Here is a 42,249-nt window from a genome sequence, read left to right on the forward strand (position 1 = left end):
CGCGGCGCTGAAATTCCTCGACGTGTCGGGAGCGCTGGGTGAGCAGGCGACGCTCGTCTTCTACGACCTGGGCAGCTCCGGGCTCACCGTGAGCGTCGTCGACCGTCCGACGGGCGAGGTGGTGGAGACCACCCGCACCGACGCGGTGAGCGGCGACGGCTTCGACCGGCTGATCCGCGACAACCAGGTGGAGAACAAACGCATCGACGCACCGGGCGACGCGGCCGCGAGATTCGCGCTCGACCTCCGCTGTCGTGAGGCGAAGGAACGGCTGTCCACCGGCGGCGCCGTCGCGGTGCCCGGCGACGGCGGGCTGCTGCTGCTCTCGCGTGACGTGTTCGACGCGCTGATCGGTGTCACCGTCGAATCCTCGGCGCGCCTCGCCCGCGACGTGATCACGAGGTCCGGACGAGTCCCGGATGCCGTGGTGCTCATCGGTGGCGGCGCCCGGATCCCGCTCGTGCGATCGGTGCTGCAGTCGTGGCTCGGGTTGCCCGTCATCGTGCCCGACCACCCCGAACTCGTTGCGGCACAAGGTGCTGCGCTTCTCGCGCAGCAGGCGCTGCCACCACGCGTACCGGGCGCCACCGTCCTCCCGCCGCAGTATTCGCCCGAGCCCCCGTTCGACACGGACCACTCCCGCCACGCTCCGACCGCAGCGGTCGCGCGCGGCGGTGGGTCGAGCACTCCGTCCTGGCTGAGCGCCGCCGCGCCGCCGCCGAGTCAGCCGGTCGCCAAACCGCAGATCCGGGGGGCCGCACTGGCGGGAAGTGCGCTCGCTGTCGTCGCGGTGATCGGACTCGGTCTCGGGTACGGCGGCAACCTGCTGGGGCGCACGGAGGGCACGTCCCAGCCGGTGACGACGCAGCTCACCGCGGAGCCGCCCGCCGTCACCGAGATGGCCACATCGTCCCCGACGCCGTCCCCGGCGCCGTCGACGTCCGAGGCCGTCGAGGCGCCCGTCCGGACGGCGTCCCAGATCCGGATTCCCGAGCCGGAACCCGCGCCGCCACCGCCACCGCCCGCGCCGCTGTTTCCCGGTCTGCCGCAGATCCAGTTGCCGCCGCTTCAGCTGCCCGAGCTCCCCAGGTTCCCCGGAACGTAGCCGCCGCCGCATCCCGACCGCCGATTGAGGTGGGCGGGCGCCGCTCCACGGGCCTACGATGAAATGGTTCCGGCGTAGAGAGGATGTGTGCAATGACTGCAAATCCCGCGGAGTTCCACGGCACTCCCAGTGTTTCCCGGCCTTCGGCGGCCGCCGCGCCGGATGACACGCACCGGCTCGTTGCCTACACGAAGCCGATCCTGAAGATGTTCCCGCCCACCAGCGAGCGTGCGGCCAAGGTGACGATGCTGACCGTCTACGCGCTGATGGTCATCGCCATCATCTTCATCGTCCTCCGGGAGTTCGGCGCCTTCAGCTAGCGATTGCCGCTACTTGGAGTGGCGGCCGCCCCGAGATGCCTTCACCGCGGGCGCCCCGCCGGAAGGGCCCGCGCCGATCGGCCGCGCCAGCATCACGGCGATCGCGGTGGTCAGCGGAACCGACAGTGCCAGGGCGATGCCGCCGACCGCGGAACGCACGATCTCGATGGCGACGGCATCGCTGAGCAGCACGTCCTGAATCGACCGTCCCGCCACGGTGAACAGCAACAGCAGCGGCAACGCCCCGCCCGCATACGCCAGGACGAGGGTGTAGACGGTGCTGGCGATGTGGTCGCGACCGACGCGCATTGACGAACCGAAGATCTGACGCCGGGAGGCGTCGGGGTCCAGCGATGCGAGTTCGAAGGCCGACGCCGCCTGCGTGATGGTGACGTCGTTGAGCACACCCAGCGAGCCGATGATGAACCCGGCCAGGAGAAGCCCGGTGATGCTGACGTGTTGTATGTAGGTCTGGACGTTGGTGTTCTGCTCCTCGGACAGCCCGGTCAGACGGGTCATCTCGATGGTCGCGTAGGAGAGGACCGCCGCCAGGAGCATCGATGCGAGCGTGCCCAGCAACGCCGAGCTGGTGCGCAGTGACACACCGTGCGCGAGATACAGCACGGCATACAGGATCACGGCGCCGGAGACGAGAGCCACTGGGATCGCCGGCTTTCCGTCCAGCAGTGCCGGGAGCGTGAACAGGACGAGCACGCCGAACGAGACGACGATGCCGACGAGGGCGCGGAACCCTCGCCACCGTGCGACCGCGATCACGACGGCGGCGAACGCGAGTGCGATCAGGGTGACGGGCAGGCCGCGGGCATAGTCCTCGAACGAGTACTCCGTCGTCCCGTTCACGTCCGTCTGGCGGGACAGCCGGATGTGCTCGCCCACCCGCAGGTCGGGCTGACCGGGGCCGGGAATGATCTCGAGCAGCGTCTGGGTGCCGGTGTTGGGACCGGACTCGATGTCGACGATGCTGCGCTGGCACTCGTACGCGCCGGCCGGCGGTGGCAGCGGGGCACCGGTGAAGGCGCGCCCGGCGGACGGACTACCGCAGTCGCCGATGTTCTGCATCGTCACCGTGCCCGATTCCGTCACCACCGCACCGCCCTGGGCGCTCTGGAAGGGCTGCTCGACGTCGACGCTCGGCTTGCCGGGCCACAACGCGATGGCGCCGACGAGCACCGCGACACCGATGGCGACGAGAAGCCCGACGACCACCTTCGCGGCCGTGGGTCCCATCGGGGCCGGACCGTCGCTGTGTCCGTGGCCGTGGCCGTGTCCGTGGAACTCGCTCATCGGCCGCGTCGCTGCTGGGGGGATAGTCTCCGCACGCACGACAGGGTAGCCGGACTGCTGCCGGTGACGCCGTGACGGAAGTGGCCTGAGATGCCGCTGTTGCCGAACTGTCAGGTTCGTATTGCCTTCGTATCGCTTATATGTCGCCGGTGTGATTAGATATCGAAGAACGGCACACGGCAGCTAATCTGCAGCGAACGCCGAACTCCACGCAAGGGTGGTCCGGAACTCCGAACGAGGGGTGTGTTCCGCGGACGCTGACACGCTGTGCGGAGAGATTTGCCGAGCTGGGTGGCGGGGTACAGGGGGGGTTGACCCCGCCACCGACCTGGCGCCCACAGGGGGGGAGGGGCGACAGGTGCTCGCGGCACTCGAGGTGCCGGTTGCCAATCTACCGACACGGTAGGGGTATTCGTCAACCGGGCCGGTGAAATTGCCCACATGTCGTGACCTCGCAACGCGACGGCCTAGGATTATGGCCGTTCGGAGGTGTTCCAGTGCGAATCTCGCGGCAGTCGCGATCCAGCAACCATCTTCGCCGGATCGTGGCGGAGATGAGTATTCCCGTGCCCTGGAACAGGGATCAACTCGTCGCCGACGTCGCAGCCCGGCGGGGGCGTCCGATCCACCTGGTTCCCGTCTCGCACGCCCTGGTCCAGGGCGGTCATTCCGGACTCTGGCTCGCGCGGGCCGACGACGACGTGATCCTGTACGCGGCAGGCACGTCGGACGTGCACGCCACCCACATCATCTGCCACGAACTGGCACACATGGAACTCGGACACGATCGCGATGCGGTCGGGGACACGTCCGTCGACTCGACCGTGCTGTCGGCGGCCGCGCCGTCGGTCGACACGGCGCGCGTGGTCCGAATGCTGGGCCGGTCCAACTATTCGAACGACCAGGAATACGAGGCGGAACTCCTCGCCACCCTGATCATGGCGGGTCGCCGGTCGAGGACGAGCGACGACACAGTCGGTGACGCACGGGTGTCGCGGATGCTCGGAACGTTCTGACGCCGTGTACGAACCGCCCACCTATGTGAGCTGGCCGCTCCTCGCCGTCGTCTGGGCGACGACGCTGCTGCGCCTGGCGCTCGTCCGGTCGACCGTCGCCGAACGACGGATGAACGCCGCCCTCGTCTTCGCGTCCCTCTCCCTCGTCCTCCAGCGGTCACTGGCGCAGCACTGGCTGGACCTCTGGTTCGGATACGGCTTCGCGAACACTCTCAGCAACGTCTGCATCATGCTCACCGCGGCGTCGCTGATCAGCCTCTTCTCCGCGTGGGCGCTCGGCCCGGCCCGTCTTCCCCGCATCCACGTCGTGTCGCTGTCGGTGTGCCTCGTCGCGGGGGCGATCCTCATCGGCCTGAGCGCACCGGCGCGATCGCGGGGTGTCGCCGTCGCCGACGAGGGTGGCTGGCTCTTCGCGGCGTATTGCATCACGTACGCAACCCCGATCCTCGCTGTCGCCCTGCTCAACCTGTGGATCTCCCTGAAGGCCGTGCGCAGCGCGACGCCGGGACGCGAACGCCGGGTGTTCCTCGCCGTCATCGCCCTGTCGCTGTTCGAGGTCCTCGACATGGGGATCGTCGTGACGACCGGCGTGGTCAACGCGGTCAGCGAAGACAACGTCCTGACCGAATCGCACAGCGACTCGGGGGCGTTCATCCGCCTGCTCGCCGTGTCGGCGGGCGCGCTCATCTCGGTGGGACCGGTGGCGCGGGTGCTCATACACCGTCGGCGGTCGCGGCGGGTCGCGCGCCGGCTACATCCGATGTGGCTGACCCTGACCGGCGCGGTGCCCGAAGTGGTGCTGGAACTGCGTCCGGAGGATCGGCGGACATTGTCCGCCCGCGGCCGCCTGGACCGGATGAGCGTCGAGATCCGCGACGCGATCATGATCCTCGACCGGCACGTGGTGTTCGAACTCGGCGGGCCCACCGGCACCGCACCGCCCGTGGTCACAGCGACGCGGCTGCACCTCGCGTGCCTGGCCCGGAGAGCCGGTCACCCGGCGCACGGCACCGGCGGAACCACGCACCTGACGGACGTCGGCGGCGAACCGTGGGAGCTGGCGCGGCTGGCCGATCACTGGCGGGACGCCGAGCGCGTGGCGACCGGACTCTGGGCGCGTCGCCTACCGCAGTTCGGCGGACCCGAGGACCCGTCGGCACGCGTCCCCGCTCAGGTCTGACGGGGGTCGGGTGCCGCGGCCGGCACAGGTCCGTGAGTGCGCCGCAGATTCTCCAGCAGGGGAATCAGTGATTCCATCTCGGCGGTGGTCGGCTCCGCGCCCGCGTCGAGCGACCGCATGGACAGGTGCCGGACCCCGGCCTCGCGGACCGCGATCTTGAAGCGCACGAGAGTGTCGTAATCGTGATAGCCGTCGGCGGCGAGGTACTGCTCAGGAGCATGGAAGTGCTGGGCGACCGCCCGGAGGACGTCCGGTTCGGGCGTGTGGTGATCGCCGCTGCGCAGCGACTCGATCACGGCAGGCTCGACGGGACGGCCGAGAATCCGGGACACCTCCGCGGCGACGGTGTCTTCTCCCGGTTCGGGGCCGTCGAGGTCGTGGGCGAGCGAGAACAGGCGGTTGACCCGCACCGACAGCGGCACGCCGGTCATGCGTTCACCTCCGTGTCTCCACTGAGGTCGCGGTCGTCGGTGGCCACGAGTTTCACCGCGTCCTCCCATCGACGCCAGAAGCGCTCCCGTGTGGCCGCGTCGAGGTCCTCTTCCCGGCCGTAGAGGAACCGGCGGTACCGCGCCTCCTCGAGCTCACGCGGATCGGTGACGGTGGACGGTTCCTCCAGCAGGTGGCCGAACGCGAACTCCACCAGCGGCTGGCGGGGTCCGGCGGGGCCTCCGTTGACTTCCAGCAACCGCGTCACGTACGCACCGGTGATCTTCGATACCACCCGGCTCAGTTCCCCCGCCGCCTCGGCCAGCCCCGGCACCTCGGGGTGCGCCGCGCTCAGCTTGGTGATCCGGGTGTGCGGCCCCAGGATCTCGATGATCGTGTCCAGATCCAGCGGAATCTCCGAGGGCCCCAGGGCGAGCGGGCGCGACGGCTGCGACCGTTCTTCCCCGTCGAGGGCCTCGAGGGGCGTCGGGTGGCCACCGTCGAGCGTGCGCGCCGCGCTTCCCGGCGCCCAGCGGAGCGCGGCGTCCAGTTTGCGGAGGGTCTCGATACTCGGATCCGGGCCGGTCCCGTTCTCCGCCCGCGTCTGCGCGGCGTCGGACGGACCACCGGCGGCCGTGACCTCGTCCTGTGTGAGGTTCAGCAAACGCCGTCGCTTATGGACGAATTGTCCGAAACGCGCGCGGGTGCCGGTGACCATTCTTTTCCCCCAGGAGACACGCAAGCGACGCGCGTGTCGCTTACTGTGTCTCGATCCTACTGCTTGTAGCTGGTGAGGAAATTACCGAACCGCTCGATGGCGACGGCGAGATCACGCGCCCACGGCAACGTCACGATGCGGAGGTGGTCGTGGTCGGGCCAGTTGAAACCGGTGCCCTGCACCATCAGGATCTTCTCCTGCAGCAGAAGGTCCTGGACCAGCTTCTCGTCGTCGTAGATCTCGTACACGTTCGGGTCGAGCCGGGGGAACGCGTACAGCGCACCCTTCGGCTTCACGCACGAGACACCGGGAATCATGTTGAGGCGTTCCCACGCCACGTCCCGCTGCTCGAGCAGCCGGCCGCCCGGCAGGATCAGGTCCTCGATGCTCTGGTGCCCGCCGAGCGCCACCTGGATGGCGTGCTGACCGGGCACGTTCGGGCACAGACGCGTCGACGCCAGCAGGTCGAGGCCCTCGAGGAACCCCGCGGCGTGCTCCTTCGGACCCGTGATGGCGACCCAGCCGGACCGGTAGCCCGCGACGCGATACGCCTTCGACAGTCCGTTGAACGTCAGGCACAGTAGGTCCGGGGCCAGCGTGGCCAGCGAGATGTGCTTGGCGTCGTCGTAGAGGATCTTGTCGTAGATCTCGTCCGCGAGAAGCAGCAGCTGATGCTTGCGCGCCAGGTCGACGAGCTGCTGCAGCACCTCCATCGAGTACACCGCACCCGTCGGATTGTTCGGGTTGATGACCAGGAGAGCCTTGGTCTTGTCGGTGATCTTCGACTCGATGTCCGCGATGTCGGGGTTCCAGTCGTTGCCCTCGTCGCACAGGTAGTGCACCGGGGTGCCGCCGGCCAGGCTCGTCATCGCCGTCCACAGCGGGTAGTCCGGCGCCGGGATCAGCACCTCGTCGCCGTTGTCGAGAAGAGCCTGCATCGTCATCGTGATGAGCTCGGACACGCCGTTGCCCAGGTAGATGTCGTCGACGTCGAGTTCGGGGAACCCGGGAACCAGCTCGTAGCGGGTGACGATCGCGCGCCGCGCCGACAGGATGCCCTTGGACTCGGAGTACCCCTGCGCGTACGGGAGCGCCGCGATCATGTCGCGCATGATCACGTCGGGCGCGTCGAAACCGAACGGCGCGGGGTTGCCGATGTTGAGCTTGAGGATCCGGTGACCTTCCGCCTCCAGCCGGGCGGCGTGGGCATGTACCGGTCCACGAATCTCGTAGAGCACGTTCTGGAGTTTGGTGGACTGCTCCAGCTTGCGGTGCGGCATGCGGTGATGGCCGTGGTCTGGGTTGCTCACGACGGTCATTCTCCCACTCCCGGGCAACCCGATTTCTACTGGTGGGTATCGGACGGCTCCTGCGTCGTCGAATGTCCCCGCCCGCGCGGGCAGCCGTCGTACCCTCGAGAAGGGGCCCGATCCGTTTCGTGTTCACAGTGCCCGGAGGGAACGACGCACATGTCAGCACCGGTATTTCCCCGACCCGCACCCGTCGACGTCGTGCATCACAGCCACCTCAGCGGGATCTTCGCACCGCAACGCGAGGAGGTGGACGTCCGGAATCTCGAGGTGATCGGCGAATTGCCCGCAGATCTGCACGGCGCCTATCTGCGCAACGGTCCCAACCCGCGCTTCGACCCCATCGGCAGCTACGTCTACCCGCTCGACGGCGACGGCATGGTCCACCGCATCGAGTTGACCGGCGGCGCCGCCGGCTACACCAACCGGTTCGTTCGAACCCCGATGGTGGAGGCGGAGGAGAAGGCCGGGCACGTCATCTGGCCCGGCGTCATCGACCCCTACACGCCGACCGAGGACGAGGTGGGGCCCGAACTCGCGGGCACGTCGCGTGAGCTGCCGGACATCAACATCGTCCGGCACGGTGGGCGACTGCTCGCGATGGCCGAGACCACGCTGCCGTTCCGCCTCGACCCCGCCGACCTGAGCACGCTCGGACGGGAGAACTGCGACGGGGCCATGGGTGTGGGGAGCACCGCGCATCCCAAACTCGACCCGGTCACCGGGGAGATGGTGCTGTTCAACTACATGTTGGAGGCCCCGTACCTGACGTGGTCGGTGGTGAACCCCGACGGTTCCGTGGCGCGGACACCGGCGCCGGTCGAGGGTGCGGACACGCCGCTGATGATTCACGACATGGCGCTCACCGAGCGCTACATCGTGCTGATGCTGTGCCCGCTGATCTTCGACATCGCCGCCGTGCTGACCGGCGGGTCCGTGCTGGACTGGCGGCCGGGCGACGGCACGAGGATCGCGCTGATCCCGCGCGACGGCGGTCCGGTGCGGTGGTCGACGCATGCCGCGTACTGGGTGTGGCACTTCGCGAACGCCTTCGACCTGCCCGACGGGCGAGTGAGCGTCGACTACGTCGAATGGACGTATCCCGGTGGGTTCGCGAAGGCTCCGGCGCCCTCGCTCGGCTCCCTGATCCGCGCCGTCGTCGACCCCGGCAGCGGCCGGATGACGCGGGAGGTGGTGTGCGACCGCGACGTCGAGTTCCCGCGGGTCGACGACCGTGAGCTCACCCGTGGGCACCGCACGGTCGCGACCGTCGGCAAACTCGATCGCAGCCAGGGACGGCAGGATTCGCTCTGGTTCTTCGACACGGCCCGCGGCACCGAGACGCACTGGGACCCGGGGAGCGTGTCCGTGGGCGAGCCGATCTTCATGCCCGGCACCGAACACGAGTACTGGGGAATGATCGGCACCGACCGCGTCGACCTGTCGTCCTGGTTTTTCGTACTCCCCGCCGACGATCCCGGGTCGGGCCCGATCGGGAAGGTGCGGCTGCCGATTCGGGTTCCGGCGGGTCTTCACGGCGCGTGGCTGCCAGCGGAGTAGGAGTCGGCGGAATATCCTCGGCGGATGACCTCTGCGCCCTACGGTTCCTGGCCCTCCCCGATCGCGGCGGCGGACCTCGCCTCCAGCGGCCACCCCGTCGAGGGCGGCCGGTACGTGGGCGAGGACGTGTGGTGGTCCGAACTGCGACCCAGCGAAGGCGGGCGGGTCGCGGTGCGGCGCCTCGGCCTCGACGACGAGCCGGAAGACGTCCTGCCCGCACCGTGGAACGCGCGCACCCGCGTCCACGAGTACGGCGGCGGCGGCTGGACCGTCACCGACGCCGGCCGGCTCGTGTTCGCCGAGTTCGGCGACCAGCGCCTGTATCTGCTGGAGGGCGGGACCCCGGTGCCGTTGACACCGGAGCCGCCGCAACCGTGCTCGCTGCGGTACGGCGACCTGTCGGTGGTCGACGGCGAGGTGTGGGCCGTCCGCGAGACGCACGACACGGAGGGCGGCGTCACCCGCGACATCTGCGTGATCCCGCTGGACGGTTCGGCCGCCGCAGACGCGCACCGGGTGCGGTCCGTCGTCGCCGGCTCGGACTTCCTGGCCAACCCGCGGCTGTCGCCCGACCGCAGGCACCTCGCCTGGATCGCGTGGGACCACCCCCAGATGCCGTGGGACGGTACCGAACTCAGGGTCGTGGAGATCGAGGGCGGCCGCGTGACCGGGAAGGTGCGGACACTTCTCGGCGGCCCCGAGGAATCGGTGCTGCAACCCGAATGGGTCGGGCCCACCGAGCTGTACACCATCAGCGACCGCAGCGGCTGGTGGAACCTCTACCGGGTCGGGATCGACACCGCCGACCCGGTGGCGTTGTGCCCGATGGACGCCGACTTCGGCGGCGCGCTGTGGATGCTCGGAGGCCGGTGGCATTCCCGCAGCGACGACGGCACGCTGCTGACCGTCAGAACCTTCGGCACCGACACCCTCGCCGTCCTCGATCCCGCCACCGGTTCACTCGCCGACATCCCCCTCGACGGCCTCACCAGCGTCGGACTCGGGGACCGTCGCGGCAACCGGATCCTGCTGCTCACCGGCGGCGCGCAGACGCCGTCGGGTCTGCGGGAACTCGACCTCGACACCGGCGACCTCCGGACCATCCGGCTGTCCGTCACCGACCTGCCCGAGTCGGCGTACCTCCCCGAGGCCCGGCAGCTGACGTTCCAGGGCGCCGAACGCGAAGTCCACGTCATCGCCTACCCGCCGCGTCACCCGCGGTACCAGGGGGAGGACGGGGAGCTGCCGCCCTATGTGGCGTTCGTGCACGGCGGACCGACGTCGCGGGTCGCGCCGTCGCTGAATCCCGTGTTCGCGTTCTTCACCAGCCGCGGCATCGGCGTCGTCGACGTGAACTACGGCGGCTCCACGGGATACGGGCGCGAGTACCGCAACCGGCTGCGGGGCCAGTGGGGCGTCGTCGACGTCGAAGACGTGGTGACGGCGGTGACCGGCCTCGCCGAGGCGGGAATGGCGGACCCCCGCAGGCTCGCGATCGAGGGCGGATCCGCAGGCGGGTGGACCGTGCTCGCGGCACTGACCACCTCGGACGTGTTCGCGTGCGGCGCGTCGTACTTCGGCGTGGCCGAACTCGACGGTTTCGTGAAGGAGACCCACGATTTCGAGTCCCGGTACATCGACGGCCTGATCGGCCCACTGCCCGAGTCGGCCGACCTCTACGCCGAGCGTGCACCGCTGAACAACGTCGCCGGGCTGAACTGCCCGGTTCTGCTGCTGCAAGGGCTCGACGATCCGATCGTGCCGCCGTCGCAGGCGGAACGCTTCCGGGATGCGCTCGTGGAGAAGGGCATCCCGCACGCCTACCTCGCGTACGAGGGAGAGTCGCACGGTTTCCGGAAGCTCGCCACCCTGATCAGCTCGCGCAACGCCGAACTCTCCTTCTACGGTCAGGTGCTGGGCTTCGAGCCGCCGGACATTCCGCGACTCGCACTCTGGCGGCCGCCCAACGGCTGACCGTCCACCCGGAATCCGAACGTTGCGATGCACACAACACACCATTTGTTGTGCTCTTCTCTGATCGCCGAGATAGAGACCGCGCGGTATCAACGGAGCTGGGTATCGCGTCGGCGGCTGGGCCGCGGGTAGCGTCGGAAAGAGGAGTCGATAGCCGCAGCCGAGTGAAATGGGCGTTCCGTTCGCACGCTTCAGCGTCGATATATGGATTGCCGAGGGCCGAGGGTGGCATCGCTGGAGGATTTCGATACGAATTCCGTCCATTCGGACACGGTGATGGCGAATGTCGTACCGCCGTCCGAGCTGTTCCCACTCTCCGCCGCGCAACGTGGAATGTGGTTCGCCCAGCACCTGCTGGGCGACGTCCCCATCGTCATCGCTCAGTACGTAGAGGTCGATATCGCTGATCTCGACATCGGCCTGCTCGCACGGATCGGACCCGCCGCACTCCGGGAGCTCGGTACCGGACTGCTCCGAATCGTCGAGTGGGACGGTGAGCCACTCCAGACGGTCGACGAGTCGCTCGGCTTCGAGATGACACACCTCGACTTCCGCTCCGACCCTGATCCGCGGACGGCGGCTCACGCGTGGATGCGCGCCGAGTACACCAACCCGATCGATCTCCTCCACGATCGGCTGATCCGCTCGGCAATGTTGCGCGTCTCCGACGACTGCTACTTCTGGTACTCGCGAATTCACCACATCGCCCTCGACGGCTTCGGTGCCATGACGTTCATGAACCGCGCCGCGGAGCTGTACACCGCGGCGGTCGAGAGTCGCGCGCCGGCAGAGTTCGTCGCGAGCGGATTGCGCGAGGTCGTCGAAGAAGAGGCGCGCTACCGCACCTCGAGCCGGTTCGAGACGGACCGCAAGTACTGGGCCGAACGTAGTCGCGATCTCCCCCAGGCAATCAGCCTCGCCGGGCGAGCGGCCGAGATCGGCGCGCAGTCGCTGGTGAGCAGCGCACCGTTGTCCGCCGCTACGACAGCCGCACTGCAGAGTCTGACCGACCGGGAACCGGGGGCGACGTTCGCGACAGCCGCCGTGGCCGCCATCGCTGCATTCTTGTCCCGACTGACCGGCCAGGACGATGTGGTGTTGAGCCTGCCGGTCTCGGCACGCACCACCGCCAGGCTGCGCCGCTCGGGCGGCATGATCTCGAATGTCCTTCCGATCCGACTCGCGATCGGGGACGAAACGACCTCCGTGGACTTGATGAGGTGTACGCAACTGGCGCTGACCGGAGCGCTACGTCACCAGAGGTACCGGCACGAGGACATACGACGGGACGCGGGCGTCCTGGGTGGTCGCCGGGGATTTTTCGGTCCGTCGATCAACATCATGATGTTCCACGACGAGATTCGGCTCGGTCCGTCGATCGGCCGGCTCCACGTGCTGACCACCGGTCCGGTGGAGGACCTCGTAGTGAACATCTATCCCGGTGTCGCAGGCGACGTGGCGCAGGTCGACTTCGAGGCCAACCCGAATCTGTACACCGAACAGGAGTTGCGCGGTCACCATGCCCGGTTCCTCGAATTCTTCACCGCCTTCGCCACGTCGGCGGCCACCGACCGCATCGCCGCTCTCGACGTGCTGCACGCCGACGAACGCGCGGCTCTCGTGCCATGTCGCGGTCCACGGGCAGAGCCGGAACGGCTCCTCCCCGACCTACTGGCCGACGGCGTTGCCGCCTCACCGGACGCAGTTGCGATTCGAGCGTCGGGAAGTGAGGTCACGTACCGCGAGCTCGACGAGCGATCCAATCAACTGGCTCGACTACTGATCGAATCGGGCGCCGGACCGGAAACCTTCGTCGTACTGAGCCTTCCCCGGTCGGCTGAGTCACTCGTCGCATTCTGGGCGGTCGCCAAGACCGGGGCCGGCTTCGTGCCCGTCGATCCGAGGCTCCCACCCGAGCGAGTCGCGCACATGCTGTCCGATTCGGGGGCATTGGTGGGGCTCACGCTGCACGAGCTGCGTGCAACATTGCCCGACGGCATTCACTGGCTCGTCCTCGACGACGACGGGGTGCGCGCACGCTGTGACCGACAGCGGAGCGCCGCGATCGGCGACGTGGATCGCCGCGCCCCGCTGCACGTCCACCACCCCGCGTACATGATTTACACATCGGGATCGACCGGGCTTCCGAAAGGGGTCGTCGTCACCCACAGCGGTCTGGCGAACTTCGCGGCCGGCGCCCGCCCGGAACTCGGCGTTCACGGCGAATCGCGGATTCTGCGGTTCTCGTCGGCCAGCTTCGACGCCTCGGTATTCGAGATGATCCAGGCCTTCAGTGCCGGCGCCACGATGGTCGTCGCCCCGCCCGAGGTGCACGGTGGAAGCGACCTCGTCGACCTGCTGAGCGAGCAGCAGGTGACGCACATCATCACGGCTCCCACGGTGATGAACACAGTCGACCCGCGTGGGCTCGAGCACCTCGAGGCAGTGGTGGTCGGCGGGGACGTGTGCACCCCCGACCTCGTGGAGCGATTCGGCCGGGTGTGTCGCTTCACCAACAGTTACGGGCCGACCGAGACGACCATCATCATCACCGCAGGTGAGCCGCTGACGCCGGGTGAACGGATTACCATCGGCCGGCCGATCCAAGGTGCGAGCGTCATCGTGCTCGACCGCAAGCTCCGCGCCGTGCCCGTCGGGGTGGTGGGTGAGCTCTACCTCGCCGGCCCAGGAAGCGCACGCGGCTATCACCATCGGCACGGGCTGACGGCGAACCGATTCGTGGCCGACCCCTTCGGTCGGCCGGGGTCGCGGCTCTACCGCACCGGTGACGAGGTGCGCTGGGTGCGGTCGTCGCACGGAGCCGAGGCGGGCGACTACACGCTCGAATTCATCGGCCGGTCCGACACCCAGGTCAAGATCCGTGGCTTCCGCATCGAACTCGGCGAGATCGACTCGGCACTGCTCGCTCAGGACGGCGTCAACTTCGCGGCGACGGTGGTTCATCGGACGGTGGGTGGCACGACGGCGCTGGTCTCGTACGTGCGCCTCGACACCGGTCGTGCATTCGATCCGATCGCGATTGTCGAGGGTGTCGCCGAAATCGTGCCGTCCCACATGGTCCCGTCGGCGGTGATGTGGCTCGAACACGTGCCGGTGACGGCGGCCGGCAAACTCGACCGCAGTGCACTGCCTCAACCACACTTCGGATCGGCCGAACACGAGTTCCGCGCCGCGTCGACACCGGCGGAGGAACAGCTCTCGGGTCTCGTCGCCGAGGCGCTCGGCCTCGACCGGGTGAGTGTGGACGACAGTCTCTTCGCGCTCGGCGGCGACAGCATCGTCGCAATGCAGATCGCCGCCCGGGCCAGGGAGTTCGGTCTCAGCTTCAGTGCGCGGGCCGTGTTCGAGCACAAGACGATCGCCGGAATCGCCGCCGTGGCGGTGCCGGTGGAGGCAACATCGGCGGTCGCCCTCGAGGAGCTCGACGGCGGCGGCGTCGGCCGTATTCCGCTGACGCCGATCATGTGCTCGATGCTCGAGAGGGGCCCGTTCGACGACTTCTTCCAGGCGCTGCTGTTGACCTTGCCGTCTGATGTCGATTCGGATCGGTTGACTGCGACGCTGGCGGCGGTGCTCGATCACCATGATGCCCTGCGTTCGACGTTCGTCCTCGACGGCGACGGTGACTGGGTGTTCGAAACGACGGCCGCCGGTACCGTGCCGGCGGGCGATCGGATTTCGAGGATCGTCACGGCGGCGGCACCCGGCAGCCGTGCGTTCACCGACGTGGTGAGCGCCGAGTGTGCGGCCGCTGCAGCGCGCCTGGACCCGGAAAACGGGGTCATGCTCCAGTTGGTGTGGTGTGTCTCCGAATCCGAGGGTGCGCGAGGCCGACTGCTGGTGCTCGCGCATCACCTGGTGGTGGACGGTGTGTCGTGGCGCGTGCTGTTGCCGGACCTTGCGACGGCGTGGCTGCAGCTGGGCGCGGGGCAGGCGCCGACGCCGGCCCCGGTGGGCACGTCGTTCCGCCGCTGGGCGCACGGACTGCAGGATGCGGCAGATCGAGGAACGCACCGAGGCGAATTGCCCTATTGGCGTGAGGTTCTCAGCGGCCCCGACCCACGGATCGGCACACGCCCGATCGCGTCCGCGATCGACACGATGCGCACGACCGAGCGGGTCCACATCGACGTGAGTCACGCCGTGACGGATGCGGTGCTCACTCGACTTCCTGATGTGTTCGGCTGCGGCGTCAACGACGGACTCCTGTCGGCGCTGGCGATGGCGGTGGTGCAGTGGCGACACTCGCACGGGATCGACGAACGTTCGGTGTTGCTGACCTTGGAAGGTCATGGGCGCGAGGAGGAGGCCGTGGCCTGCGCGGATCTTGCACGTACCGTCGGTTGGTTCACCAGCGCCTTCCCGGTCCGGCTCGAACTGCCCGCCGTCGATCTCGGCGGGGCCTTCGAGGGTGGACATGCTGCCGGTGTCGTGATCAAGACCGTCAAGGAACAGCTCGTCGCGGTGCCTGCCCGTGGCGTCGGATTCGGACTACTCCGGCATCTCGACGAGAGCACGAGGCCGATTCTCGGGGGTCTACCGGAGCCGCAGATCAGTTTCAACTACCTGGGCCGCATGAGCGTGCAACACCTCGGCGACATGCAGGATCTCGGCTGGCTGCCCGACCCCGAGGCTCCGGACCTGATCGCAGCGAGCGGATCCGGCATGACGGTGGCCGCGGTGATCGACATCAACGCGATGGTGGTCGACAGCCCCGAGGGACCCCGGTTGACGGCATCGTTCGCGTACCCGACCGGGGTGATCCGCGACTCGGACGTCGCGGCCCTCGCGGATCTGTGGCGAAGCGCCCTCGACGGCCTTGCCGCGCACACTGTTCAGCCCACCGCGGGTGGTCTGACACCATCCGATTGCCAGCTGGTCACGGTGAGCCAGAGTCGGATCGAGCGTTGGGAACACTCGCACCCCGGGCTGCGGGAGATCTGGTCGCTGTCCCCGTTGCAGTCCGGGCTGCTGTTCCACTCGACGCTGGCCGCCGATTCGCTGGACATCTACACCGCGCAACTGCGCATCGACCTCGAGGGCGCGGTCGACTCCGCGCGGTTGCGCCGTGCCGCTGCAGGCGTACTCGCACGCCACGCCACTCTGCGTGCCGCATTCGAGTACGACGATCACGGTGTCCCGGCGCAGTTGGTTGTCGACGCCGTGGACGTGCCGTGGCGTGAGGTGGATCTGACCGGGCACGGGTCGGCCGGAGAGGAACTCGAGCGTCTCCTCGACGACGACCGTGTCGCCCGATTCGACCTTGCCCGTCCTCCGCTGCTGCGTCTGCTGTTGATCCGCACCGCACCGGGAGAGTACGTGCTGGCACTGACGAACCATCACATCATCCTCGACGGGTGGTCGATGCCACTGCTGGTTCGCGAGTTGCTGGTGCGCTACGCCGCGGACGAGGCTCCCGCCCTTCCGGAGCCGCGGCCGTACAGCACGTACCTGGAATGGGTGGCGACATGCGACCGGGACGCGTCCTTACGCGCCTGGGAACGTGCACTGGACGGGCTCGACGAGCCGACACTTCTGGCGCCGCACGCGTCCTCGGAACAGCACGGCGTGCCGGGTGAGGTCGACATCGCACTGCCCGGTGCCCTGATCGATGCGCTCGACACGGTGGTGGCGCGCCATGGCGTCACCATGAACACCATCGTCCAGGCGGCGTGGGGAATGCTGCTGTCCCGGTTGCTCTCCCGTCGCGACGTGGTGTTCGGTGCCACCGTGTCGGGTCGGCCGCCGCAGCTCTCCGGTGTCGAGAGCATGCTGGGGCTGTTCATCAACACCGTGCCCGTGCGGGTGCAGATGGACCCGGACGAGACGTGCGCGCAGCTGCTCACCCGTCTTCAGGGTGAGCAAGTGTCCCTGCTCGATCACCATTACCTCGGGCTCGGTGACATCCAGGCACACATGGGTCTGGGCAACCTGTTCGACACGTTGTCGGTGTTCGAGTCGTATCCCGTCGACAAGTCCGGGTTCGACGAGCACACCGACATCGCGGGAATGCGCGTGACTGCTCTCGATGCGCGGGACGCCACGCACTATCCGATCACCCTGCTGTCGATCCTCGAACCACAGCTGCGGCTGAGCCTGCGTTACCAGCGGCGAATATTCGACCGCGACACCGTCACGACACTCGCGGCTCGCGTGATCGGGATTCTCGAGACCATCGCGCGCGACGCGGACACGCCGGTCGGCGACGTCGACCTGTTCGTTCCGAAGGAACGGGAGCTGGTGGTCGACACCTGGAATGCAACCGAACACCAGCTGCCGCGGCTCACCCTCGCCGAGCTGTTCGACGCACAGGTGGCTCACACGCCCGACGCCCCAGCCGTCGTGTTCGCCGGGACGGTGTTGACATACGCAGAGTTCGACGCCCGCGCGAATCAGCTGGCGCGGTTCCTGATCAGCGGCGGTGTGGGCCCTGAATCGCTCGTGGGTGTGGCGGTGCGACGCTCGGTGGATCTGCTGGTGGGAATTTATGCCGTGATCAAGGCCGGCGGTGCGTACGTTCCGATAGACCCGGACCAGCCGGCCGAGCGGATCGCGTACGTCGTGGCGACGGCCGGTCCGGTCGTCGTTCTCACCACCACCGCGGACCGCGTGGCGCTGCCCGCCGAGGTTCCGGCCGTCGACCTCGACACCCTCGATGTGTCGGCGCTGCCGGATGACCCCGTCCGGGGCCGGGACCGGTTGGGGCCGTTGGATACCCGAAACCCTGCGTATGTCATCTTCACCTCCGGCTCCACGGGCAGACCCAAGGGTGTGGCAGTGCCGCACGAGGGCATCGTCAACCGGCTGCTGTGGATGCAGCATCGGTACCCACTGAGCGACGACGACGCGGTTCTCCAGAAGACCCCCGTGACGTTCGACGTGTCGGTGTGGGAGTTGTTCTGGCCGTTGCAGACCGGCGCGCGACTGGTGATCGCCGAGCCGGACGGGCACCGTGACCCCGCCTATCTCGAACGGGTCATCCGCGCAGAATCTGTGACCACGGTGCATTTCGTGCCGTCGATGCTCGCCGTATTCCTGGCCGGGGCGCACGTCGACGGGTGCAGTTCCCTGCGCCGGGTGTTCACCAGTGGTGAGGCGCTGCCGCCTGTGACGGCGGCGGATCTGCACCGGGTGAGTGGGGCGGAGCTGCACAACCTGTACGGTCCCACCGAGGCAGCGGTCGACGTGACCTACTACGAGACCGGGCCGGACGAGACCACCGTGCCGATCGGAGCGCCGATCTGGAACACCCATACGTATGTGCTCGACGGACGCCTGCGTCCCGTCCCGGTCGGGGTGGCGGGGGAGTTGTACCTCGGCGGCGTCCAGCTCGCCCGCGGATACCAGGGCCGGTCCGATCTGACGGCGGACAGGTTCGTCGCGAACCCTGTCGCGGCCGCGGGAAATGTGCGAGACGGTAGTCGGCTGTACCGCACCGGTGACCTGGTCCGGTGGCTGCCGACCGGGCAGCTCGACTACCTGGGCCGCACGGACTTCCAGGTCAAGCTTCGCGGCCAGCGCATCGAACTCGGTGAGATCGAGGCGGCGCTGCTCCGGTACGACGATGTTGCACAGGCGGTGGTACTGGCCCGCAACGACGGGTCCACCGGCGACTACCTCGCCGCATACGTGGTGCCTGCGCCCGGGAGGTCCCCGCACGAGCGGGCGCTACTCGACGCTGCCGCAACGGCGCTTCCCCGATGCATGGTCCCGTCGGCGCTGGTCGTGCTCGCGGAACTGCCGTTGACCGCGAACGGCAAACTCGACCGCACGGCACTGCCGGTTCCCGAGTTCGCGAGTTCGGCGAAGTTCGTCCCGCCCGGAACCCCGACCGAGTATTTCCTCGCGGAGATTCTCGCGGACGTACTCGGCGCCCCGCGTATCGGTATGTCGGACAATTTCTTCGACCTCGGGGGCAACTCCCTCATCGCGACCCGTGTGGTTGCCCGGATCAACGCCGAGCTCGGCACCGCGTTGAGCGTGCGGTCGCTGTTCGAGGCGCCCACCGTCGGTGTCCTGGCCACCGTCGTCGACCGGATGCACGCTGGTGCGGGGCCGCGCTCCGCGCTCGTGTCCGGCCCGAGGCCGGACAGGCTTCCCCTGTCCCTGGCTCAGACCCGAGTGTGGTTCTTCAATCGGTTCGACCCCACGTCGAGTGCCTACAACGTGGCGGTGGCACTGCGGCTGTCCGGCGCCCTCGACGTCGATGCACTCCGCCGGGCCGCCGCGGATATCCTCGAACGGCACGAATCGCTGCGGACGATGTATCCCGAAGCCCCTGAGGGCCCGTATCAGCTGGTGCTGCCGGTCGACCATGCCGCGACCGGTGATCTGATCGACGTTGCGCCCGACGCCGTCCCGGCTGATGCTCTGGGTGCACGGATTCGCGCGGCAGTGGAACGCGGATTCGACGTGACCACGCAAATCCCGATCGCTCTGACGTTGGTGCGGTGCGAGGCTGCTGACGAACACGTGTTGGTGATGGTGGTGCACCACATCAGCATCGACGGTTGGTCGATCCAGGTACTCGCCGGCGATCTGGTGCACGCCTACTCCACGCGCGCAGCCGGCGACGCGCCGTCGTGGACGCCGTTGCCGGTGCAGTATGCGGATTATGCGTTGTGGCAGCGGGAGGTGCTGGGTTCGGAGGAGGATCCGGGGTCGTTGATGTCGCAGCAGATCGCGTATTGGGTGGGTGCGTTGTCGGGTGTGCCGGATGTGCTGGGTCTGCCGCTGGACCGGCCGCGTCCGGTGGTGCGGTCGGGGGTGGGGGCGAGTGTCGATTTCGCGGTGCCGGCGGCGACGGTGGTGGGTCTGGTGTCGTTGGCGCGTGAGCAGGGTGCGACGCCGTTCATGGTGGTGCATGCGGCGTTGGTGGTGTTGTTGGCGGGGCTGAGTGGGTCGACCGATATCGCGATCGGGTCGCCTGTGGCGGGTCGTGGTGATGCGGCGTTGGATGATCTGGTGGGGATGTTCGTCAATACGTTGGTGTTGCGGGCGCGGTGTGAGCCGGGTGAATCGTTCGCGGGGTTGGTGGGGCGGGTTCGAGATGTCGATCTGGAGGCGTTCTCTCGGGCGGATGTTCCGTTCGAGCGGTTGGTGGAGTCGCTGAATCCGGTGCGTTCGCAGTCTTTCTCGCCGTTGTTTCAGGTGATGTTGGCGTTTCAGAATTTCGTGCCGTCGAGGGTGGAGCTTCCGGGAGTGACGGTCGTGCCGATGGAGGTCGATCGGGAGGCGGTGCAGTTCGACCTGTCGATGGTTCTCAGTGAGGCGGCGGGGGGCGGGTATGCGGGGAGGTTGTCGTATGCGTCGGACATCTTCGATGCTCCGACGGTGCGCGGGATCGCGGAGCGGTTCGTGCGGGTGCTCGACGCGGTCGTCGATAGTCCGTCCGTCCCGGTGGGCGACATCTCGATCGTCGAAGAGAACGAGCGGCGTCAGGTGGTACGCGAGTGGAACATGACGGGACACGACGTCCCGGAGGGACTGCTGCTCGACGGATTCGATTCGCAGGTGGCCCGAAGACCGGACGCGGTGGCCGTCGTATACGACAACGAGTCGCTGTCCTATGCCGAGTTCGCTGCTCGGGTGAACCGATTGGCTCGTCGATTGATCGACGAGGGGGTGGGACCGGAGTCGTTGGTGGCACTGGGGATGCGCCGGTCGCTGGAGTTGGTGACAGGGGTCTACGCGGTGCTCCGAACAGGTGCCGCATTCGTGCCGTTGGACCCAGATCAACCCCAGGAACGCAACGACTACATCCTGGAAACCGCAGCCCCCGTGTGTGTCCTGTCCACCTCCAGAGATGGATTCGACGCGTCCCGGATTCGAGTACTGAACCTCGACGCGTTGGATTTGTCGGCGTATTCGTCCGAACCGGTTGGGGAGTCCGATGTCGTGACATCCGCACGGCCGGAGAATCTGGCGTATGTAATCTTTACATCGGGATCGACCGGACGACCCAAAGGCGTTTCGGTCAGCCATCGCGCGATCGTCAACCAATTATCCTGGTTGGCCGCCGAGTACGAGTTCGACGACTCGGATGTCGTGGTGCAGAAGACTCCGGTGTCGTTCGACGTATCGATGTGGGAATTACTGGTTCCGCTGGCCGTCGGTGCCCGGATGATCGTCGCGCGTCCCGACGGGCATCGGGATCCGGACTATCTGCTGTCACTGATGGAAACCTCCGGTGTTACCGTGGCCGCGTTCGTCCCGTCGATGTTGGCGGTGCTCCTGGCCGATCCGGAGGTTCGTCTACCGGATTCGTTGCGGTGTGTGTTGGCCGGTGGCGAGGAACTGCCGGTGGAATTGTCTGCGCGATGTGCGTCGCGGTCGAAGGCTCGGCTCGACAACAAGTACGGTCCCACCGAATGTGCGGTCACTGCGACGTCCCACCGATGCGACGGACTCGAGCGGGAGTCGGTACCGATTGGTGAACCCGTATGGAACACGACTGCACAGGTCTTGGACCGACGACTCCACCCAGTGCCCATCGGGGTCGAAGGAGAGCTGTATCTGGCAGGCGTACAGCTGTCTCGCGGCTATCATCGCCGCGCGGGGCTGACGGCGGAGCGGTTTGTGGCCGATCCGTTCGGGGCAGCAGGCACGCGTCTCTATCGCACGGGAGACCGGGTCAAGTGGAACCCACACGGAGAGCTCGTGTTTCTGGGGCGGTCGGACTTCCAAGTAAAGCTGCGAGGGCTGCGAATCGAGCTCGGCGAGATCGAGACCGCGCTGGTAGCACAGGAGTCGATCGTGCAGGCCGTGGTGATCGTGCACGAGGGCGACTTCGGTCAGAAGCTGGTCGGGTACGTGGTCCCCGCGGGGGGTCGGCTGGACGACGTGGACGCGGTCCGTGCCACGGCGGGCAGGTCGCTGCCCCAGTACATGGTGCCGGATGTGCTGATGGTGCTCGACGAGTTGCCGCTGACCGCGAGTGGCAAGCTCGACCGGAAGGCATTGCCGGCACCGGAGTTCGCGACGCGGGAGTTCCGGGGGCCGACGACGCGCCTCGAGCGAATCGTTGCCTCGGCCTTCGCCGACATCCTCGGTGTCGAGCAGGTGGGGCTGGACGACGATTTCTTCGCGTTGGGCGGCAACTCCCTGGTCGCGCCCAGGATCGTCGCCCGACTGAAGCAAGACCTGAGCGCGGCAGTTCCGTTGCAGTGGCTGTTCACGGATCCCACCGTCGAAGCATTGGCCTCTCGGATCGCGAGTGGGGCCACGGGCACTGCAGCGGAAGGGTTCGGGCCGCTGCTTCGGATCCGAGCGGACGGCGAAGCGGGGACGCCGCTGTTCTGTATCCATCCCATCGTCGGACTGTCGTGGTGCTACTCGGGTCTCCGTCAGTACCTCGACCCTGATCTGCCGATCTACGGCATCCAGAGTCCGTCGATTCTCGAGGACGGCTATCTGCCGGAGTCGCTCGACGAACTCGCGGACCGTTACGTCCGCGAGATCCGCCAGATCCGACCATCCGGTCCGTACCGACTACTCGGCTGGTCACTCGGCGGTGTCATCGCACATGCGATGGCGGTCCGGATTCAGGCGGCCGGCGAGGGCGTGGAATTGCTGGCCATGATGGACAGCTTCGCCGGCGCGAGTGCGGTCGAGGAAGGGTCGGCCACGCAGGTGTCGGTGAGTGAGTTGCTGGGTGGGTTCGCCATCGAAGAGACAGCACTCGAGCGCATCCCCGACCGGAGCCTCAGTGGTGTCGCTGTCGCGTTGGCCGACCTGAGCGGGCACTCCGTAGAGCAAGCGGAACAGGTCGTGGGGCGGCTCGTGTCGACGGCGGAACGAAACTCGAGGTTGATGTCGGAGTACTCGCCTCCGCGCTTCGACGGAGACATCGTGTTTTTCACCGCGGCGGCCGACGATGCCACCGGCGAGATCGCGGCCCGTGGATGGGTGAACGCGGTCACGGGGGTGGTGCGCAACCACGCCGTGGCAGTCACGCATTGGCAGATGACGTCACCCGACGCTCTTGCCGTCGCCGGCCCGATCCTGAACGAGGCCCTGAGAGAGCAATCAACAAATGAGTGAACCGGTGGGCCAACATGTCGGACGAGTCGCCCGACGCTGAGCGTCATCGCGCGAGCAGTGCCTCGCAGGACCGCGCCGCGCACGCACACGCCTGAACCGTCGCCGTGTCTATCGTCGGCCGGCCCGCCTGGGACCGCCAGAACCTGAGTGCGGTCAGCGCCACTCGGGAGATCTGCTCCTGGCCGGCGTCGGCGGGCATGCCGAGGCGGATGTGCGGCGACATGCCCTCGCCGCCGAGCATCCGCTCGAGGAGCACGACATCCGCGTCCCGCAACTGCAGACCGCCGGTGCGCAGCCCCGACAACACCCGTAACTCCCGGAACACGTGGGTGTCCGCGAGCAGCCGATCGGCCGCCCGGCTCAGGCTGCGGCTGGCCGACGACGGTGTCCGCGCCAAGACCGCCTTCAGTGAGCGGAGGGCCGAATGTGCTTTCAGTTCGGTGCTCCGCTGGCCGAACTGCAGATGCAGGGTACGGCGGAGGTCCTCGAGACCGCTGTGCGCCGTCAGTTCCCGGGCCAGCGCCGGCGCGTCGGTCGCGCCCGTGCGGATCAGCATGACCGCGAACCGGGTACCGAACAGACCGAAGGCGTCGAGGAGTTCGCGCCGCTGCCCGGTCGACAGCAGGAGTTCGGTGTCTTCCGCGGTGAACCGCGTGACCGAGCGCAGCGCCGCCTCGAGCGTGCCCTCGGGAACGGTGGCGAGTACGGCCAGGTCGTCGAATTCGGTCTGGCGCAGGGTGCGACCGCGGAGCGCGAGAAGTCCCGACACGGGGAGCAGGCTCCGCTCCACCCGGCGGCCCGCGTCGTCCGCGGCTGCCCGGGCCGCGTCGAGGTTGCGTTCGCGGCCGCCCTTCACCTCGTCGGCCCGGGACAGCACCCCGACGATGCCGAGCGGGCCTGCCGCGGTCCCGACCCGCGTCTGGAGTTGGTCGAGCAACCGCACGTCCGCGCCGTCGGTGCCCCGCGTCAGGTAGACGACGGCGTCGACGTCACACGGCCTGTCCTCGGGCAGCAGCAGCGCCCGGGTGCGTGCCGACACGTCCCGCGAGTTCGACGACGTACCCGGGGTGTCGACGAGCGTGAACTCGCCGAGCAGTGGCGACGGCCAGCCCACCTGCAGCTTCTCCACCCGGTCCGCGGTGACCCCGCCGAGGTCCAGTGCGAGGCGGCCTTCGTCCCGGTGCACGGCCAATCGCGTCCGGCGTCCGGAGTCGTGGGTGAGATCGATTCGCGGAGTGGTGGACTGCTCGAACCAGGTGACGACCCGGGTGCACTCGGTGGCGTCCGTCGGCGCGATCTCCTCACCGACGAGGGCGTTGAGGAGCGTCGACTTCCCGGCCTTCACTGTGCCGGTGAGGGCGACGCGGAGCGGCTCCTCGAGTCGGGCGGCGCTGTGCCGGAGTTCCTCGACGGAGGCGGGGTCGCTACGCAGTTCGTGCCGGGCGGCGTCGATCAGCTGGCGGGTCTGTGAACCCAGACGTGTGACGCTCATGCCGTCACCTGCCCCGCGAATCCGGCGGCCTGCAGTCGGATCTGCCGCAACGTGTCGAGTTCTGTGCGGATCTGCGCCGACCGCGTGGCACGGTAATCGTCGTGCATCTTCGACGCGTCCGCCGCGGCGCGCAGCGAATCGTCGACGGACCGAAGCATCTCGTTCGCGAGGTCGGTGAAATGGTCGCGCAGGACGCGCTGCACCTCCCGCAGCCGTTGCTTCGATTCCTTCCCCACCTGGAAGATCACGTCGTCCATCAACCTCGACACCGCCACCTTCGCCTCCGCCTGCCTGCGGGCGGTGCGTGCCTTGCGGTCCTCGCGATACGTGTTGGCGCCGAGCAGGACTCCCGCGCCGATCGAGAAGGGGTTCACCAGTGCCAGGCCGGCAAGGCTGGTGACCAGCCCGACCATCAGCACACCACCGTACGATCCGCGCATGCTGGAGAGGACGCGTTGGGTGAACCCCTGCGAGCTCTCCAAGGATTCGAGGGTGTTGACGGGTTCGAGGACATGATCGACGTTGTCGATGTGCAGCGCCGGGACGGGGACCTTGCCGTCCTCGGCGAAACGGTGCGCGACCGAACGGGCCAGATCGAGCGAGCGGGTGTGGGCCATCACGAAGTTCTCCCGCACACACGTCGCGATCTCACCGTCGAGCCAGGAACCGAACTCCTCCCAGCGCGGCGCCGGATCGGACGTGCCGATGTCCTGCTCTGCCGCACGCATCACGGTGCGGAGACGATGACGCAGATCGTGCTCGATGTCCGTCATCAACTCGATCGCGCCGTCGGCCAGCGTGTGCTGCCAGTTCGCGGAGCGCTGCCGGAGCTGATCAGCCGCAGTCCGGGCCTGCGTCATCTGTGCGAGCAGCGCCGCGCCACGCTGCGGATCACGCAACGCATCGAGTTCGGCGCTCAGTGACAGCGAGAGATGGTCGGTGACGGTGCGCACATCGGCGATCACGGAATTGCGGAGCACCACATCCGCTTTCGCGATCACCTGACCTCGCAGGTAGTCGACCAACTGCGGTATGCCCGACTCGACGTCGAGTTCGTTGTCGCCGGCGTCCCGGGCGTCCTGATGCATCAGCGCGGACACCGGCAGCAGCGGCAGCGGGAGGTCCGCGTTCTGCAGGTGGGTGCGGTTGGCCTTCTGGATGTCTGCCCAGCGAGGATAGAAGTCGATCTTGTTGACGACGCAGATCACCACGGGACACAGTTTCTGCACCTGCGTGAGCAGAGCGATCTCGGGTTCGGTGTATTCCTGACTCGCGTCGGAGACGAACAGCACCGCATCCGCCGTGGGAACCAGCGCCAGGGTGTCGGCGGCACGGGCGGGGGCGTGACCGGAGAATCCGGGAGCATCGACCAGCACCAGCCCCTCGGCGAGTAGGGGATGAGGGAAGGTGACCGTCGAATCCGTATCCGACGCGGCAGGCCCGTACTCGACGACCACCGGTTCGTGCCGGGAATTCGCCGGCGCCGACACGTCCGCGTCGACGAGCGCACCCGTCACGGAACTGACCCCCTTGTCGGTCAGACCGAGCACCACGACCCGCGTCCGGGGATCGGCGAGACGGGACTCGGTGTGCGACAGCCGGGTCACGAGATCACCGCGGCCCGCAGCGCGGGTGAGCGTCGCGAGCCGCGCCAGCAGCGCCGACATCGACGCAGCAGTCTCGGCGGGAAGATTCGGGTGCACGAGGACGGCGGGGGAGGATTCGAGGGTGGCGTTCATGATCTCCGCAAGAGTGGGTGACGGACGTTCGGGGGAGAGGGGAGTGGCGGGCCCGCGTGCAGGGGAGTCGGCGGACCCGCCCCGTCGAGGTCAGAACACGTGCTGGTCGACGATGGTCGTCGCAGTCAGGCTCTGATCATGGGCATCGAGCGTGGTGCCGGAATCGGCCGTCAGCCCGGACGTGAGGCTGGTCGCGCTCGTGGAATCGAGTGACGTGCCGGTGTCGAGCGTGGTTCCCGTGTCGAGTGTGGTGCTCGAGTCGTACGCGGTTGCGGTGTCGAAGGTCGTTGCGGTGTCCGTTGTATGGGTGGTGTCTGTATGGGTGATGTCGGCGGTCTGGGTGGTCTGCGCGGTGTCCGTCGCCGTCGCGGCGGCGGTGTCGGCCGTGATCGTGGTGGTGGCAGCCTGGGACCGGCCGAGGTCGGCGGTCGGTGCCGTTGCCGTGGTCGTCGCCTCCGCCGTCTGAGTCGCGGTGGTCGTCGCATGGTTGTCGGTCGTGTCGGACGATGTTGTCGTCTGGGTTCGGCCGAGATCCGCGGTGGGTGCAGTCGCGTTCTGGGTGGCGGCGGAGTCGGTGGTGACAGAGTTCGAGGGGGTCGACGCCGCTTGCGTACCGCCGTCGCCGGCGGTCGACGTGACATCCGAGGTCCGCGTATTCTGCTGGTCCGAAACCTGATTCTGGCTCTGGCCCTGATTCTGGCCCTGATTCTGATTCTGCACGGACGTTGCCGACACGGACGTCGGTTCGGTGTTCGTCTGCCGGATCGTCATGTCGAGTGGCTGCGACGTCACCGCCGAATCGGAGTGCGTCGACACCGGTGTCGACGTGATCGGCTGTGCCGCGGCTGTAGCCGCCGCGGGCGCCGCGCTCGCGCCGGGACCTGCCGCGACAGGCTGAACGGAAGAAGACATCGGTGACGACACCGAGGTGGTCGGCCCCAGAGTCGTCGGCTGGGTCGCAACCGGGTTGCCCTGGTTGAACGCGGGCTGGCTCGCCGAAGCGCCGGTCGAGTTCATCGACGACTCGCCGCGACCGGAATTTCCGAACGAAGTCGACATCCCTGCCTGAGCGTTCTCGTGACCCGCTCGTGCACCAGACACATCGGGATTGTCGGTGTGTCCCGTGTGGTCGTCGGCGGCGTTGTTCTGGTGCGCTTCGTTGGCAGTGTCGTGGTGGTCGGTGTTCGGGTGGTCCTGGTTGCCGGCTGTGGTGTGGTTGTCGCGGCCGACGTTCTCGAACTCGCGACTACCGCCGTCGCGCGGTGCATCGTGGCCGGCTCCGTCGGCTGAGCGCGAATTCTGCTGCAGAGCAGTGTGTTGGGAGATGCCGTCGCCGATCGAGTTCGCGGGGTGCAGGTCGCGTAGGAGCCCGTCGAGTCCGTTGCGCAGAAGGTCCGCGACGGGCGGTGCACCAGCAAGGTCGGGCTGCGGTGCCCGCACGTCGAGCGTGGCGTGCGGGGCGGGAACGTCGTGATCGATGACGGTCGATGGGTGGATTTCGCTTCTCGTCATGAGTGCTCCTTCAGTTCGGGTTTGCCCCTTCGAGGCGACTGACGACGACGTTATGGACCATTCCTGGGAACACCATAGGAGGACGCTGCACCTTGCCTAGGGGCGGGCGCGGCCACGTACACAGGAACATCGCAGGAAGCACACAGCGGCCGGCACAGGAAGGCGGTTTAGCGTTTCGGGCGGCAGGAAAGGCACCTGCCGTCATCACGGAACGGAGATCACGACATGCGGACATCGATGGGGATCAGTATGGGGTCCGACTCGTTCGTGTCCGCACAGATGCACGATGGATCGACGGCGCGCACCAAGGACTACGACGGCTTCACGGTGGTGCGGCACTCGGCCGAACTCGCGCTGTCGTCGAGCAGCGCACCCACCCTCGGGGCACTCCGCACCGGACCGCTTCCTCAGGGCAGCATCGTGTTCCGTGACTTCATCGACAGGGTCGGTGATCCCGTTCCGGTGATCGGCGACGACGGAACCCGGACACCGGCAGTGCAACTGGTGGCCACCGCCCTCGACTGCCTTGTTCGCGGCCGTACCCCGGCACTCGACCACGTGGTGGTCGCTGCACCTGCGGGCTGGTCGGGATACGCGGTCGAGGAACTCGAGGACGAGATCCGCCGGTGGGGTCTGTTGCAGAATCGTACGGTCACAGTGATTCCCGAAACCACTGCGGCACTGGCATGGATCTCCGAGGTCGAGCGACTCGACGACTACGTGACGCTACTATTGTGCGACGTCGGCGCCCATTCCCTCGACCTGACCGTGGTCACGAGGCGCGGTGCCGCATTCGGGGTGGTCCGGTCGACGCGGAGCACCGACTTCAGCGGAGACCACGCCGACCGTCTCCTGACGGGGCATGTCGTCGGGCTCGTCCAGAACTCACACCCGGATTTCGATGTCGACGATCCCGCACACCGTGGTGCGCTGACCGAACTGGCGTCTCGCTGCCGGACTGCGAAGGAGCGGTTGTCGCAGGACACCTCGGCGGTGGTGACCGTCGAACTTCCCGGGGTTCGACGCCAGATACGCGTCATGCGTTCCGAATTCGAGGACGCCATCCGCGCGCCCCTGACCCGCGCGGCGAACACCGTGGCACGTGAACTCGAACGTCTCGCCGACGCCGGCACTCCCGCCGACGCCGTCGTCCTCCTCGGCGGCGGGGCGGCGGTTCCACTGGTGACCGAATTGCTCTCGACGGCCGCGGACGTGCCGCTCGTCGTCGCGCCCGAGCCGGCTTCCGCGTCCGCCCGCGGTGCCGCGGTGATCGCGGAGCGTGCCTCCCTCGAGAGGTCGGGCTCCCGCGTGACAGCCCCGGGACCGCGGGTGCGGCCGCCCGCGGCACCGCGACCGATCGCGACCGCAGAGTCGTCGCGGGTGCTGCCCCCGTCCGCATCGGTCGGGTTGCTGACGCAACGCAGTGCGCCGCCCGCGGCAGTCGCTCCGGCACCGACCGGGGTGCCCACGAAGCGGAAGTCCGGGATTCGGGGGTGGATGGTGGCGGCGAGCGCCTCCGTCCTCGTCCTACTCGGTGTCGGCGCGGCGGCGACACACATGATCGGCCAGGACAACTCGTCCTCGGCAACGACCACCACGACGACGTCGTCCGTCGAACAGGCGTCGTCCGCAGACGAGTCTGCGCAGGACGAGAGCGTGCAGGACGAGAGCGTGCAGGACGAGAGCGTGCAGGACGAGAGCGTGCAGGACGAGAGCGTGCAGGACGGGAGCGTGCAGAACCAGGCGCCCGCTCAGCCGATGGGCGGCGGAGCGCCCGGACGCGCCGGGCCGCGCTAGGGAGGCCCCGACCGAAACAGCAGCGCCCCCACCGATCACGGTGGAGGCGCTGCTGTTCAGCTACTGCCGGCTAGCTCTTCCGGCCCGGTGCTTTCGCGCCGGCCTTGAAACCGAGCCCGCCGGGCTTGGCTTGCGGCGGAGCCTGCACCGACTCCGGTGCCTTGCCGTTGGACCCGTCGCCGTTCGACTCCTCGACCTTCGGAGCCTCAGCCTCAGCCTCAGATGCCTCGGCCTTCGGTGCCTCAGCCGGGGGAGCCTCGGCCTTCGGTGCTTCGGCTTGCGGTGCTGCAGCTTTGGGAGCTGCGGCCTTGCGGGCTCCGGGAGCCTTGGCGCCGCTCTTGAAACCCAGTCCACCGGCCTTTGCCACTGGCGGAGCCTTCGGTGCCTCGGCGGCGGGTGCCTCCGGAGCTGTGGGAGTGTCGGCGACCGCGGGCTCGGCAGCCTGGGGTTCGGCGACTGCCGACTCGGCCGGTGCGTCCGCAGGAGCAGCCTTCGCGCCGGGAGCCTTCGCCTTGCCCTTCATCTGCAGACCCTTACCGGGTGCCTTGGCCCCGGACGCGAGTCCGAGCCCCTTCGGCTTCGCGGCGGGTGCTTCCTGCGCGGGGGCTTCAGCAGTCGACGCGTCCGCAGCCGGTGCATCGGCAGCCGGAGCGGCGGCCTTCGCGCCGGGAGCCTTGGCGGCACCCTTCATCTGCAGTCCCTTGCCACCCGGTGCCTTCGCACCGCCGGCGAGTCCGAGACCCTTCGGCTTCGGTGCCTCCGCGGCGGGTGCGTGGGCGCCGGCAGCCTCGGCCGGAGCGGGAGCAGCCTTCTTGGCGCCGGGAGCCTTCGCTCCACCCGCCATGCCGAGACCCTTGGCGGGTGCTTTCGCGCCGGGAGCCTTCGCCCCGCCTGCCATGCCGAGACCCTTGCCGGGTGCCTTGGCTCCGGGAGCCTTCGCCCCGGGTGCCTTGGCCAGGCCCTTCATCGCCAGACCCTTGCCCGCCGGAGCCTCTGTGGCGGCCGGAGTTGCCGCGGCCTCCTCGACCTCTTCGACGCCTTCCTTCTCGACCACCGCGGCCTTGGCCTCGGCCGCCGCCGGTGCTGCCGGCTCGGCCGGCTTCTCACGGGGAACGACCTTGATGTTCTCGGTCAGCGTCTCGGGTTCGAGACGCGTGATGGACGAGAGCATCAGCTGTGCGACGTCCACGACCTCGACGCCCTCACCCTGACCCGACTCCTGGCGCGCGGTGACACCGTCGGTGAGCATGACCCGGCAGAACGGGCAGCCGGTCGCGATCTTCTTCGGATCCGTACTGAGCGCCTCGTCGACCCGGTCGATGTTGATGCGCTTGCCGATGTTCTCTTCCATCCACATGCGGGCGCCACCGGCACCACAGCACATGGAACGTTCGCCGTGACGGGGCATTTCCTTCAGCTTGGCGCCGGAGGCCTCCATCAGCTCGCGGGGAGCGTCGTACACCTTGTTGTGGCGTCCGAGGAAGCACGGGTCGTGATACGTGATGTCCTCGCTGACGGACGCCACCGGAATCAGCTTCTTCTGGCGGACCAGGCGGTTGAGCAGCTGAGTGTGGTGAACCACCTCGTACTCGCCGCCGACCTCGGGGTACTCGTTGCCGAGCGCGTTGAAGCAGTGCGCACAGGTGACGACGATCTTGCGCTTGCGCTGCTCGACGCCGTCGAAGACCGAGTTCAGCAACTCGATGTTCTGCATGGCGAGCTGCTGGAACAGGAATTCGTTGCCGGCGCGGCGAGCGGAGTCACCGGTGCAGGTCTCGTCGGCGCCGAGCACCATGAACTTCACACCCGCGGTGGCGAGCAGTTCCGCGACGGCCTTCGTGGTCTTCTTGGCGCGGTCCTCGTAGGCGCCGGCGCAGCCGACCCAGAAGAGGTACTCGTAATCCTCGAAGCTGTCCGCATCCTGGCCGAACACCGGAATCTCGAAGTCCATCTCGTTGATCCAGTTGAGACGGTCCTTGGAGTTCTGACCCCAGGGGTTGCCCTTGTTCTCGAGGTTCTTGAACAGGCCGGCCAGCTCGGACGGGAACTCCGACTCGATCAGCACCTGGTAGCGGCGCATGTCGATGATGTGGTCGACGTGCTCGATGTCGACGGGGCACTGCTCGACACATGCGCCACAGTTGGTGCAGCTCCACAGCGTCTCGGCGTCGATGACCGGAGCCAACTCGCCTTCGACGGTCTCGCCGACCAGCTTCCGCTCGGCCTCCTGGCGCGCGGCCTCGGGGATCGCGGCGAGCTTGGCCTCGTCCACGGCACCCTCGCCGTTCACCAGGCCGACCTCGTCGCCGCCCATGTCCTTGCGGCCACCGGCCAGCAGGTACGGGGCCTTCGCGTAACCGTGGTCGCGCAGCGACGTGATGAGCAGTTTCGGGGACAGCGGCTTGCCGGTGTTCCACGCGGGGCACTGCGACTGGCAGCGACCGCACTCGGTGCAGGTGGTGAAGTCCAGCCAGCCCTTCCAGGAGAAGTCCTCGATGTTGCCGGCGCCGAACGTGTCGGTGTCGGGATCGGCGTCCTCCATGTTGATGGGCTTGCCCTGGGACATCATGGGCTTGGCCGCACCGAGGGCGACGTCGCCGTCGTCCTCACGCTTGAAGTAGATGTTCGCGAACGCCGCGAAACGGTGCCACGCGACACCCCAGGTGATGTTGCGTCCGACGACGTAGAGCCAGATCATGCCCGACATCAGCTTGACGAAGGCGAAGACCGCAACCATGTTCGGGCTCGCGGGGAGCAGTTTCGCGAGGTTCATCGTGAAGAAGTCGGTCCACGGGTTGGAGTGGCCGTAGGTGGCGATCTTGCCGGCCTTCACGAAGATCATGCCCAGGCCCTCGATGAGGACGACGGCCTCGACGAAGTAGGCGGCCCTGAAGTCGGACCCGCCGAACCGGGACAGCCGCGCGGGAACACGCGGGTGGTTGAGCTGGCGGATCACGATCAGCGTGGTGATGCCGATGACCGTGCCGAGACCGAGGATCTCGTCGATGAAGTGGTAGACGGCGGTGTTACCGACCAGCGGCCAGTGGAACTCCGGGTCGAACGTCTGCCCGTAGGCCTCGAACCACACGATCGCTCCGAGCATGAAGCCGACCATGACGAGCCAGTGAGCCCAGCCGACGGTGCGGAACTTGCTCATGCGGGTATGCGCGATGAACTCGATGCACATCTGCTTGAAGCGCGGGAAGAAGGGACGCCATCGGTCCGGGGCCGACTGGCCTATCCGGACGACGTTGACCATCTTCAATGCGCCTGTGATGAAGGAGAACCAACATACGAGGCTCAGCAGCACGCCGATGGTGCCCAACGTGATCGTCAGGGCATTCATGTCGTGGCCTTTCGTTTCAGGGCGGCAGGGCGGCCACCTCGGGACTGCTCGTGATCCTAACGCTTGCTAAGTTACCCGCTAGTAACTTAATCAGCCTACCTGTGGGTAACTTACCGCTGTCGAACAGGATCTCTGCAGCTGGGGCGCCGATGCAGCATGTGGCGCATGCCACAATCGGACTTATCTGTTCGCCACGTTAAAGGGTCGGAATTGCGGTGTTCGCCCAAGGTCGCCCTAAGTCCCGCCGGCGACCGCCGCGGGGTGCGCGAGCCGGCTCCAGCGGGCGTCGGTCGGGTCTGGAGTGTCACGAATTCGACGCGTTCGTGTCGCGGCCGGATAACGATCGGCTAATTCGGGTTTGCGCGCGCCGCGACGACTTCGGAAATTGATGGAGTGACGTAATTCATTCCACCGCATTTAGCGCGAATTACACCGATTCGAGTTGCTACCGATCGGTAACTTGGCATCTGGATGAAATTTTCGTCAATGCCGATTTCGGGCGTGATTCCGCTGTTACTCTGAGCGTGTTTTCCGGCCCTGGCCAGGGTTGCGCAGTGCACTTCGATCACACCAATACTTCGTCGGGACGCTCCTGAAATGAGGCATCAATGATCGTGAGAACAGCTGCAGTGACGGCAGGCATGGCGGTTGCCGCCATGGGTCTGGCTGCCGGAGTCTCCCATGCAGGACCGGCTGTCGCGCCCGCGCCGACGTCGACGGTAGCGACGTCGACGGCGCCCGCGGTTCTTCCGCTGCCGTTGCATGACGTCGCCTCCCGAGAGGAGAACGACAGGGCGTTCGGTCAGTTCGGTGCGCAGGTCGGCATCGCCGTCACGGTCGGAAGTCTGGTCGGAACGATCGCTGGGGCCGGAATCGGCTGTATCGCAACACTTCCCGCCGGCTGTGTCGCCGGACTGGTGACCGGAGCCGGAATCGGCGGGGTTGTCGGAACGATCGTCGCCGGTGGCCCCACTCTCGGCGTCAGTGCGTACCAGTTGTGGGAGACGTACAACGCCGCCCCGGGCACCTCGATCTACGCGGATCGCGTCGAGTAGTCCGACTCCCTTCGCTGTCCGGCCCCGTCGCGCCCGAGTGCGACGGGGCCGAGTCGTGCCGGTGCCACCCAGCGAAGAAACCGACCGGTTCCCCGCTTTTTGTGGTAATAACTGAAGCTATGTTCGGTGAAATTCTCTGATTTAGGGTGCGCGACAGTTCTGCGGGCGGGCTTTTGTTACTCCGCGCCGATTTGTTCCGAGTCGGGAATTTTCTCGAGTCGAGACTCAATTGGGATCTCTCACAGCAGCAGGTTACTGTTTAGCAACAGATGGGGTTGAAACTCAAAGGGGATCGAATGAAGTTGCGTCGAGTCGTCACGACATCGGCTTTGGTGGCGGCCGTTTTTGCTGCGGGCTCCGGCCTCGCGAGTGCCGACCCGGGTACGCCTCAGGAGCAGATCGGCTACGAAACCCACGTGGAGGATCGCGCCGTCGTCACGAAGATCGATGCGGGTGCGTTCGTTGTGGCGTCGGATGGCCAGTCCGTTGCGCTCGAGGACGGAGCGGGAAACCCGGTCGTCTCGCTCCCGCTCGCCTACAGGTTCGACGGATTGCAGTTCCCCTTCGATGAAGAGGTCAGTGAAGACGGCAGGACTCTCACGTTGACTCCGGTCACCGATCGCACCAAGGCGACCCCGGTTGCGGACATCGATTTGCCGCTGAGCGATGTGGCCTCGGTCGAGGAGAACACGAGAGCTCAGACGAATTTCGCTCAGCAGCTCACGCTGGCCACTGCCGTCGGGGGATTGGCGGGCACGGTCGTCGGTGGGGCAATCGGGCTGGTCGGTCTGATCGCAGGGCCTGTCGCGCTCGCTACGGTCCCGGTGTTCGCGGCAGTCGGTGCGATCGCCGGAACTGTCGTTGTCGGTGGACCGACCCTCGTCATCGCGGGTATCCAGCTCGCTCAGACGCTGACGGCGCCCGACGGCACCACGATCTGGGCAAAGAAGGACAAGGACGCGAAGTAAGTCTTCGACGAGGCTGGGTCCCCTGCGAGAGGTGTGAGAATTCGATGGCAGAACTGTTCGGCATCCTGGCCGATATCTTTGGCTACGTGATCACGATCGTGACGGTCGGCCCGAAGCTCTTCTGAGTTCTACGGGGCGAGCACGCACCCCGACACCGCCCGTCCTCCGTTCGGAGGGCGGGCGGTTCGTCGTTTCACGAGCTCCGGAAGTGAATCTGGTCACAGCGGCTGAGCTGGCCTGCCGGGATCGCCCATGCTTAGGCTAACCTTCGTCCGTCACAGCGCTGCTCTCGAAACGGATCTCGATGAACCTTCGACGGTTTACTGCCACATCCATGCTCGTCGTCGCGGCGATGGGCGTCGGAGCGGCAACGTCCTACGCCGATCCGGCAGTCGCACCGCAAGCGGGCGCGGAGCAGGGCATCCCGAATATCAACTACCAGACCGCCCGTGACGGCGACGCCGCTGTGGCGACCCTCGACGCCGGCGCCTTCTCCATCAACGCCGCCAACGACACCGTCGACGTCGTCGACGACGGCGGCCGGGTCGTGGCCTCCATCCCCACCTTCTTCCGGGTCGACGATGTACAGCACCCCTTCGCCGTGGCGGTCGACGCATCCGCGCGCGTTCTGCGACTCGTCCCGAACATGGATCCGGCGGCGGCGACCCCCGTCCCCGTGTCGCAACGGCTGACCCTCGACGACGTCGCCGCACCGGTGGACAAGGAGGAACGCGACGATCGCGCACTCGACGACTTCCAGCAGCAACTGGGTATCACCACGGCGATCACCGCGATCGTCGCAGCCATCATCGGCGGGGCGATCGGCTGCGCGGTCGGTGTCATCCCCGGAACGGCGGCGCTGGTGATTCCGTTCCTCGGCCTCGCCGGACCGGTGGCCGGGTGCATCGGGGGAGCGCTGATCGTCGCCCCCGTTGCTGCGCTCGCGGGCACGATCGTGGTCGGCGGCGGCGCCCTCGTGATTCTGGGTATCCAGTACTTCAACACGATTAACAGCCCGTTCGTCGCACCGGCACCCGCGGCATGAGCGGCCGGTACGCACGGAACGTCCGGGCCCTCACCGGCGCAGCGTTCCTCGTCGTCGCGGCCCTCGGGCTCGACGCCGGCACCGCCCACGCATCTCCGGTGACGCAGGGTGCGCCCGACATCGGCTACGAGGCGCACGCCGAGGGCGATTCGGTGGTCACATCGATCGACGCGGGTGCCTTTCGGATCACCGACACCCGCGACGCGATCGAGGTGGTGGACGACGGCGGCAAGGTGGTTGCGGCACTTCCTCTCACGATCCGGCTGGGTGATGCCGTCTATCCGATCGACGCCGACCTCGCCGGACGCACGGTGACGCTCACCCCGCACGTACCCGCGGACGTCGCATCGTCACTGAAGTCGGTGGCGCAGGAGGGGTTCGACACCCAGGACGAGCGGGACGACGTCGCACTGGCCGACTTCAACAGCTATCTCGGCTACGCGACACTGATCGGCGGCCTGATCTTCGGCGTGATCTTCGGAGTCGTGGGTCTCGCGGTCGGCTGCGGGTTGCTTGCCGTGACCGTGATCGGCACCCCGGTCGGGTGCCTCGGTGGGCTGATGGCGGGATTCGCCGCCGGCGGGCTGGCCGGGACCATCTTCGTGGGCGGCGCCGCACTGGTGATTCTCGGAATCCAGTACCTGATCACCATCAACACGCCCTTCGTGCCGCCCGCGCCCGACCCGACGTCCTGATCGGACCCCCGCGCGTCGGGTAGCCGGCAGCGGTCGGACCGCGGCGCGTGCACGACGCACTGGTCCGCGACGAGTTCGCTACCGACGACAACGGCCCGCCTCCTTCGAGAAGGAGGCGGGCCGCGGTCGTCGGCGGAGTGCGTTACGAGGTGCGCACGCGCAGACCCGGGTTCTCCGCCAGCACCTCGTTGATCGGCGTGGCGAACAGTTCGGGGCTCTCGCCGAGGACGAACGTGACGACGTCCGCGACCTGGCAGATCGGGTACTGCCCGACGTTGGACGCGCTCGAGATGCCGAGTGCCAGGGTGCCGGTGACGATGGTGCCGCCGCTGTCGCCCTGCAGGGCGCACATGCTCGTCGAGAAGCTGTCGGCCAGCGTCCGCTCACCGACCGACACGGTCTGCGCGACGGACGTGACCCGACCGCACGTGAAGCCGGTGGTCAGACCCGACTTGCAGACCGGGGCACCGACAATCGGGTCGGCTGTTCCGGTGATGGCGACCGGCGCCGCGCCGGGAACGCGGACGCCGTTGTTCTCGAACCGGCGTGCTGCGCTGTCGTCGGCCCGGATGATCGAGTAGTCGTGAATGTCCAGGCTGGTCTTCGCGAAGGTGCCGATCCGCGGACCGGTGCCACCCGGAACCAGCGCGAACGCCTCCGACGCCTCCGAGGTGCCTGCTGCCGCCAGGTTGGGGTCGCAATGCCCTGCCGTGATGTTCACCGGTCGGCCCGCGCTGTCGGTGCCGTTGAAACCGAGCGAGCAGCGCAGCCCCACGCCGCCGCCGAGCGAGCCGTAGGCGTCGCCGCCCAGCAGGGCGTCGGCGGGGAGCGGCTCGGCGATGGGGGTGAGATCGGTGGACGGCTGCGGAGCGGCCGTGGCAGGCGACTGCACGATGCGGGCGCCCTTCAGGAAGTCCGGAAGCTGCAACCCGCCGACGTTGTCGGCGCGGAGCACCAGATCGTTGTTCACGATGTCGATGGCCACACCGCGCACCAGATCCGAGACGGCGGGCGGCTGGGTGTCCAGCCAACCGTCGAGCGTCTTCACCTGCGCCTGCAGGCTGCTCTCGCTCTGAGCCACATCCTTGACCTCGAAGCCGGCCTTCTCGGCTGCGGCGACAGCGGCATCCTTGTCGGCCCCGTCGGCGAGCCCGACGATCGGGGTGCCGGCGTTGTCGAGCCAGGTTCCGGCGAAGGCGTCCGGGAACTGGGTGCGGGCGATCTTGGCGAACTCGGCCAGCTTCTGGCCCAGCTCGGAGTGCTCCAGGTACTGGTCCGGGCTCAACGACAGATCACGCTGAATGGCGTCGATCAGTTCCGCGGGAAGCTTGGCGGCCTGGCCGGACACTCCGGGCTCGACCGGATCGGCCTGAGCGGATGCGGCGACCGGACCGAGGAGCAGCAGCGCGGCAGAGCCGAACACGGCGGCACGACGTGCGATGGAGCTTCGCATGGGGGCCTTTCTATGTTTGTTTGTTCGCAGTTGCCTCGCGGGCGCATACGAATACGACCCCCCCGACAGGTAAGGCCGTACACAGTCGGAGTCGACTATATGGGTTCGCCCCGCCTATTCCCACCTGTAACACTCTCGGCGGACGATGCAGCTGGACAAAGCGGACACACGCCTGAACACACCGGTGCCCGGTGTCCGAGCGGAACGGACACCGGGCACAGGGTGGAGAACTAGTCGGAGATGGTGCGCACGTGCATCCCGGAGCCGATCGTGTCCACGATGTCCGCGACCGGGATGCCCAGGCTGGCCGTGCCACCCTCCGGTGCCAGCACCAGGTTCGCCTCCGTGCAGTTGGGGGCGCCACTGGCGTTGGAACCACTGGTGATTCCCAGCGCGAGGGTTCCGGTGACGATGGCGCCGCCGCTGTCACCCGCGAGGGTGCAGGCCGTGCCGGCGAAACCGTTGACCACGCGACTCGAACCGTCGGCGACGAACAACTGCGTCTCGACGTGATCGGCGGCGACCACGCCACACGTGAACGACGACGTCTGACCCGACTTGCAGATCGGGGCGCCGACGACGGGACGGGCCGTACCGGTGATCTCCAGCGTGGTGCCGTTCGCACCGCGGACCGCGGGACGGTCCAGGCCGGCCTTGACCCCCGCCTCGTTGAGCTTGATCACCGAGTAGTCCAGCTTGTCGGCCGGATTACCCACCGAGGACTGCGAGAACGCGCCGATCTGCTGGCTGTCGTCGACGTTCTGATGATTGGGGAGGAACACCGGCGACGGCTTGCCCTCGGCGGGGTTGCAGTGTCCGGCGCTGATGTTGACCGCCTGGCCGCTGTCGTCCACGGCGTTGAAGCCCAGCGAGCACACGGAGATCTCCGAGATCGGCGTCTTCGGCAGCTCACCCGCGGTGGTGATGTAGGTGTCACCGGCGAGGGGGCCCTTCTCGACCGGACCGCCGCCACCGGGGCTCAGCATCACCTTGACGTTGGCGAGCAGCGTCGGCAGGTTCAGGGCCTGGCCGATGGGGCTGTTGACGACATCGATGACGACGCGGTTCTCGAGGACGTCGATCGACGCGGAGTTGACCTGGGACGCCACGTCCTTCGGCAGTCCCGCGATCCAGCCGTTCACGTCGGAGAGCGTCTTCTCCAGGCCGTTCGCGGACACCGGCGCAATGCGGGTGGTGTACCCGGCCTTGGCTGCGGCGTCGGCGGCCTCGTCCGTGGTGACCGCGACGACGGGCTGGCCGTCGAGGCCGATCCAGGCCCCGGCGAAGTCGTCGGGATGCTGCTCCCGGAAGTCCTCGGCGTAGCTACCCAGTTCCTGTGCCTTCGCGGCGCGGTCGAGGTACTCCTGCGGGCTGATCTTCAGGTCGCGGGTGATGGCCTCGACCAGCTCGGTCGGCAACTTGTCGGCGCTCAGCTGAGTGGTGTCGGTCTGCGTAACAGGGTCGGCCTGGGCGGCAGTGGAAAACGGAAAGAGAAGAAGCATTGCCGAGGCGCCTACAACAGCGGCGCGGTGCGCCAGCACGTTACGCATGAAATCCCTTCTGCACGGAATCCGTTCACGGAGGGATTCCTTCTGGGGTGGGTATCAGCGCCCCACCTTAAGCTACGACCCGGTCGACCTGTCGGGGAGGTGTGACCGGAGCCTCACTGGCCTGGGCTTTTCAGAGCAGGCGGCGCGGTCGTCGTCGTGGTGGTCGTCGCGACCGCGGCTGCCGGCTTCGTCGTCGTGGTCGTCTCCGGCGGCGTCGTGGTGGTAGTGGCAGCGGTGGTGGACGAGGTGGTGGTGGTGGCGGTCGTCGTCGTGGTCGTCTGCGGGACCGTGGTGATCGACGGGAGGGTGATCACCGGGGACGACGAGGTCGGCGGAGGCGGCGGCACGAACACGGAAGTCGTCTCGACCGGCGCCGGCGGAGGAGCGACCGGGATGGGCGCCTGGACCTCCGTCGTCACGGCCACCTCCTGCGTGCTCGCGGTCGGGAAGACGGCGGCTGCCGAAGACGTGGGCCGCGCGCTCGACGTCGTCAGCGGCGCGGTCTGGGCGTCCTGAATCGACGGGACCGCGGTGCTGCCGTTGCCGGTGAGCGCGAACGCGAGCGTCCCACCCGCCAGCACCAGTGCTGCCGCGACGCCACCCGCGATGATCAGCGGCCGACGGTCCGTGCGCTTGGCGGGCGGGGTCGGCGCACTCGCCGGAGTGGACGCCTCGGTCGCGTCAGACGGGTACGCGTCGGCCGTAGCAGCAGCTGCGGGTATCGCGGTGACGGCGGAGTACGCGGTGTGCAGTGGGGCCTCGACGATCGGAATCGACTCGGTGTCTGCGCTCGTGTCCTCGTCGGTCAGCGCCAGCCCGGCCGCCAGCAGCGCGGCACCGTGCGCCGGAGACTCTGCCGAGGCGGTCAGGGCCACCGACTCCGCGACGAGAGTCGCCTCGTTCAGGCCCATGTAGTCGAGGGATTCGCGCAGCTTCGTGACGATCTCGGGCGCCCAGTCCGACGGATGGGTGGCGATGACCTTCACCGTCCCGGTCAACCCGTCCGCGGCCTCACGGAACAGGCAGAACATCGCGGTCGCGACGAGATCTTCCGCGCGGGTCAGGGAACCCGCGTACTCGATGCCCGCGGGTTCACCGACACGCTCGAGAAAATCGCGGACCGCTCCCGTCGATTCCGTGCCCGGATCGCCGAGCTGCACCGTTCCGTCCGGTGCCGTGAACAGGACGGACGGGTGTTCGATCGTCCTCACATCGGTCCCCGACGCGGTCACCACCGCCGTCGAAACCGAATCGCCGACGGTGAGTCCGACTCCGGTGGTCATGGAGAATCCTTACTGGCACAGTTTCGAGGGGTGCATCATCGCACCATGTGCACAGTGTGTCGCCTGCCGAAGTCGAATGGTTACACGGGTCTGCGCCTTCGGCGCCTGTGAGTACTTATTAACCGCGGGCGGTTAATAAGTACTCACAGGTCAGGAGTCGGCGGAGTACCCGTGGCCCATCGCCCGCAGCATCGACAGCAACTCGGACCGCGACCCGGCGCCCAGGCGGCGCCGGATGCGGGCGACGTGGTGCTCGATGGTCTTGGCGGAGATGTAGAGGCGTGCCCCGATCTCCCGGTACGTCAGCCCCTGGACGAGCAGTTCTGCCACCTCGGCCTCGCGGTCGGTGAGTGATCCGGGTGTGCCGGGGTTCGACAGCACCGCGGAGTCGGAGCCGTTGCCCGCCGACGTCGGCTGGCGCACGGCCCGCGCGACCTGCAGCAGCGTGGTCGCGACCCTCGTGTCGGAGGCGCGCAGTGCGGCCTCGCCCGCGAGGCGTGCACCGTCCCACGGCAACCCGATCCGGTCGAGGGTGCGGGCGGCGTCCTCGACGGATGCGGCGTCGATATCGCCCTGCAGCACGCGCAGCCAGGCACGACCCGCGGTCGCGAGTCCCGACGCGTACGTGCTGACCTTGGCGGCCTCACCGAGTGCCCGCGCGTGGGGCATCAGATCTGCGGGACATTCGGCGAGGATCGACGCCTGCACGCCGTACCAGTGCAGCGCCGACCCCCACATCGCCGGTTCGCCGAGTGTCCGCAGCAACGACTGCGCGTCCTCGACGAGGTGGGTGATCCGGGCGGGTTCGCCGACGCGGATCGACGTCAGCCACAGTTCGCCGAGCGGCAGGAGGCTCAGCAGGTCCACCGAGTACTCGGCGAGCACACCCTGCGCTCCCGACCAGGCCTGCAGGAGTGCCGCGTTGTCGCCGGTGCGCCGGGCCAGGCCCACCCGCAGACCGTGGACGAACAGCAGGTCGCGCTGCTGCATCGACGCCGCGTCGAGGCCGTCGAGCCGCGACTGCGCCGCAGCCAGGTCGCCGCGGACCATGGACGTCCAGGCGGTGAGGAGCTGATGCCGGTTCGTGGTGACGCTGCCGGACCGCTCGGTTTCCCGCGCCCGGGCGAGGACGGCGTCCGCGTGGGCGAGTTCGCCGCAGTGGAGGGCGGCGAGGGCGGTGATCGCGGCGGGGGAGTCGGGCAGCATCCGCGGCCGGGACGCGCGGCCGGGCAGCGACAGCGCGCGGGTCAGGGAGTTCAGTGCCGCGTTCGCGGACGCGGTCACCGACTGCACCAGTCCCGTCGCGACGAGGGCGGCCCCGGCGGTGGCGGCGG

General features: G+C 67.8%; 24 protein-coding genes (1 of these 24 cut by a window edge). 12 read left to right on the forward strand and 12 right to left on the reverse strand.

Annotation, left to right across the window (positions count from 1 at the left end):
* A protein-coding gene (locus RJ1_RS21725; RefSeq protein WP_073363832.1) for a DUF7159 family protein crosses the window boundary here: on the forward strand, window positions 1–1,105 show its 3' portion. 308 nt of this gene lie to the left of the window's left edge; 1,105 of the gene's 1,413 nt are visible here — the last part of the coding sequence; its start codon lies off the left edge, out of view; it ends in the stop codon at window positions 1,103–1,105.
* A gap of 92 nt (window positions 1,106–1,197) precedes the next feature.
* Complete coding sequence (locus tag RJ1_RS21730) at window positions 1,198–1,425, forward strand: hypothetical protein (RefSeq protein WP_073363834.1); 228 nt, start codon at window positions 1,198–1,200, stop codon at window positions 1,423–1,425.
* A 9-nt stretch (window positions 1,426–1,434) separates the two neighbouring features.
* Here RJ1_RS21730 and RJ1_RS21735 read toward each other — a convergent pair whose 3' ends face one another.
* Complete coding sequence (locus RJ1_RS21735) at window positions 1,435–2,730, reverse strand: YibE/F family protein (RefSeq protein WP_073363836.1); 1,296 nt, start codon at window positions 2,728–2,730, stop codon at window positions 1,435–1,437.
* 554 nt (window positions 2,731–3,284) lie between these two features.
* On the opposite strand from RJ1_RS21735, the gene RJ1_RS21740 reads away from it, so the two are divergent.
* Window positions 3,285–3,746 carry a hypothetical protein gene (locus RJ1_RS21740; RefSeq protein WP_240319938.1) on the forward strand — a complete coding sequence of 154 codons (462 nt, stop codon included), beginning with the start codon at window positions 3,285–3,287 and terminating at the stop codon, window positions 3,744–3,746.
* 4 nt (window positions 3,747–3,750) lie between these two features.
* Window positions 3,751–4,926 (forward strand): MAB_1171c family putative transporter, encoded by a 1,176-nt coding sequence (locus RJ1_RS21745; protein WP_073363840.1) that lies wholly within the window; start codon window positions 3,751–3,753, stop codon window positions 4,924–4,926.
* Here the strand turns inward: RJ1_RS21745 and RJ1_RS21750 are convergent.
* From RJ1_RS21750 to RJ1_RS21760, 3 genes are read right to left on the reverse strand one after another with little or no spacing between them, the layout of a single operon-like run.
* The gene (locus RJ1_RS21750) at window positions 4,917–5,357 is read right to left on the reverse strand and encodes a hypothetical protein (RefSeq protein ID WP_073363842.1); all 441 of its coding nucleotides are present in this window, start codon (window positions 5,355–5,357) and stop codon (window positions 4,917–4,919) included. The genes RJ1_RS21745 and RJ1_RS21750 overlap by 10 nt on opposite strands.
* A complete protein-coding gene (locus tag RJ1_RS21755; protein WP_073363844.1) occupies window positions 5,354–6,073 on the reverse strand; it encodes a helix-turn-helix domain-containing protein in 720 nt (239 codons plus the stop codon). Before RJ1_RS21755 ends, RJ1_RS21750 begins: the two co-directional genes overlap by 4 nt.
* 56 nt (window positions 6,074–6,129) lie before the next feature.
* The gene (locus RJ1_RS21760) at window positions 6,130–7,392 is read right to left on the reverse strand and encodes a pyridoxal phosphate-dependent aminotransferase (RefSeq protein WP_073363846.1); all 1,263 of its coding nucleotides are present in this window, start codon (window positions 7,390–7,392) and stop codon (window positions 6,130–6,132) included.
* Between the two features lie 150 nt (window positions 7,393–7,542).
* Here RJ1_RS21760 and RJ1_RS21765 point away from each other — a divergent pair, with 150 nt between their 5' ends.
* The 3 genes from RJ1_RS21765 (at window position 7,543) to RJ1_RS21775 (ending at window position 22,980) form a co-directional block, all read left to right on the forward strand.
* The gene (locus RJ1_RS21765) at window positions 7,543–8,943 is read left to right on the forward strand and encodes a carotenoid oxygenase family protein (protein ID WP_073363848.1); all 1,401 of its coding nucleotides are present in this window, start codon (window positions 7,543–7,545) and stop codon (window positions 8,941–8,943) included.
* A gap of 24 nt (window positions 8,944–8,967) precedes the next feature.
* The gene (locus RJ1_RS21770; RefSeq protein ID WP_073363850.1) at window positions 8,968–10,917 is read left to right on the forward strand and encodes a S9 family peptidase; all 1,950 of its coding nucleotides are present in this window, start codon (window positions 8,968–8,970) and stop codon (window positions 10,915–10,917) included.
* Between the two features lie 204 nt (window positions 10,918–11,121).
* Window positions 11,122–22,980 carry a non-ribosomal peptide synthetase gene (locus RJ1_RS21775; RefSeq protein ID WP_073363852.1) on the forward strand — a complete coding sequence of 3,953 codons (11,859 nt, stop codon included), beginning with the start codon at window positions 11,122–11,124 and terminating at the stop codon, window positions 22,978–22,980.
* A 43-nt stretch (window positions 22,981–23,023) separates the two neighbouring features.
* On the opposite strand, the gene RJ1_RS21780 is transcribed toward RJ1_RS21775, so the two are convergent.
* The 3 genes from RJ1_RS21780 to RJ1_RS21790 all read right to left on the reverse strand — a co-directional run bounded on the left by RJ1_RS21780 (window position 23,024) and on the right by RJ1_RS21790 (window position 27,723).
* Window positions 23,024–24,472: a dynamin family protein gene (locus RJ1_RS21780; protein ID WP_073363854.1), complete on the reverse strand. Its 1,449-nt coding sequence runs from the start codon at window positions 24,470–24,472 to the stop codon at window positions 23,024–23,026.
* Complete coding sequence (locus RJ1_RS21785; protein WP_073363856.1) at window positions 24,469–26,211, reverse strand: P-loop NTPase family protein; 1,743 nt, start codon at window positions 26,209–26,211, stop codon at window positions 24,469–24,471. Before RJ1_RS21785 ends, RJ1_RS21780 begins: the two co-directional genes overlap by 4 nt.
* Before the next feature lie 90 nt (window positions 26,212–26,301).
* On the reverse strand, window positions 26,302–27,723 hold the full coding sequence (locus RJ1_RS21790; protein WP_073363857.1) for a hypothetical protein: 1,422 nt from the start codon (window positions 27,721–27,723) through the stop codon (window positions 26,302–26,304).
* Between the two features lie 225 nt (window positions 27,724–27,948).
* On the opposite strand from RJ1_RS21790, the gene RJ1_RS21795 reads away from it, so the two are divergent.
* On the forward strand, window positions 27,949–29,520 hold the full coding sequence (locus tag RJ1_RS21795; protein WP_240319941.1) for an Hsp70 family protein: 1,572 nt from the start codon (window positions 27,949–27,951) through the stop codon (window positions 29,518–29,520).
* Between the two features lie 70 nt (window positions 29,521–29,590).
* Here RJ1_RS21795 and RJ1_RS21800 read toward each other — a convergent pair whose 3' ends face one another.
* Window positions 29,591–32,866, reverse strand: a complete 3,276-nt coding sequence (locus tag RJ1_RS21800) for a (Fe-S)-binding protein (protein ID WP_073363861.1) — start codon at window positions 32,864–32,866, stop codon at window positions 29,591–29,593.
* A 608-nt stretch (window positions 32,867–33,474) separates the two neighbouring features.
* On the opposite strand from RJ1_RS21800, the gene RJ1_RS21805 reads away from it, so the two are divergent.
* The 4 genes from RJ1_RS21805 to RJ1_RS21820 all read left to right on the forward strand — a co-directional run bounded on the left by RJ1_RS21805 (window position 33,475) and on the right by RJ1_RS21820 (window position 36,629).
* Window positions 33,475–33,921 carry a hypothetical protein gene (locus RJ1_RS21805; RefSeq protein ID WP_073363862.1) on the forward strand — a complete coding sequence of 149 codons (447 nt, stop codon included), beginning with the start codon at window positions 33,475–33,477 and terminating at the stop codon, window positions 33,919–33,921.
* Window positions 33,922–34,217: 296 nt separating this feature from the next.
* On the forward strand, window positions 34,218–34,889 hold the full coding sequence (locus tag RJ1_RS21810; RefSeq protein WP_073363864.1) for a DUF8020 domain-containing protein: 672 nt from the start codon (window positions 34,218–34,220) through the stop codon (window positions 34,887–34,889).
* A 334-nt stretch (window positions 34,890–35,223) separates the two neighbouring features.
* Window positions 35,224–35,934 (forward strand): DUF8020 domain-containing protein, encoded by a 711-nt coding sequence (locus RJ1_RS21815; RefSeq protein ID WP_240319942.1) that lies wholly within the window; start codon window positions 35,224–35,226, stop codon window positions 35,932–35,934.
* Entirely contained in the window at window positions 35,931–36,629 is a 699-nt protein-coding gene (locus tag RJ1_RS21820) for a DUF8020 domain-containing protein (RefSeq protein ID WP_073363867.1), read from the forward strand. Before RJ1_RS21815 ends, RJ1_RS21820 begins: the two co-directional genes overlap by 4 nt.
* A gap of 142 nt (window positions 36,630–36,771) precedes the next feature.
* On the opposite strand, the gene RJ1_RS21825 is transcribed toward RJ1_RS21820, so the two are convergent.
* From RJ1_RS21825 to RJ1_RS21840, 4 genes are all read right to left on the reverse strand, one after another.
* A complete protein-coding gene (locus RJ1_RS21825) occupies window positions 36,772–38,082 on the reverse strand; it encodes a S1 family peptidase (RefSeq protein ID WP_073363869.1) in 1,311 nt (436 codons plus the stop codon).
* A 230-nt stretch (window positions 38,083–38,312) separates the two neighbouring features.
* Window positions 38,313–39,632 carry a S1 family peptidase gene (locus RJ1_RS21830; RefSeq protein ID WP_083400661.1) on the reverse strand — a complete coding sequence of 440 codons (1,320 nt, stop codon included), beginning with the start codon at window positions 39,630–39,632 and terminating at the stop codon, window positions 38,313–38,315.
* A 113-nt stretch (window positions 39,633–39,745) separates the two neighbouring features.
* Window positions 39,746–40,915 (reverse strand): hypothetical protein, encoded by a 1,170-nt coding sequence (locus RJ1_RS21835; RefSeq protein ID WP_073363873.1) that lies wholly within the window; start codon window positions 40,913–40,915, stop codon window positions 39,746–39,748.
* A gap of 150 nt (window positions 40,916–41,065) precedes the next feature.
* A partial coding sequence (locus RJ1_RS21840) for a LuxR C-terminal-related transcriptional regulator (RefSeq protein WP_218026505.1) occupies window positions 41,066–42,249 on the reverse strand: 1,184 nt, incomplete at its 5' end.

This window comes from Rhodococcus jostii NBRC 16295 (genome assembly GCF_001894825.1).
GTDB lineage: Bacteria > Actinomycetota > Actinomycetes > Mycobacteriales > Mycobacteriaceae > Rhodococcus_F > Rhodococcus_F jostii.

Bases quoted from the DNA above. Each gene is read 5' to 3' on its own strand.
- RJ1_RS21800 (WP_073363861.1), bottom strand. From the start codon at position 32,866: ATGAATGCCCTGACGATCACGTTGGGCACCATCGGCGTGCTGCTGAGC.
- RJ1_RS21820 (WP_073363867.1), top strand. From the start codon at position 35,931: ATGAGCGGCCGGTACGCACGGAACGTCCGGGCCCTCACCGGCGCAGCG.
- RJ1_RS21780 (WP_073363854.1), bottom strand. From the start codon at position 24,472: ATGAGCGTCACACGTCTGGGTTCACAGACCCGCCAGCTGATCGACGCC.
- RJ1_RS21730 (WP_073363834.1), top strand. From the start codon at position 1,198: ATGACTGCAAATCCCGCGGAGTTCCACGGCACTCCCAGTGTTTCCCGG.
- RJ1_RS21825 (WP_073363869.1), bottom strand. From the start codon at position 38,082: ATGCGAAGCTCCATCGCACGTCGTGCCGCCGTGTTCGGCTCTGCCGCG.
- RJ1_RS21755 (WP_073363844.1), bottom strand. From the start codon at position 6,073: ATGGTCACCGGCACCCGCGCGCGTTTCGGACAATTCGTCCATAAGCGA.
- RJ1_RS21765 (WP_073363848.1), top strand. From the start codon at position 7,543: ATGTCAGCACCGGTATTTCCCCGACCCGCACCCGTCGACGTCGTGCAT.
- RJ1_RS21835 (WP_073363873.1), bottom strand. From the start codon at position 40,915: ATGACCACCGGAGTCGGACTCACCGTCGGCGATTCGGTTTCGACGGCG.
- RJ1_RS21810 (WP_073363864.1), top strand. From the start codon at position 34,218: ATGAAGTTGCGTCGAGTCGTCACGACATCGGCTTTGGTGGCGGCCGTT.
- RJ1_RS21805 (WP_073363862.1), top strand. From the start codon at position 33,475: ATGATCGTGAGAACAGCTGCAGTGACGGCAGGCATGGCGGTTGCCGCC.
- RJ1_RS21760 (WP_073363846.1), bottom strand. From the start codon at position 7,392: ATGACCGTCGTGAGCAACCCAGACCACGGCCATCACCGCATGCCGCAC.
- RJ1_RS21795 (WP_240319941.1), top strand. From the start codon at position 27,949: ATGCGGACATCGATGGGGATCAGTATGGGGTCCGACTCGTTCGTGTCC.
- RJ1_RS21770 (WP_073363850.1), top strand. From the start codon at position 8,968: ATGACCTCTGCGCCCTACGGTTCCTGGCCCTCCCCGATCGCGGCGGCG.
- RJ1_RS21750 (WP_073363842.1), bottom strand. From the start codon at position 5,357: ATGACCGGCGTGCCGCTGTCGGTGCGGGTCAACCGCCTGTTCTCGCTC.
- RJ1_RS21830 (WP_083400661.1), bottom strand. From the start codon at position 39,632: ATGCGTAACGTGCTGGCGCACCGCGCCGCTGTTGTAGGCGCCTCGGCA.
- RJ1_RS21815 (WP_240319942.1), top strand. From the start codon at position 35,224: ATGCTCGTCGTCGCGGCGATGGGCGTCGGAGCGGCAACGTCCTACGCC.
- RJ1_RS21735 (WP_073363836.1), bottom strand. From the start codon at position 2,730: ATGAGCGAGTTCCACGGACACGGCCACGGCCACGGACACAGCGACGGT.
- RJ1_RS21775 (WP_073363852.1), top strand. From the start codon at position 11,122: ATGGATTGCCGAGGGCCGAGGGTGGCATCGCTGGAGGATTTCGATACG.
- RJ1_RS21790 (WP_073363857.1), bottom strand. From the start codon at position 27,723: ATGACGAGAAGCGAAATCCACCCATCGACCGTCATCGATCACGACGTT.
- RJ1_RS21785 (WP_073363856.1), bottom strand. From the start codon at position 26,211: ATGAACGCCACCCTCGAATCCTCCCCCGCCGTCCTCGTGCACCCGAAT.
- RJ1_RS21740 (WP_240319938.1), top strand. From the start codon at position 3,285: ATGAGTATTCCCGTGCCCTGGAACAGGGATCAACTCGTCGCCGACGTC.